The organism is Acinetobacter sp. AOR12_HL, assembly GCF_027855275.1.
In the GTDB taxonomy this organism is placed as follows: Bacteria; Pseudomonadota; Gammaproteobacteria; order Pseudomonadales; family Moraxellaceae; genus Acinetobacter; species Acinetobacter baumannii.
Map to the genome: position 1 here is coordinate 1 of NZ_JAKTIJ010000023.1, position 57,671 is coordinate 57,671.

The 57,671-nt window shown below is 39.0% G+C and carries 53 protein-coding genes and 1 pseudogene (1 of these 54 running past the window's edge); 20 read left to right on the forward strand and 34 right to left on the reverse strand.

Going from position 1 to position 57,671, the window contains the following annotated elements; all coding sequences use genetic code 11:
- Positions 1-61: 61 nt before the first annotated feature.
- Positions 62-1,206, reverse strand: a protein-coding gene (locus tag MKL36_RS12010) for an IS3 family transposase (RefSeq protein ID WP_085944219.1) whose coding sequence is annotated in 2 segments (ribosomal slippage) — positions 62-942 and positions 942-1,206 — 1,146 coding nt in all. Because the reading frame shifts where the segments join, the coding sequence is not laid out codon by codon here.
- Positions 1,207-1,401: 195 nt separating this feature from the next.
- Between MKL36_RS12010 and metG the strand changes: the two genes are divergently transcribed.
- Entirely contained in the window at positions 1,402-3,465 is a 2,064-nt protein-coding gene (gene metG / locus MKL36_RS12015) for a methionine--tRNA ligase (RefSeq protein WP_001226776.1), read from the forward strand.
- A gap of 127 nt (positions 3,466-3,592) precedes the next feature.
- Here the strand turns inward: metG and MKL36_RS12020 are convergent, their stop codons facing one another.
- Together MKL36_RS12020 and MKL36_RS12025 are read right to left on the reverse strand one after the other, a co-directional pair.
- Positions 3,593-3,781 (reverse strand): NF038215 family lipoprotein, encoded by a 189-nt coding sequence (locus tag MKL36_RS12020; RefSeq protein ID WP_000735804.1) that lies wholly within the window; start codon positions 3,779-3,781, stop codon positions 3,593-3,595.
- A 162-nt stretch (positions 3,782-3,943) separates the two neighbouring features.
- Positions 3,944-4,567: a LysE family translocator gene (locus MKL36_RS12025; protein WP_000463103.1), complete on the reverse strand. Its 624-nt coding sequence runs from the start codon at positions 4,565-4,567 to the stop codon at positions 3,944-3,946.
- 178 nt (positions 4,568-4,745) lie between these two features.
- Here MKL36_RS12025 and MKL36_RS12030 point away from each other — a divergent pair, with 178 nt between their 5' ends.
- From MKL36_RS12030 to MKL36_RS12050, 5 genes are all read left to right on the forward strand, one after another.
- A complete protein-coding gene (locus tag MKL36_RS12030; protein WP_000044599.1) occupies positions 4,746-5,315 on the forward strand; it encodes a TetR/AcrR family transcriptional regulator in 570 nt (189 codons plus the stop codon).
- A complete protein-coding gene (locus MKL36_RS12035; RefSeq protein ID WP_000047790.1) occupies positions 5,312-6,955 on the forward strand; it encodes an MFS transporter in 1,644 nt (547 codons plus the stop codon). The genes MKL36_RS12030 and MKL36_RS12035 overlap by 4 nt, the downstream gene beginning before the upstream one ends.
- 40 nt (positions 6,956-6,995) lie before the next feature.
- The gene (locus MKL36_RS12040; RefSeq protein WP_001278637.1) at positions 6,996-8,129 is read left to right on the forward strand and encodes an HlyD family secretion protein; all 1,134 of its coding nucleotides are present in this window, start codon (positions 6,996-6,998) and stop codon (positions 8,127-8,129) included.
- A gap of 64 nt (positions 8,130-8,193) precedes the next feature.
- A complete protein-coding gene (locus MKL36_RS12045) occupies positions 8,194-9,075 on the forward strand; it encodes a 1-aminocyclopropane-1-carboxylate deaminase/D-cysteine desulfhydrase (RefSeq protein WP_021511505.1) in 882 nt (293 codons plus the stop codon).
- 117 nt (positions 9,076-9,192) lie between these two features.
- Positions 9,193-10,392 (forward strand): NAD(P)/FAD-dependent oxidoreductase, encoded by a 1,200-nt coding sequence (locus MKL36_RS12050; protein ID WP_021511506.1) that lies wholly within the window; start codon positions 9,193-9,195, stop codon positions 10,390-10,392.
- Between the two features lie 12 nt (positions 10,393-10,404).
- On the opposite strand, the gene MKL36_RS12055 is transcribed toward MKL36_RS12050, so the two are convergent.
- The 3 genes from MKL36_RS12055 to MKL36_RS12065 form a co-directional block, all read right to left on the reverse strand.
- Positions 10,405-10,575 (reverse strand): hypothetical protein, encoded by a 171-nt coding sequence (locus MKL36_RS12055; RefSeq protein WP_000742883.1) that lies wholly within the window; start codon positions 10,573-10,575, stop codon positions 10,405-10,407.
- A gap of 128 nt (positions 10,576-10,703) precedes the next feature.
- Positions 10,704-12,374, reverse strand: coding sequence for a mechanosensitive ion channel (locus MKL36_RS12060; RefSeq protein WP_021511507.1), 1,671 nt, complete (start codon positions 12,372-12,374; stop codon positions 10,704-10,706).
- Between the two features lie 227 nt (positions 12,375-12,601).
- Complete coding sequence (locus MKL36_RS12065; protein ID WP_000543705.1) at positions 12,602-12,829, reverse strand: hypothetical protein; 228 nt, start codon at positions 12,827-12,829, stop codon at positions 12,602-12,604.
- A 292-nt stretch (positions 12,830-13,121) separates the two neighbouring features.
- Between MKL36_RS12065 and MKL36_RS12070 the strand changes: the two genes are divergently transcribed.
- On the forward strand, positions 13,122-13,541 hold the full coding sequence (locus tag MKL36_RS12070) for a hypothetical protein (RefSeq protein WP_002000170.1): 420 nt from the start codon (positions 13,122-13,124) through the stop codon (positions 13,539-13,541).
- Between the two features lie 45 nt (positions 13,542-13,586).
- On the opposite strand, the gene MKL36_RS12075 is transcribed toward MKL36_RS12070, so the two are convergent.
- Complete coding sequence (locus tag MKL36_RS12075) at positions 13,587-14,348, reverse strand: ferredoxin--NADP reductase (protein ID WP_000021171.1); 762 nt, start codon at positions 14,346-14,348, stop codon at positions 13,587-13,589.
- An 86-nt stretch (positions 14,349-14,434) separates the two neighbouring features.
- On the opposite strand from MKL36_RS12075, the gene gigC reads away from it, so the two are divergent.
- Positions 14,435-15,322, forward strand: a complete 888-nt coding sequence (gene gigC, locus MKL36_RS12080) for a LysR family transcriptional regulator GigC (RefSeq protein WP_001242992.1) — start codon at positions 14,435-14,437, stop codon at positions 15,320-15,322.
- A gap of 19 nt (positions 15,323-15,341) precedes the next feature.
- Here gigC and MKL36_RS12085 read toward each other — a convergent pair whose 3' ends face one another.
- The 15 genes from MKL36_RS12085 to ndhC form a co-directional block, all read right to left on the reverse strand.
- Positions 15,342-15,635, reverse strand: coding sequence for a cold shock domain-containing protein (locus MKL36_RS12085; RefSeq protein WP_000806837.1), 294 nt, complete (start codon positions 15,633-15,635; stop codon positions 15,342-15,344).
- Between the two features lie 116 nt (positions 15,636-15,751).
- Positions 15,752-16,387: a uracil phosphoribosyltransferase gene (gene upp / locus MKL36_RS12090; RefSeq protein ID WP_001007343.1), complete on the reverse strand. Its 636-nt coding sequence runs from the start codon at positions 16,385-16,387 to the stop codon at positions 15,752-15,754.
- Between the two features lie 100 nt (positions 16,388-16,487).
- Positions 16,488-17,984: an NADH-quinone oxidoreductase subunit NuoN gene (gene nuoN / locus MKL36_RS12095; RefSeq protein ID WP_001011955.1), complete on the reverse strand. Its 1,497-nt coding sequence runs from the start codon at positions 17,982-17,984 to the stop codon at positions 16,488-16,490.
- Between the two features lie 2 nt (positions 17,985-17,986).
- The gene (nuoM, locus tag MKL36_RS12100; protein WP_000429844.1) at positions 17,987-19,585 is read right to left on the reverse strand and encodes an NADH-quinone oxidoreductase subunit M; all 1,599 of its coding nucleotides are present in this window, start codon (positions 19,583-19,585) and stop codon (positions 17,987-17,989) included.
- Position 19,586: 1 nt separating this feature from the next.
- A complete protein-coding gene (gene nuoL / locus MKL36_RS12105) occupies positions 19,587-21,476 on the reverse strand; it encodes an NADH-quinone oxidoreductase subunit L (RefSeq protein ID WP_000121137.1) in 1,890 nt (629 codons plus the stop codon).
- Positions 21,473-21,781 (reverse strand): NADH-quinone oxidoreductase subunit NuoK, encoded by a 309-nt coding sequence (nuoK, locus tag MKL36_RS12110; protein ID WP_000529822.1) that lies wholly within the window; start codon positions 21,779-21,781, stop codon positions 21,473-21,475. Before nuoK ends, nuoL begins: the two co-directional genes overlap by 4 nt.
- Positions 21,781-22,299, reverse strand: a complete 519-nt coding sequence (nuoJ, locus tag MKL36_RS12115; RefSeq protein ID WP_014205902.1) for an NADH-quinone oxidoreductase subunit J — start codon at positions 22,297-22,299, stop codon at positions 21,781-21,783. Before nuoJ ends, nuoK begins: the two co-directional genes overlap by 1 nt.
- Complete coding sequence (nuoI, locus tag MKL36_RS12120; RefSeq protein ID WP_000276693.1) at positions 22,299-22,841, reverse strand: NADH-quinone oxidoreductase subunit NuoI; 543 nt, start codon at positions 22,839-22,841, stop codon at positions 22,299-22,301. Before nuoI ends, nuoJ begins: the two co-directional genes overlap by 1 nt.
- Before the next feature lie 18 nt (positions 22,842-22,859).
- Positions 22,860-23,876 (reverse strand): NADH-quinone oxidoreductase subunit NuoH, encoded by a 1,017-nt coding sequence (nuoH, locus tag MKL36_RS12125; protein WP_001070989.1) that lies wholly within the window; start codon positions 23,874-23,876, stop codon positions 22,860-22,862.
- Positions 23,877-23,879: 3 nt separating this feature from the next.
- The gene (gene nuoG / locus MKL36_RS12130) at positions 23,880-26,564 is read right to left on the reverse strand and encodes an NADH-quinone oxidoreductase subunit NuoG (RefSeq protein WP_000190953.1); all 2,685 of its coding nucleotides are present in this window, start codon (positions 26,562-26,564) and stop codon (positions 23,880-23,882) included.
- Positions 26,565-26,575: 11 nt separating this feature from the next.
- Entirely contained in the window at positions 26,576-27,907 is a 1,332-nt protein-coding gene (gene nuoF, locus MKL36_RS12135) for an NADH-quinone oxidoreductase subunit NuoF (RefSeq protein ID WP_001091098.1), read from the reverse strand.
- Positions 27,904-28,413 carry an NADH-quinone oxidoreductase subunit NuoE gene (nuoE, locus tag MKL36_RS12140; RefSeq protein WP_000973142.1) on the reverse strand — a complete coding sequence of 170 codons (510 nt, stop codon included), beginning with the start codon at positions 28,411-28,413 and terminating at the stop codon, positions 27,904-27,906. Before nuoE ends, nuoF begins: the two co-directional genes overlap by 4 nt.
- A gap of 13 nt (positions 28,414-28,426) precedes the next feature.
- On the reverse strand, positions 28,427-30,214 hold the full coding sequence (gene nuoC / locus MKL36_RS12145; RefSeq protein ID WP_000852150.1) for an NADH-quinone oxidoreductase subunit C/D: 1,788 nt from the start codon (positions 30,212-30,214) through the stop codon (positions 28,427-28,429).
- 84 nt (positions 30,215-30,298) lie between these two features.
- Positions 30,299-30,976: a NuoB/complex I 20 kDa subunit family protein gene (locus MKL36_RS12150; protein WP_000878003.1), complete on the reverse strand. Its 678-nt coding sequence runs from the start codon at positions 30,974-30,976 to the stop codon at positions 30,299-30,301.
- Positions 30,977-30,982: 6 nt separating this feature from the next.
- Positions 30,983-31,534, reverse strand: a complete 552-nt coding sequence (ndhC, locus tag MKL36_RS12155) for an NADH-quinone oxidoreductase subunit A (RefSeq protein WP_001274550.1) — start codon at positions 31,532-31,534, stop codon at positions 30,983-30,985.
- 427 nt (positions 31,535-31,961) lie between these two features.
- Here ndhC and MKL36_RS12160 point away from each other — a divergent pair, with 427 nt between their 5' ends.
- Positions 31,962-33,383, forward strand: coding sequence for a GGDEF domain-containing protein (locus MKL36_RS12160; RefSeq protein WP_021511509.1), 1,422 nt, complete (start codon positions 31,962-31,964; stop codon positions 33,381-33,383).
- Positions 33,384-33,475: 92 nt separating this feature from the next.
- Positions 33,476-33,829 carry a hypothetical protein gene (locus MKL36_RS12165; RefSeq protein ID WP_001047855.1) on the forward strand — a complete coding sequence of 118 codons (354 nt, stop codon included), beginning with the start codon at positions 33,476-33,478 and terminating at the stop codon, positions 33,827-33,829.
- Between the two features lie 22 nt (positions 33,830-33,851).
- Here the strand turns inward: MKL36_RS12165 and bfmS are convergent, their stop codons facing one another.
- Genes bfmS through MKL36_RS12180 form a run of 3 tightly spaced genes read right to left on the reverse strand, consistent with a single transcriptional unit; the run spans position 33,852 to position 36,453 of the window.
- Entirely contained in the window at positions 33,852-35,501 is a 1,650-nt protein-coding gene (bfmS, locus tag MKL36_RS12170; protein ID WP_001985884.1) for a sensor histidine kinase BfmS, read from the reverse strand.
- A 32-nt stretch (positions 35,502-35,533) separates the two neighbouring features.
- On the reverse strand, positions 35,534-36,250 hold the full coding sequence (gene bfmR / locus MKL36_RS12175) for a response regulator transcription factor BfmR (protein WP_000076440.1): 717 nt from the start codon (positions 36,248-36,250) through the stop codon (positions 35,534-35,536).
- Positions 36,247-36,453, reverse strand: coding sequence for a hypothetical protein (locus tag MKL36_RS12180; RefSeq protein WP_000143214.1), 207 nt, complete (start codon positions 36,451-36,453; stop codon positions 36,247-36,249). Before MKL36_RS12180 ends, bfmR begins: the two co-directional genes overlap by 4 nt.
- A gap of 329 nt (positions 36,454-36,782) precedes the next feature.
- Here MKL36_RS12180 and MKL36_RS12185 point away from each other — a divergent pair, with 329 nt between their 5' ends.
- From MKL36_RS12185 to MKL36_RS12200, 4 genes are all read left to right on the forward strand, one after another.
- The gene (locus MKL36_RS12185; RefSeq protein ID WP_000111540.1) at positions 36,783-39,617 is read left to right on the forward strand and encodes a ribonucleoside-diphosphate reductase subunit alpha; all 2,835 of its coding nucleotides are present in this window, start codon (positions 36,783-36,785) and stop codon (positions 39,615-39,617) included.
- 56 nt (positions 39,618-39,673) lie between these two features.
- Positions 39,674-39,808, forward strand: a complete 135-nt coding sequence (locus MKL36_RS12190; RefSeq protein WP_000465010.1) for a hypothetical protein — start codon at positions 39,674-39,676, stop codon at positions 39,806-39,808.
- Between the two features lie 137 nt (positions 39,809-39,945).
- The gene (locus tag MKL36_RS12195) at positions 39,946-41,229 is read left to right on the forward strand and encodes a ribonucleotide-diphosphate reductase subunit beta (RefSeq protein WP_000025828.1); all 1,284 of its coding nucleotides are present in this window, start codon (positions 39,946-39,948) and stop codon (positions 41,227-41,229) included.
- A gap of 114 nt (positions 41,230-41,343) precedes the next feature.
- Positions 41,344-42,123 (forward strand): tetratricopeptide repeat protein, encoded by a 780-nt coding sequence (locus MKL36_RS12200; protein WP_021511510.1) that lies wholly within the window; start codon positions 41,344-41,346, stop codon positions 42,121-42,123.
- 106 nt (positions 42,124-42,229) lie between these two features.
- Here the strand turns inward: MKL36_RS12200 and MKL36_RS12205 are convergent, their stop codons facing one another.
- From MKL36_RS12205 to MKL36_RS12215, 3 genes and pseudogenes are all read right to left on the reverse strand, one after another.
- Positions 42,230-42,799 (reverse strand): hypothetical protein, encoded by a 570-nt coding sequence (locus MKL36_RS12205; RefSeq protein WP_021511511.1) that lies wholly within the window; start codon positions 42,797-42,799, stop codon positions 42,230-42,232.
- A gap of 444 nt (positions 42,800-43,243) precedes the next feature.
- Positions 43,244-43,570: a hypothetical protein gene (locus MKL36_RS12210; protein ID WP_021511512.1), complete on the reverse strand. Its 327-nt coding sequence runs from the start codon at positions 43,568-43,570 to the stop codon at positions 43,244-43,246.
- A gap of 330 nt (positions 43,571-43,900) precedes the next feature.
- Positions 43,901-44,500: pseudogene (locus MKL36_RS12215) on the reverse strand (TetR/AcrR family transcriptional regulator).
- Between the two features lie 121 nt (positions 44,501-44,621).
- Here MKL36_RS12215 and MKL36_RS12220 point away from each other — a divergent pair.
- From MKL36_RS12220 to MKL36_RS12230, 3 genes are all read left to right on the forward strand, one after another.
- Complete coding sequence (locus tag MKL36_RS12220; RefSeq protein ID WP_021511515.1) at positions 44,622-44,951, forward strand: darcynin family protein; 330 nt, start codon at positions 44,622-44,624, stop codon at positions 44,949-44,951.
- Positions 44,952-45,089: 138 nt separating this feature from the next.
- Positions 45,090-45,335, forward strand: a complete 246-nt coding sequence (locus MKL36_RS12225) for a helix-turn-helix domain-containing protein (protein WP_021511516.1) — start codon at positions 45,090-45,092, stop codon at positions 45,333-45,335.
- Between the two features lie 81 nt (positions 45,336-45,416).
- Positions 45,417-46,730 (forward strand): phospholipase D family protein, encoded by a 1,314-nt coding sequence (locus MKL36_RS12230; protein ID WP_021511517.1) that lies wholly within the window; start codon positions 45,417-45,419, stop codon positions 46,728-46,730.
- Here the strand turns inward: MKL36_RS12230 and MKL36_RS12235 are convergent.
- From MKL36_RS12235 to MKL36_RS12260, 6 genes are all read right to left on the reverse strand, one after another.
- A complete protein-coding gene (locus MKL36_RS12235; protein WP_021511518.1) occupies positions 46,727-49,609 on the reverse strand; it encodes a DNA methyltransferase in 2,883 nt (960 codons plus the stop codon). The genes MKL36_RS12230 and MKL36_RS12235 overlap by 4 nt on opposite strands.
- 314 nt (positions 49,610-49,923) lie before the next feature.
- The gene (locus MKL36_RS12240) at positions 49,924-50,475 is read right to left on the reverse strand and encodes a TetR/AcrR family transcriptional regulator (RefSeq protein WP_021511519.1); all 552 of its coding nucleotides are present in this window, start codon (positions 50,473-50,475) and stop codon (positions 49,924-49,926) included.
- 681 nt (positions 50,476-51,156) lie between these two features.
- Positions 51,157-51,648, reverse strand: a complete 492-nt coding sequence (locus MKL36_RS12245; RefSeq protein WP_000249482.1) for a flavin reductase — start codon at positions 51,646-51,648, stop codon at positions 51,157-51,159.
- Positions 51,649-51,833: 185 nt separating this feature from the next.
- Positions 51,834-52,877 carry a methionine synthase gene (locus MKL36_RS12250; RefSeq protein WP_004888632.1) on the reverse strand — a complete coding sequence of 348 codons (1,044 nt, stop codon included), beginning with the start codon at positions 52,875-52,877 and terminating at the stop codon, positions 51,834-51,836.
- Between the two features lie 21 nt (positions 52,878-52,898).
- Positions 52,899-53,885 carry a DUF1852 domain-containing protein gene (locus MKL36_RS12255; RefSeq protein WP_000031355.1) on the reverse strand — a complete coding sequence of 329 codons (987 nt, stop codon included), beginning with the start codon at positions 53,883-53,885 and terminating at the stop codon, positions 52,899-52,901.
- A 366-nt stretch (positions 53,886-54,251) separates the two neighbouring features.
- Entirely contained in the window at positions 54,252-55,124 is an 873-nt protein-coding gene (locus MKL36_RS12260; protein ID WP_021511520.1) for a LysR family transcriptional regulator, read from the reverse strand.
- A 256-nt stretch (positions 55,125-55,380) separates the two neighbouring features.
- Here MKL36_RS12260 and MKL36_RS12265 point away from each other — a divergent pair, with 256 nt between their 5' ends.
- From MKL36_RS12265 to MKL36_RS12275, 3 genes are all read left to right on the forward strand, one after another.
- Positions 55,381-55,989: a LysE family translocator gene (locus MKL36_RS12265; RefSeq protein ID WP_021511521.1), complete on the forward strand. Its 609-nt coding sequence runs from the start codon at positions 55,381-55,383 to the stop codon at positions 55,987-55,989.
- Positions 55,990-56,105: 116 nt separating this feature from the next.
- Complete coding sequence (locus MKL36_RS12270; protein ID WP_000403829.1) at positions 56,106-57,035, forward strand: LysR family transcriptional regulator; 930 nt, start codon at positions 56,106-56,108, stop codon at positions 57,033-57,035.
- 278 nt (positions 57,036-57,313) lie between these two features.
- On the forward strand, positions 57,314-57,671 hold the 5' end (the start) of the coding sequence (locus MKL36_RS12275; RefSeq protein ID WP_000383636.1) for an MFS transporter. 953 nt of this gene lie beyond the right edge of the window; the window shows 358 of its 1,311 coding nt (coding positions 1-358); the start codon lies at positions 57,314-57,316; the stop codon falls past the right edge of the window.

Here is a 57,671-nt window from a genome sequence, read left to right on the forward strand (position 1 = left end):
AGAGGTGGTCCCACATGTTTGAACAACTAAAAGCTTATTTATAAGTGATACTCTGCTCTAGTTAAGCTACCTTATTTTGTTGTGGTAGCTGGTCATAGTAAAACTCATCTGGAGTCATTTTGTCCAGACTCGAATGAGGTCGTTTCAAATTATAAAATTCAAAATATGCGTTTAATTGCTTCTTCGCATCCAAAACATTGCTGTAGGCTTTGAGATACACCTCTTCATATTTAACGCTCCGCCATAATCGTTCAACCATCACATTATCAACCCATCGACCTTTACCATCCATGCTGATTTGGATGTCATTTGATTTCAATACATCAATAAATGCATCACTGGTAAACTGACTGCCTTGGTCTGTATTAAATATTTCAGGTCGACCATATTTTTCAATAGCTTCATTTAATGTTTCTATGCAAAATGTAACCTCCATACTAATCGATACTCTATGCGCAAGTACCTTGCGGCTATGCCAATCAATCACAGCACATAAATAAACAAAGCCTTTTGCCATAGGGATATACGTTATATCCGTAGACCACACTTGATTACTGCGCTGAATAGCCAATCCTTTGAGCAGATATGGATATTTGCGGTGAGCTTGATTAGCCTGGCTTAAATTTGGTTTGCAATATAACGCATTAATGCCCATTTTCTTCATTAAAGTACGTGTATGACGTCGTCCTATATGATGTCCTTGACGATTCAACAAATCACGCATCATACGGCTACCTGCAAAAGGGTATTGCATATGTAACTCATCCATACACCGCATCAGCTTCAGATCTGATGCACTCACAGGTTTTGGGCGATAGTAATAACAACCACGGGAGACTTTCAGCAGCTGAGCTTGCTTAGATACTGAAATCTGAAGTGAGTCATCGATTAACTTTTGTGGTTGAAGCGGCCCAGTTTCTTCAACACACCTTCTAAAAAATCAATTTCTAATGCCTGCTCACCGATTTTTGCATGTAGTTTTTTTAGATCGATGGGTGGTTCTGTTGGAGCTTTTGATTGATCGAAAGCTTGCGAGGAAGCTGAAATCAGTTGATTTTTCCAGTCGATAATTTGGTTTTGATGAACATCAAATTCAGCACTCAATTCAGCAAGTGTTTTTTCTGCTTTAATCGCAGCAAGTGCTACCTTAGCTTTAAAATCATTTGAATGATTTCTTCTTGGTCTACGTGCCATAAAATACTCCATATATTGATGTTTATAACATCATTTGGGGAGCAAAATATCACTTATAAGTGTTGTTCAAATTTCCTGATCCACCTCTCTTTAAGTCCATTTTTGTAGATACCTCTTATATTTAGTCAAAGATTATTAATCTTTGCTTATCTTCCTGCATCAGTTAAAATCTTCCACCTTATAAATACGAATGAGAGAATGAGATCCGTGCGTAAAATTTTAGTCACCAATGCCCTCCCTTATGCCAATGGTCCAATTCATATGGGTCATTTACTCGGTTATATCCAGGCAGACATCTGGGTTCGTGCCATGCGGGCAATGGGTCATGACGTGACTTATGTATGTGCGGATGATGCTCACGGTACAGCAATTATGCTACGTGCCGAAGCAAATGGTATTAGCCCAGAAGAGCAAATCGCGAATGTTCAAAAAGAACACATCCGTGATTTTGACGGGTTTGGCGTACATTTCGATCATTATGATTCAACTCATAGTGATGCAAACAAAGCTCGTTCAACAGATATCTATATTAAAAACCGTGAAGCCGGAAATATTGCAGTTCGACCTGTAACTCAATTATTTGATCCGGAAAAAGGTATGTTCTTATCTGACCGTTTCATTAAGGGTACCTGTCCAAAATGTAAGTCAGAAGATCAATACGGCGACTCATGTGAAGTGTGTGGTACAACTTATAATGCGACTGAGTTACTCAACCCGCGTTCGACTTTAAGTGGCGCAACACCAGTTGAAAAATCATCAGATCACTATTTCTTCAAGCTCCCAAACTTTGCTGAATATTTGCAAAAATGGACCCGCGATGAAGGTCGCTTACCTCTTTCAATTGCTAACAAATTGGATGAATGGTTTGAAGCAGGTTTAGCAGACTGGGATATTTCTCGTGATGCTCCTTATTTTGGTTTTGAAATTCCGGATGCACCGAATAAATATTTCTATGTGTGGGTAGATGCCCCAATCGGTTATATGTCTAGTTTTGAAAACTACATCAAAACTAAGCGCCCAGACTTAAACTTTGATGATTTCTGGAAGAAAGATAGTCAAAATGAGGTTTACCACTTTATTGGTAAAGACATTGTTTACTTCCATGCTTTATTCTGGCCTGCGATGCTTGAAGGGGCGAACTATCGCACTCCAACAGGCTTATTCGTAAATGGTTTCTTGACTGTAAATGGACAAAAAATGTCTAAGTCTCGCGGTACTTTCATTAAAGCCGAGACATACTTACAACATCTAAACCCAGAGTATTTACGCTATTACTTTGCTTCTAAACTTTCAGATAAAGTTGAAGACTCCGACTTGAACCTTGATGACTTTGTTCAGAAAGTAAATTCAGATTTAGTCGGTAAAGTAGTTAATATTGCTAGTCGCTGTGCTAAGTTCATTAACAGCAGCTTTAACAATACGCTATCAAGTACATGTGCTGAATCTGACTTAGTACAAAGCTTTATTGATGCTGGTGATTCAATTGCTGCTGCATATGAAGCGCGTGAATTCTCTACGGCGATCCGTGAAATTATGGCGCTTGCTGACCGCGCAAACCAATATATTGATGAGAAAAAACCTTGGGCTCTTGCTAAACAAGAAGGTCAAGAACAACAAGTTCTTGATGTATGCTCTGTCGGTATCAACTTATTCCGTCAATTAGCAGTGTACTTAGCTCCAGTACTGCCAACTTTAGCTCAGCAAGTTCAAGATTTCTTAAAACTTGAAAGCTTCGATTTCGAGTCACGTAAACAAATTCTTGTAAGCCATGAGATTGCACAGTTCCAACCTCTTATGCAGCGTGTTGATCCAAAAGCTGTTGCAGCCATGGTTGATGCTTCTAAAGAGTCTTTAGGTGCTCCTGCTCCACAAGCGACTAAAGCAGCGAAAAAAGAGAAATCTGCCGAGAAAAAAGCAGCCCCTACTCCAGCAGTTGGTGAAGCTGAAATTATCGGTATTGAAGATTTCTTAAAAGTTGACTTACGTGTTGCTCAGGTCGTTGAGGCAGGTACAGTTGAGGGTTCAGATAAATTACTTCAACTTACTTTAGACGTAGGTGAAGCTGAACCACGTAATGTATTTAGTGGTATTCGTAGTCAATATGCGCCAGAAGACCTAAAAGGTAAATTGGTCGTGATGGTGGCTAACCTTGCACCACGTAAAATGCGTTTTGGTGTTTCAAACGGTATGGTACTTGCTGCCGGAAATGGTGAAGGCATTTTCATTATTTCACCAGATAGCGGTGCAAAACCTGGCGATAAAGTTTCTTAATCTAGGTTCATAAAAAAAGCTCCCTACATTGGGAGCTTTTTTATTTCTAACCTACTTTTTAAAATAAGCAGGCTTATCTGCACTGAGTACATTTAAAGTGCTATATGTGAGACATTCTATCCATCAATTAATAATTAGATTGCTCATGATTATTGGCTTGTAAATCGGGAATTTTGTAGTCTTTTTCATAAACCGGAGAACCAGCAATACTCATCGCCCGTTCATTTGAAGGTTGCTGTTTACTTGTTGTTCTCATCTCACATCCTGTAGTTAAGATGAAAAAAACAACCGAAATGCTCACCATTAGTTTTTTCATAACGTGATCCTCATTTCTTTTTGTTTTATTAATTAAGTTACCACTTTTTAAATATTTAAGTGCTAAAAAAGATATTTCAATTTGTATATATTTTGCGCAAAAATAAAGCCAGACTACAAAGAGCTGGCTTTATATTTTTTAGATATTTTAATTAAAGATTTATCATTTGAAGAAGATTAACTTTAAGCCCAATACACTAACAATGCTTCCAGCCACTCGGTCAACACCCGTTTTTGCTTTTAAATACATTTTTCGAGGCTTCTCTGAAGATAAAAGCATTGCTACACACGAGTACCAACCTGCATCAATCATAAAACAAATGAGCGGTAATGCGACGTAGTAATAATTTGGAATTTCTTTTGGCAGTAAAGCAGTAAAAACACTCGCTAGTACAACAGCAATTTTTGGATTACTTAACTGAGTAATCAAACCATATCGGTAGGCTTGTTTATAAGTCATTTTCGATTTGGCATCATTTTCCATGGCAATTGGTTCTTTGGCATGTTTAATAATTTTAAAAGCAAGCCAAAGCAAATACAGCCCACCACCAATTTTTAAAATTAGATAAGCTGAAGGCACTGCCAATAAAACTGCCTGTAACCCCATAACCGCTAAAAAGCCAAAAAGAGCTGCACCCGTGCCCGTCCCTAATGCCGTAAACAAGCCATGTTTACGTGATTTAGATATTGAATTTTGCGCTACATAAATAAAGCTTGGCCCAGGACTTATTGCTCCAAGCATCAATGCCATCGCAATTGAAAAAAGAGGAATAAGGGACTCAAACATTGTATTGACCTAGCATCATGCAATTGCGCGATATTCTAGCAGCTTTTTATGACACATATAAAAATGGAAAAGAGATAAATTATAAAAATTGAATTTTCATGTTTTTACAATTTAGCTATTCACAACGGACAAAAATGTCCGTTAAATATATCATCTTTAAACCTCCCAAATCAGTGACATGAGTAAACGTCAAAAAATTGCAGCCCATAATCGGGATGAATTACTCAATGCAGCCGAGGAATGCTTTCGTATTCATGGTATTAATGTCCCTCTACAAGTCGTGATTGACCATGCAGGTGTAGGTAGAGCGACGTTCTATCGCAACTTTTGTGACCGAAAGGCTTTAATTAGCGCCCTTTTAGAGCGTGCGATTACACAGCTAGAGCAAAAAGCAGCTCATTTTCAACAATTCGAAGATGGTTTATTTCGTTTAATTGAAGGGCATATTGCACAACTTCCCAAACTCGCAATTTTGCAAGATTTTTGGAGAGTGATTGATCGACAAGATCCAATTATGCTAAAAATTTATGAACGGCGGAATAATGCACTTAAGCCACTGATTGAAAATGCAATAGAACAAAAACTGTGCCGAGCTGATCTAACTGCTGATGACTATGCAATGTTCACAGCAATGTTGGGTTCTTCATTTCAAGGACATGAACCTGAAGAACAAACCCGCTTAGCGAAACGAGCAATTGAATTACTATTTCATGGTATTCAAGTACAAAAAATTCGAGGGATAGAATGAGTAAAACGCCTCGTTATTTAGAAACGCCACCTGACTGGACACCAGAAGAACAACCGACTTTACCTGGTTCACCGGCAGCGATTGCGCATTCTGTACCTAAGCGATTTCTTTATTTTTTTATTGGTCTGTTTGTCGCTATTTCAGCAAGCTTAAGTAATGGTTTCATTACGGCAAATTTACCCTTAATTCAAGGTGAGTATGGCCTGACTCCTTCTGAAGCCGCGTGGCTTCCTGCTGCTTATGTAATGGCGAATGTCAGTTCGAATCTGATTTTGTTTAAAGCTAGGCAACAATATGGTCTGAGAGTCTTTTCAGAAATAGGACTTGTTATTTTTATTGCCGTGCTGGTTTTGCACATTTTTGTGCATACCTATGAAATGGCCTTGTTCGCTCGGGTTGTAGCAGGTTTAGCTGGCGCACCACTCAGCTCTTTAGGTATGTATTACACCATGCAAGCTTTTAAAAAAGCCGACATGGCAAAAGGTATATATATTGCCTTTGGTTTTCAGCAGTTAGGTGTACCGCTCGCCTGGATTATTTCCCCTTTTCTAGTGAGCACAGATAGTTGGTCTGTTCTTTACACCTTTGAACTCGGCTTAGCGCTTTGTTGTTTAGCAATGGTGGTTTCTTTGAAATTACCACGTAGCTTACGAATCTATGTTTTCGAAAAACAGGATTTCTTCACCTTTGCTTTACTGGCGCCAGGTTTTGCATGTCTATGTATTGTGCTGACACAAGGCCCAATCTTGTGGTGGTTTAACAGTGAATGGCTTGCTTATGTATTAATTGCAGGTTTTAGCTTAGTTGTTTTAGGTTTGCTCTATGAACATTATCGTGCCAATCCATTAATTATGACACGTTGGTTAGGCGCCTCCTCAACCCTACGCTTTATCTTTGGTGCTTTTGCCATTCGTCTTTTAATGTCAGAACAAAGCTATGCAGCCGTTAACTTCCTAAAAACTATGGGAATGGGTCCAGACCAATTTGTTCCACTCTATGTGGTCATATTGGTGGGGATTTTAAGCGGAACTCTATTTAGTGCGCTTACTTTCTCGCGTGAACGAATTATTTTTCACTTACTTTTTGCAGAGTTTTTGATTCTCATTGCCTGTGGATTAGATTATCACCTTACGAGCGATGTACGGCCTTCAAACTTCTTTGCAAGCCAGTTTTTAGTAGGCTTTGCCGGCGGCCTGTTTATCGGTCCATTACTTCTAATTGGATTTGCACAAACTTTGGCTAAAGGTCCTTCGTATGTAGTGACTTTTATTGTCTTATTCTCTGCAACCCAAACATTTGGTGGCCTTGTTGGCTCATCTTTCTTCTCGACCTATCAACAACATCGTACACAAAACTATCAAGTCGAGATTATTAAAGATTTGGAACAAGCCGACCCATTAGTTGCTCAAAGGCTTTCTACCTATCAACGTAGTGCAGCCATCACAACAAATGACCCCGCATTACAAACAGCTCAGTCTATGCGCTCACTTAATCAAGTGGTTACTCGTGAAGCTCAGGTCCGTGCCTACAATGATGTGATTGCATTAAACGGTATTTTTGCCGTCGCCTTACTCTTATGGGGCGGGTTTAATATTGCACGTAGTAAATACCTACAACGCAGAGGAATTAGCCGCCCTTAACGGCTTTTGTTATTGATGAAATAGAAATTGAGATTGATATATGTCAGATGATCAAAATAAACCGGAACAAACACCTGCTCAAACATCTAATAATGAGCCAACGCCTGCACCTGCACCTGCACCTGCACCTGCAAGTAAACTGATTCCGACAAAACGCTCAACCCTATTATGGATGTTGGGTGTGCTTATTATCGGTATTTTAGTAATTTTGTGGGCATGGAGAATTGGGCCTTTTGCCACGAGTGTGCAGCAAACTGACAATAGTTATGTCAAAGGTAAAACTACCATTTTATCCTCGCAAATTAATGGCTACGTTAAAGATGTATTAGTGAAAGACTTTGACCATGTTAAAAAGGGTCAAGTATTAATGCATATTGATGCCACCACTTATGACCAAAAAGTAGCACAAGCGGCTTCGGGAGTAGAACAGGCCAAAAATACTTTAGCCAATCAAACTCAGTCAATTGCTCAAAAACAAGCGGATATTGTGGCTGCGCAGGCTAAAGTAGAACAAGTTAGGGCTCAATATGAACTTTCTTTAGCACAGCTTAGACGCTATCAACAGCTAGGGAATAGTGGAGCAGCTTCTAAATCTGAGCAAGATAAAGCCGCTGCTGATGCCGAAAATAATCTTGCAGCCCTTAAACAGGCAGAGGCCAATGTTCTAGTTGCCAAAGAAGCACTTAAAACAGCTCAAGTCGCAGAAGCAGGCTTAGAAGCACAAGTTTCCAGTGCTAAAGCACAGTTAGACCAAGCTCAAACCACCAAAGACTATAGTGTTATTGTTGCTCCAATGGATGGACAACTTGGTGAAGTAAACCCTCGTGTTGGGCAATATGTGGCCGCAGGATCACAGTTACTCTATCTGATTCCACAGCAAACTTGGGTGATTGCCAACTTTAAAGAAACCCAAATTGCCAATATGCGAATTGGACAAAAAGCTTGGTTTACAGTCGATGCAATGAAACATAAAAAATTTACAGGTCATGTTGAACAAATCTCTCCAGCCGCGGGTTCCGAGTTCAGTGTACTAAAACCGGATAATGCAACAGGAAACTTTACCAAAGTCGTTCAACGGATTGCCGTGCGTATTACCATTGATCCAAATCAGGAAGGAATGGAACACTTACGCCCTGGTATGTCAGTGATTACTTCTGTCGACACAAGCTCTTAATAGCTTTTTAAAAACCTCTTTAAAAGGCTACAATGTGATCAATCATTATTTTTCTCAATTTCTAATGTTTGATCACATTGCCCAACCTATCTCCTATCAGCATATTGAACTATCCTTTCCTGTTCATCTCGACATTAAACGTTTAGATTTAGTTCATCCTCAAATTTCGGGTAATAAGTTTTTCAAATTAAAATACAATTTGCTTGCTGCAAAAGAACAAGGTTTATCAAGCATTTTGACTTTTGGTGGGGCTTACTCAAATCATATTGCTGCAACAGCTTATGCAGCTCATCTTTTTGGTTTAAAAAGTATAGGAATTATTCGTGGTGAAGAGTTAGCTGGTAAACCACTTAATCCCACCTTGGCAAAAGCTCAAAGTTTAGGAATGCAGCTACATTTTGTCTCTCGCCATGAATATCGCTTACGAGATGATGCAAATTACCTTCAACAATTACAGCAACAATTTCCGCAGACCTATATCATTCCCGAAGGTGGTACCAATGAACTGGCAGTTCAAGGTTGTCAGGAAATCCTGAGCCAATATGACTTAGTGCAATATGATGTGATTTGCTGTGCAGTCGGAACTGGCGGAACGATTTCAGGTCTGATTGAAAGAAGTGCAGCACATCAGAAAGTCTTAGGATTTTCGGCTTTAAAAGGTGATTTCTTACAACAAGAGATTAGGCAATGGACTAAAAAACAAAATTGGTCTTTGACAGATGTATACTGCTGGGGCGGTTATGCGAAAACCTCACCTGAACTATTCGCATTTATTGAAAATTTTGAAGAGCAATATACGGTCCCCCTTGAACCGATCTATACCGGAAAAATGATATTTGGTCTGTTTGAACTTATAAAAAACAATTATTTTCCAGAGAATACTCGTATTTTGGCAATTCATTCCGGTGGTTTACAAGCTGATATTAGAAATAAACCTCACGCATAACTCACCCGCTTTTAGAAGGCCTTATCCCTTACCTGTATAAATGTCCTTAGCATGAGTAAGTGCTGGCATGATAGTATATGCCCCTTTTTAATTTTCACGACTAATCGAGAACTTCTTATGTCTAACAGTCATGTCGATGTCATTGTCTTAGGTGCAGGTGCTTCTGGACTCATGTTGGCTGCACATGCTGCTAAACGGGGACTTTCGGTCTTAATTTTAGAAAAAGCCAATAAAATTGGTAAAAAGATTTTAATGTCAGGCGGTGGGAAATGTAACTTTACCAACCTCTATGTAGAACCTGAAAACTATATTTCTCATAATCCGCACTTTGTTATTTCTGCCCTATCACGCTATAGCAACTGGGACTTTATTGGTCTGGTCTGTGATTATGGAATTGCCTATGAAGAACGTAAACACGGGCAATTATTTACGCTAAACGGCGCTAAAGAAATTTTAGAGATGTTGGTAAGTGAGTGTAATAAAACAAACAATGTCGAAATCCAGACCCATTGTGAGGTTGGACAAGTCGATCCATTAGAACAAGGTGGTTTTTCAGTACACACAAATCAGGGCCGTTTTAGCTGTGAATCATTAGTGGTTGCTACAGGTGGATTATCCATCCCAACTTTAGGTGGCTCTGGTTTTGGCTATGAATTGGCACAAAAATTTGGACATACAGTTTTCCCAACCCGTGCTGGTTTAGTACCATTTACTTTTTCGGATCATATTAAAGAAGTCACTACACGCCTAAGTGGTAATGCTTTAGATGTGACTCTAACTAACTCGAAGAATAGCTTTACTGAAGCATTATTATTTACGCATCGTGGTTTGAGTGGCCCAAGTTCTTTACAGCTTTCAAACTATTGGAATACAGGTGAAAGTTTTAAAATCGACTTTTTCCCGAGCCAAGATTTAGCAACTTATTTAAAAGATAAAAAGAAAGCCCAACCTAAAGTTTTACTGCGTACTCTTCTAAACGAATTTACGGCAAAAAGTATTGTACAAGAATTACAACAACTTATATGGCCAGAGCAGAGCGAGACAGCCATTGGTAATATCAGTGATGCACAGCTAGAGCATATTGCCGAGCAGCTACATGGTTTTACTGTTAAACCATCAGGCACAGAAGGATATCGTACTGCCGAAGTTACCTTAGGTGGAATTGATACAACTGAAGTTTCATCTAAAACACTCGAAAGCAAAAAGCAGAAAGGACTATTCTTTATTGGAGAAGTACTTGACGTGACTGGCCACTTAGGAGGCTATAACTTCCAATGGGCTTGGTCTTCGGCTTATGCAGCTGCACAATATGTTTAAATGATGAATAAGCTAATTTGATGCTTTCGAATCATTGGATGATTTTTCAGAATCATGCTTATGGCTTGTTGTCTGTTTTGATGATTCGGATTTACTAAATACAAATTTATAAGCACTTGCTAAAAAACCAACGGTAATCCCAGCAATTACAACAGGTGCTAAAAAACGACCAGGTTTTTTCATCGTATTTTCCTCACTTATTTGTTTTTATAGCTGTCAAAGACAGAACGACCACTCAATATAGAGTGGTCGAACTTATCACAAAAATCAAAGATTTTTTGTACTGTTTATCTGAAAATTAGTTACACCTACTAAATTTCATCATTTTCGCCAGTAGAACCAAACGGTTTATTTACTGGTGGTTGTGATGGATTTACTTGTGCAGAATCAGCTGGTTTTGCATCAGATGAAACTGTTGTTGATGGTGCAGTCGTTGACGGAGTTGAAGCCGTAGACGAACTACCTGTTGTATTATTAGTAGTAGGCGGTTGATATAAAGGATTTGGTTGATTTGCCTCTTTCTTAGCTTTATCCAGTAAATCAGATAAAAGTCTTTCTGCTGGTTGACGACCACCCAAGCCAAATGCAAGAGCGAAAGCAACTGCAACTGCGCCTAGCGTTAAGCCGAATGCAAGGTTTACGATCGAATCGGCAATACCCATCGCTCTTAAACCGAGTGCAAGAACTAAACCAATAATCAAGACACGAACCAAACTACCTAACCAACGCGAACTATTATATTCACCGCGTTGAACTACGTTTGCCACAACATTTGCAAGCCAGAAACCAATCACCAAGATTACAGCGCCCAATAGAATGTTTGCACCGAAATGGATAAACATTGCGATTAGACCACTAATTTGATCGAAACCAAGACGGTCTGCAGCTTCAGAAACTGCAAACAACATGGTAAAGAACACGATTAGCCAACCAACGGCATTAGAAACTTTAGTTTGACCTAAAAAGCGTTGTAAATCTAATTTTGCAGGAATTTCATCAACACCAGTTCCTGCAATTAACTCGGCAACCAAGCGACCAACAAAACGTGAAACAATATAAGCAACCAGTAAAATTAAACCAGCAGCAATAATGTTTGGAATAGCTTGTAAAATTTCATTGAGCATTGCTGTTGCTGGCTGAGAAATAGTCTCAATACCTAAAGCTTCAAATGCTACAATCAATGTCGTAATAATAATGATGGCAAAAACAAATGAACCTAAGAATTTGCCTACATTTGAATTTTTGAAAAGACCAATTTTTTCCGCTTGAGATTGCACACCTAAGCTATTAATTAATCCTTCAACAATACCGCGTACAATTTTTGCCAAGATATAACCAACAAAAACGATAACGCCAGCAATAAAGATATTTGGTAAGAATGCTACAGCATCATTTACCATATTTTGAACTGGAATCAGTAAGCCTGTTAATCCTAAGATTGAAAGAACAATCGGAAGGAAAAGTAACAATACAAGCCAGTAAAGAATTTCACCAATATTCTGGCTAATTCCCCCTACACCCACTTCGCTGCTTAACTTATCATCAAGTTGAGTTCGGGATAAAACATTGGTCACCCCCGCCCGCACCAGTCGAGCAACGATCCAGCCAATAAAGCCCACCACTACAGCAGCAATGATATTTGGTATATAGACGAGTACCTGATTAACCATGTTGCTAAATGGACCGCTCACTCCACTAATGTTGAGCACATTTAAAGCAGCAACAACGGCGAGAATCAGAATAAACCAGAATACGACTTTGGAGATCAGACCTTCTATATTGGGTGTACGTCCAGTCGCTGAAGATAATTTCGCATTGGTATTTACTTTTTGCAGAAGTTTTTTTACACCTGCCGCCACCAATAAAGCGATGATCCAGCCTACCAGTAAGATGACAATTGCAGCTAAAATAGGATGAAACTGATCCCAGTAATACATCGCATCAAACTGAGCGCCGCGAGGCCCATTAAAAAATTCATTCATATTGTTATGTCCTCAATTGTTATGTTCTTTTCAGTGTTATCACTAAATGAAAAACACCAGTTCGTTGTAAAAAATGACGATAAATGCGGTCTATGTCACCTTATGTTTTGAATATTTTTCAATCAACAACCTTCTGCATAAATACAACAAATTGATGCAAAAGATTGCAAAAAAAGCCTTCAGGTCACATCCTAAAGGCTTTTTATCACGATATACTGGTTAGCTTATTACCCTTCATAGGTCTTCAAATCAGAAGTACCACTGATGACTTGTGGTATGGTCTCATGTTGAAATGCGGCTTCCTCTTTTGGCGTTTTGCTGTGATCAGCAACCATATAAACCACAAGTGCGAGAAGAAAAAGCCCAACAATAATTAAAATATAAACTGGCAATCTTCTTTTTTTTGCAGTCTCTTCCGGACTCGTCACATGAGGCGGTTTTGAAAAATCATGCATCTTCTTTCCCCTCTTCTATTATCATTAACTTTATATTCATCATAACAATTTGATTTGTTGCATTGTGTGAAAAAGCATTATGAGAAGGTGTCTACGGTTGCAAAACTCTACTTTTAAAAATATTAATTTAGTATAAAATTTAGCCACTTTAATTAGAACGTTTTAGAATCTAACTTCTCGATATTCAGAATCTTCGCTAAAGTCCGATTTGTAATACAATATGTTTTAGCTCTTACTTTTTATAAAATAGGCTATAATAAGCCCCCTTGTTTTAAAGCTACTCAATTTTATGATGTATCGTCAGCAAAGCGTAACTCTTGATCTCGACACTGACGTCACACATCAATGTTATTTGCATCAGACAAGAGATGACCATCTCATTGGTATTATTGAATTTAATAAACCAAGTTATGAACTTAAATGGGGTGATCTTGAATACTTCCGTCGCCGTACCGAAGAGTTCTCGGTCATGCCATTTCCTGAATGCATTAATGCGATGATTGTTGATATTCGTAATATTAATGTATTTCTGGACAATGAAGTTCCAATTTTACCGTGGCGTTTACTCGAAGAAGATTGTCCTGTTCGCCTAGTTGTTCCTCAAGACCGCCTTGAACACTATGCGGGATTATTTGAACCAACATGGCTTTCAACAGATGTCGACAGTGCGATTGCAGAGATCCGTGAGTTTATGGATATGTTTGTCCATTAATAAACATATCCATAAAATTTTTCTTAAAATATTTTACTTCCTGTTTTACCAGTAATTTTCTACCGCAATATTTCCTTCACCGCGACGATTCATTGTAAGACCACGGCGTTTTAGAGCCTCTTTCGTATCATCAACCATTTGTGGGTTTCCACAAAGCATGACATGACTTGATGCTGGGCTGAGTTCCAAACCTGCTGCTTTTTCTAACTCACCATTTTCGATTAATACAGGTAAGCGCTCATGCAACGGCGCAGATGGATCTCGGGTAATGATAGGAATAAATTTAAAACCGCTATGCCCTTCCCCAAACGTTTCAGCAATCTCTTGAATACGGTCAACATAAGCCAGCTCAGCCGCAGTACGAACACTGTAGACCAAGTTTATTTTCTGGTAATTAGACCAAGTTTCAAAGTCTTGTAGCATCGACAAAAATGGAGCCAAGCCTGTACCTGTTGCCAGTAACCACAGATCATGCGGTAAAGGCTGTTGATAGCGTGCCAACGTCAGGTAACCATATGGAATTTTTTCCAAATAAAGCTCATCACCCACTTTCAAATGCTGTAGATTCGAAGTGAAGGCACCGTCTGGTACTACAATTGAGAAAAACTCTAGCGTTTCATCAAACGGAGAAGACACCACCGAATACGCACGGACAACCAGCTCATCTCCTACCTTTAAACCAATACGCGCAAATTGCCCTGCCGTAAATTTAAAATGCGAAGGACGCGTCATGGTAAAACTGAAAAGTGTTGGGGTCCAACGGTGAACAGATAAAACTTTTTCTACGCTAAATTTTTCAATTGACATGATTTCAACGTGGCATGAAATAGTGCGCTCATGTTAGCATGACAGCCGAAATAATGAATACTTTTAAACGTTAAGGCTTTTTAAACATGCGGATGACATTACGCCAGTTGGCTGTTTTTGTAGCAGTCGCCCAAGAAGGAACCGTTACTAAAGCCAGTGATGCGGTCAGACTGACGCAAAGTGCAGCAAGTATGGCTTTAGCCGATTTAGAAGACGGCTTAGGTGCTCCTTTATTTGATCGTTTAGGTAAGCGCTTGCAGCTAAATGATCTTGGACGTTTTCTGCTTCCCCAAGCATTAGAAATTTTAGGCCGCTGTGAAGCCTTTGAACAAGCAGCCAAGGGTGAGTTACAGAGTATTGACCTTCGTATCGGGGCTACTTTAACCATCAGTGATTATCTCATGCCAGATTTAATGGCTAACTTCTTACAACGTCATCCACAAGCACATTTACAACTTCAAGTTGGTAACACACGCCAAATGATTGAAGCTGTAAATCAGTTTCAGCTTGATTTAGCTTTAATTGAAGGGTCTTGTCACTTACCTCAACTCCAATGTATTCACTGGCGTGACGATGAGCTAGCAGTGTGCTGCTCACCTGACCATCCGTTAACACGTTTAAATCGCCCACTTACCCCTCAAGATTTTCATGACGTAGAATGGATTTTACGTGAAGAAGGTTCAGGTACTCGTGAAGTCTTTGATAATGCAATTTTGCAAGATTTACCAGATGCAAACATTCGTTTGACGCTTGGACATAACGAAGCGATCTTAAAAATAGTGGCTGGCGGTTTAGGAATGTCTTGTATTTCAAAGTTAGCGATTGAACCTTTAAGTGAAAAAGGTCAACTTGTTATTTTAGATACTCCATTTTGGCAACTTACCCGCCCTCTTTATATGCTAGTGCACCGACAAAAATATCAAGGTCCGGGCCTTAAAGCATTTTTAAAATTTTGCGATGAAGATCAGGCTTAAAGCTTGATCTTCATATTTATTAGCGTCGGAAATTAGACAATAACTCACTTGTGATCGCTTTATTGTGATCAGCAATTTTAGTTTTCTTAGTCTTTGCAGGATTAGGATCGATACGCTCAATTTTAATTGCTTTAAATTTTCCTCGATTATCTGCAGCAAGAAATCTCACTTTTTCATTTCTTTTCGGTTCACCTTCGGATGCAGGAAAATCAGAAATATGAAAGAAAATATCTCCTTCAGTCGTCGAAATAAAACCAAACCCTTTATCGGCGTTATATTGTTTTACCCTTCCAGTATAAAACTCTTGCTTCATGATTTTTCACCCTACTTTCCCAATGCAATTACTGTAGTAAATAAAAAGAGACTTTCATTTCCGCTCTTAAAAGTTATACGGCTTAATGAAGTCTCTTTTTATCGTTATTTCAAAAATTAGTCTTTTTGAACACTACCAAAAATCTTGTCACCAGCATCGCCTAAACCTGGAACAATATAACCATGTTCATTTAAGCCATTGTCAATAGATGCAGTATAAAGCTGAATATCAGGATGTGCTGCCTCTACTTTCGCGATTCCTTCAGGTGCTGCAACTAACACCATAACACGGATATCTTTACATCCACTTGCCTTTAATACATCAATAGCAGCAACTAAAGAATTACCTGTTGCCAACATTGGATCAATGATCATGGCAATACGGTTAGCGACATCAGGAACTAACTTTTTATAGTAAGTACGTACTTCTAGAGTTGCTTCATCACGCTCAAGCCCTAACACACTTACTTTTGCACTTGGAATTAGGTTAAGCACACCATCAAGCATACCGATACCTGCACGCAAAATCGGTACAATCGTTATTTTTTTACCCGCGATACGCTGAGTAGTAACATTGCCAGCCCAACCTTCAATCTCACAATCCACAACTGGTAAGTCTTTCGTCGCTTCATATGTCAATAACATAGTCACTTCCTGAGCAAGCTCACGGAAATTCTTGGTACTGATGTCAGCACGACGTAATAAACCTAATTTATGACGAATAAGTGGGTGACGAATTTCTTGAATGGCCACAGATGTTACCTAAAAATATAAAAACGTATTTATTATAATCTTTTTTTAACTATCAATAAAAAAAAGCCTCCATATTTGGAGGCTTTTTTGTACACAAGAATTATTGTTGCTGAGAAAGCATGAAATGTAATGGAGATAAAATTTCTGCTTTTAATGCCAAATTAATCATTGGATCTGGATAAACACCCAAAATAATAACTAATGCAGCAGCAGCCAATACCATTAAACCACCCACTTTTTGTCCCCAATGTGCATCAGCATCAATACGAGGAGTTTCAGGTGGAGTCATATACATAACAACCATCACACGTAAGTAGTAATACAAACCAATACCACTACCCACAATAATCATTGCAGCTAAGAACCAGTGTTGAGTTGTTACAGCAGCCATAACAACCAAGAACTTACCAATGAAGCCTGCTGTTAATGGAATACCAGCCAAAGATAACATCATGACTGTTAATGTTGCTGTAAGTACTGGACGGCGCCAGAACAAACCACGGTAGTCTGCAAGGCTTTGCGCTTCATCTACGTTGTTATATGGGCTAGACATTAACGCTACTGCACCAAAAGCACCAATAGTCGTTAATACATAAGTCACCACATACACAGTTACGCTGCCCAAGCTTGCATATGTCATGCTGATTAAAGCAATTAACAAATAACCAAAGTGAGCAATAGATGAATAACCCAAAATACGCTTTAAGTTGACCTGACGAACAGCAAGCAAGTTACCGACTAAAATTGACAATACGGCAATGATTGTCAAAACAGTCACGAGCGAGTTCACCATGATTGCGCCAGAAGCAAGCAAATAACGTACGAACAAACCAATTGTTGCAACTTTAGCAGCAGTCGCCAAGAACGTTGCCATTGGAGCTGGTGCACCTGCATATACATCTGGTGTCCATTTATGGAACGGTGCAAGCGACAATTTGAATGCAACAGCAAAAATAATGAGTGCTAAACCTAATAACACCATTGGCTGTTTGATTGCGCCAAATAAAGCTTGTACAGAATCATAGAATGAAAGCGAACCAGTGTAAGCGTAGATATACGCCATACCCATCAACAACATTGCAGAGGCTGTCGCAGAAAGTACAAGGTACTTAATCCCTGCTTCAAGCGACTGACTACGTTGATATGTATAAGCAAGTAAGCCGTATACAGGAATCGACATTAACTCAAGGCTAATGAAGAATGATGCATAGTGTGAACTTGCAACCATCAACATTGCACCTGCTACAGAAGCAAGTAACAGAAGATAGAGTTCTTCGCGGTTGTCTTTATAAGTCTCAATATACGCATGAGACAAAGTACAGCAAGCCAATGATGCAACTAAAATCATGAATTGATAGAACATGGTAAATGGATCAACCATAAACATGCCCATCACATTTGCCGGCACAAATTTACCGCCAAATAATTCTAACAAGATATAAAGTGCAGCAAGGTTTAAACCGACAACAGAGGTTGTTGCGATTAAATTATGGTTACGCTTAATTGAAATTAACAGCATGACGACGACTGCTGTCAAAGCAACAATCATCACCGGTGCTAAAGGCATAAGCGTAGAAAATGATACTGTGAAGTTCATGATTATTGGATCTCCACATGGTCAAGTTGAGTAGCTGTTTGCTGAACAGTTTCAACGACTTCTTGTACTGGTACATAACTATTGACCAACCACTGCATGCTTGAATGAGATACATCCAAGAATGTTTGTGGATAGATACCAAGCCAAACGAGACCAATCGCACAAATCATCAAAATACTAACTTCACGAGCAGATAAGTCTTTTAATGGACTAGTGTAGTGTTGCTTTTGTTCAGAGTTTGGTTCACCAAACAAAGCACGGTGAATCAAGATCAAACCATACAAACCTGCAAATACAAGGCTGATAGAAGCAATGATCGTGAATACAGGATATTTATTAAATGAACCCATCAAAATCAGGAATTCACCAATAAAGTTACCTAAACCTGGCACACCAACAAGAGCTGCGACGAAGAACATTAAGAAGAACGGTAAATACTGGAGCTGACCACGAAGACCACCCATCAAACGTAAATCACGTGTATGTAAGCGCTCGTAGATTTGACCAGACATAATGAACAATGCAGCTGATGACAAACCATGTGCCAACATCATGATCATTAAACCTTGGAAGGTCAAAATATTACCTGCATAAATAGCAAGTAAAACGAAGCCCATATGTGAAATCGACGTATACGCAAGTAAACGTTTCATGTCAGTTTGCTGGTAAGCACACCACGCGCCGTAGAAAATACCAATCAAACCGAAAATAATTGCAATATCTGCAAACTGTGCAGAAGCTGCCGGGAAGAATGGAATTACAAAACGAAGCAAACCGTACGCTGCTGTTTTAATCAAGATACCAGCCAAGTCTACAGAACCCGCTGTAGGTGCTTGAGCATGGGCATCCGGTAACCAGCCATGCAATGGGAAAACTGGTAACTTCACTGCAAAACCAATAAAGAAGCAGATCATGAAACCATACGCGAAGCCAGCAGGTAAACGATTCGCTACAGCTAATAAATAGTTGTAATCAAAACCGATCATGCCAGTCATCATGTAACCATAAACCACAAGGCCAAGGATACCGATTAACATTACTAAACCAGCGATTTGCGTATATAAGAAGAACTTGGTTGCAGCGTAAACACGTGAACGACCGTTTGAACCCTTATGACCCCATAACGCAATCAAGAAGTAGATTGGTACAAGCATCATCTCCCAGAAGAAGAAGAATAGGAACAAATCAATTGCCAAGAACACGCCGATAACGCCCCCTAAACTCCATAACAAGTTTAAGTGGAAGAAACCAACATTCTTTTGGATCTCACCCCATGAACAACCAACAGCAAGTACACCAAGTAAAGCTGTTAATAACACCATGAGTAAAGACAAGCCATCCACTGCTAGGTGAATGCCAATACCGAGAGATTGAATCCACGGTAAATAAAACTCAGCTGTCCAAGTTGGGACTTTTGAGCCTAACTCGTAGCTATAAGTACCACTTTGCCAAAGTGCAAGACCTAAGCCCAACGTGATGAGCATACCAATTAAGGCGATCCAACGTGGCAAAGTTTTGTCGAGTTTATCGACTAACCAACAAGTAAAACCTGCAATGAACGGAACAAGGATCAGCGCGGGTAAAATTAAATTGTTTTCCATTTTATTTCCCCACTACCTGAATAACGATCAAGATCATCAATAACACCACTACACCGAGTGACATGCTTGATGCGTATTCACGCAATGAACCTGTTTGACGTGAGCTTGTGAAACTGTTTCCGCCTTTAACAAGCGCAGGAAGAACAAGCCATAAGCTGTCAATCGGATCACGACCAAATAGTTTGGCGAAGAATAAATAAGGTTTAACAAAAACGATGTCATACAACGCATCGAAACCAAATGCAGTACGACAAATATGAGCTAAGCCAGCACCAAGACTTGTTTTTGCAAACGATTTTACTGCACCGTAAGCAAATGCAAATAGACCAATACCAACAGCTAAACCAACAAGCGCGATACCTACTGCTAAATGCTCTGCCCCATGCATGCCTTCAACAAATTGTTCAGCAACATGGAATTCAGGAATTTTTGCTGTATTCAAAATATTTGCTACTGGAGCTTTTAATGCAGCACCAACAAAAGTAGACAATACAGCCAAGATACCTAATGGAGCCCAGTAAGTAGCACCTTTAATCTCATGGTAATGTGTATTTTCTTTACCGAAGAATACAACCCAGATTAAACGGAAGGTATAGATTGAAGTCAGGAATGCACCTGCTACACCAGCCCAATATAAGCTGTTATATAAAGCAATCGATTGACCTTGTACCCAAACCTCACCGAGAATCGCGTCTTTAGAGAAGAAGCCGATTGTTAAGAATGGGATAGCTGCTAATGCACCGCCACCAATCGCAAAACATGCAAATAGGAATTTGTTTTTGTAGAACAAACCGCCCATTTTGAAAATATTTTGTTCGTGATGGTAAGCAAGAATAACTGCACCAGAAGACAAGAATAATAATGCTTTGAAGAATGCGTGAGCCAACATGTGGAACAAGCCAGCTTGATACGCTTCAGCACCTACAGCCATAAACATATAACCAAGCTGACTCATAGTTGAGTAAGCTAAAATACGTTTGATGTCTGTTTGTACGAGAGCAGCAAAGCCTGCAACTAATAAAGTTACAGCCCCTGTTACCGAAATGAATTGCATCACTTCAGGCGCAAGTTCAAATACGCTGAATAGACGGCAGCACAAGTACACACCAGCTGTTACCATTGTTGCTGCGTGGATTAATGCAGAAACAGGTGTAGGACCTGCCATCGCATCTGCTAACCATGTTTGCAATGGAATTTGTGCAGATTTACCAGCAGCACCCAAGAACAACATTAATGCAGTCCAGATAGTAAGTGACGAACTCTTCGTCATTACTTCTGCTGCGTGTTCAACGATGTACTGAGTATTAAGCGTACCAAATTGTTGGTAAAGCAAGAATAAAGCGATAAGTAAGAATACGTCACCTACACGGGTAACTGTAAATGCTTTGATCGCTGCCCAACCATTTGCAGGGTTTGCATAATAGAAACCAATCAGCAAGTAAGAGCATAGACCTACGCCTTCCCAACCTAAGAATAACAACGCTAAGTTGTCACCCAACACAAGCAAAAGCATGCTTGCAACGAACAGGTTGAAGTAAGAGAAGAAGCGCGCATACCCTTCTTCACCACGCATGTACCATGATGCAAAGATGTGAATTAGGAAACCAACACCCGTGATCATGCCCATCATGAGTAAAGATAAGCCATCTAAATGTAAGCTAATGCCAGGCGCGAAACCACCCACATTAAACCACGTCCAAAGATTTTGAACAAAAACTTGCTGGCCGCTACTGGTAAATGCCATACCAGCAATCAATGCAAATAATGCAGATAAACCTACAGAACCTACACCAATAATTGCTGCAACATTTTCAGAGAGCTTATCACGCCCAGCCGCCAATAAAATAAAACCGATTAGCGGAAATAATACTGTTAGATATAAATAACTCATCCGCGCATCTCACTAGCAGCATCCACATCCAAATGATGGAAGCGATGATAGAACTGAAGGACAATCGCAAGACCGATACACGCCTCTGCAGCAGCAAGGGTTAAAATCAGAATAAACATGACTTGTCCATCTGGTTGTGCCCATACGCTACCCGCAAGAACGAATGCTAACGCTGCAGCATTCATCATGATCTCAAGGCTCATTAACATAAATAAAAGGTTGCGTCGCACCATTACACCGTAAAAACCGAGTGCAAAAAGAATGGTTGCAACAATCAAACCATGTTCTAAAGGGATCTGGCCCATTATTCTTTTTCCTCTTCTGCACCTGGTTCACGTTTACCTAAGTGGTATGCTGCAACAAGGGCTGCTAGCAATAACATCGCGGCAACTTCAACCAACAATAAATAGTGTGTAAAGAGCGCTTGACCAACAACTTTTGGTCCAATTACTTGTGCTCCAAGTGGTGCAGAGATGGTTGTATATTCACCACCGAGCATCCAAACTAAAAGTAAGCCAAGTAAAAAGCTCATGAGTGCTGGATATGCCCAAGCATCCGAAGAAAGCCATTTACGCTCTTGTTCAACTGTGTGTTGCCCTAAGTTAAGCATCATCACAACGAATACGAACAAGACCATAATCGCACCAGCATAAACAATGATTTCGAGGGCGCCGGCAAACGGCGCACCTACGATCATGAAAATACCAGCAACAGCAAGCAATGAAACAATCAGACTAAGCAATGCATGTACAGGGTTCGTGTTAGTCACTACACGAACCGTAGAAACGATGGCCACGAGCGCCATCAAATAAAACGGCCACATCATGGTAATAGACTCCGTACATCGATTGGTGCACTTTCTTTTTGTGCTTGACCTTTCTCTTTACCGTTAATTGCCATACCAGTTACACGGTAGAAGTTATAGTCTGGGTATTTACCTGGACCTGAAATGAGCAAGTTTTCTTTCTCATATACGAGGTCTTGACGTACGTATTCGCCCAACTCGAAATCTGGAGTTAGCTGAATCGCTGTAGTTGGACATGCTTCTTCACACATACCGCAGAAGATACAACGAGAGAAGTTGATACGGAAAAATTCCGGATACCAACGTCCATCTTCTTTTTCAGCTTTTTGCAGTGAAATACAGCCAACCGGACATGCAACCGCACAAAGGTTACATGCCACACAACGCTCTTCCCCATCCGGGTCACGTGTCAAGATAATACGACCACGATAGCGAGGTGGTACAATTTCCTCTGCTGGTACTTCTGGATAAAGAATTGTGTCACGTTTACGGAAACCATGGGTAAATACCATGAATAACGTCCGAACGATTGACCCAACTCCAGCTAGAATTTTATACATTTTGTACTCCCTGCTGTCTTAGGCCTGATTCATCAGAATCACAGCACCAGTTACCAATAGGTTAACCAACGCCAGCGGCAAACAAATTTTCCAACCGAAGTTCATGACTTGGTCGTAACGTGGACGCATTAAAGAACCACGTGCCAATACAAACATCATTACGAAGAATGCTGTTTTAATCACAAACCAGAACACTGGTGGAACAAATGGAATTTCTAAATTAAATGGAGCTAACCAGCCACCAAAGAATAAAGTCACGATCAATGCAGAGATAAGTACAACGTTTACATATTCAGCAACGAAGAACATACCCCATTTCATACCGCCATATTCAACATGGTAACCTTCGGCCAATTCTTGTTCTGCTTCAGGTTGGTCAAATGGGTGACGGTGAGTTACCGCAACACCTGCAACAACGAAAATCAAGAAACCTAAGAACTGGGGAATGATGAACCAAACATCACGTTGAGCTTCAACAATTTCACGAAGGTTAAATGAACCAGCGATTGCAACCACACCCATTAGCGAGATACCCAAGAACACTTCATAAGAAATTGTTTGAGCAGCTGAACGCAAACCACCGAGTAATGAATATTTGTTATTTGATGACCAACCACCAAATAACACTGCATAAACCGCAATACCAGCCATTGCCATAAAGAACAACAAACCGATGCTCATGTCCGCAACACCCAATGCAGGGCTTACAGGAATAACCATGAACGAAAGCACCGCAGTTGCCATCGCAACTGCCGGAGCTAAACGGAAAGTTAATTTATCAGCAAATTTTGGTGTCCAATCTTCTTTGAACATGATCTTAAGCATGTCGGCAACGATCTGGAACATACCACCAGGACCAACACGGTTTGGACCATAACGGTCTTGCCACCAAGCAAGTAAACGACGCTCAATGAAAGACATCAACGCAGCAACAAGAACAACAACAAGCAAAATCACAACCGCTTGAACAACAGCGTAAGCAATTGGCCAGTTCTCAGCCCAAAGTGGCGTTTGACGTATAATTTCTTGATTCATGAATTACACTCCTAATGCCACTGAAACAGGTTCAGCTAAAGATACTGTCGGAGCTAAACCAACTGGGTAACCAATATAACCTGTAGGTAAATATTCGATTACTTGTACAGGTAAGCTCACAGTTGTTTCGCCTGCTTTTACTGTAATACGTTGGCCTTCTTGTAGATTCAAACGTGTTGCGTCTTGTTCGCCCACAGCAAATACAGCTTCAGGAATACGAGTTTCCATTGCAGGTGTTTTAATTGTGAATTCACCAGAACCAAAGATATGGTGCATTGGTACAAGACGGAAGCTTTCAGGATTTGCAACTACAGCTGTTGGAGCGACATAGCTACGTGCTGGACGTTTTGCTAAACGGTCGAATAAACGAACGCCTGAATCACCACCTTTTAAGTGACCACCCACTTCATCTTGATATTTGTTCCAAGATTGTGGAGAGTTCCAACCTGGCGCCCACGCAAATGGTACAAGCGAAGAAGCTTTTTGCGGACCTACATAACCTTCCATAGAGAATGTTAATGCTGAGTCTGGATCTGTCGGTTGCTTAGGTTCATGAACCGATAAAGGCGCACGCATCGCTGTACGACCAGAATAACGACGTGGTTCACGAGCAATTTTCAAACCATGTACACGGTAGCCAGCGTCTGGCGCAACGTCTTGAATTGCTTCAAGTACCGGAACGTTCTTCACGATTGTTTCGATTACGTCGTCAAGCACTGTCCAATCAATTGGCTTGCCTTTAAGGCCAGTTTCAATGGCATGCAACCAACGCCAAGATTCTTTAATCGCGTATTCAGGTTTGTAGTAGCTTGGATCGTAAACTTGGTAGAAGCGTTGTGCACGACCTTCTTGGCTTACGACAGTACCATCACCTTCAGCAAAGCTTGCTGCTGAAAGTACAATATCAGCCTGTTTCACAGTTTCAGTTTCACTGTGGTCAAGCACGATTACTGTTTCAGCTTTATCAAGTGCTGCTTTAACTTGAGCGGCCGGTAAACGACGGAATAAGTCATTTTCAACAATAACAAGTGTGTCGTAGTCTTGAGCAAATGCTTGTTCAAGGCTTAAGCCACCAAATAATGCCAAGCCCATAGAGTTCACTTCAGGAACAACAAGGCTTAAACCAGCTTTTGAGCCAAGGTTTTGCGTTAACTCTGCTGCTGCTTCCATAATTGAAGCATCTTGCAAGCTCGTACCCGCAATAATTAACGGTTTGTTTGCTGCTTTTAAAGTGTCGGCAATAGTTTGAGCAAATGCTTTTGCATCATCATCTAAACCATTAACTGTTTCGCCTTTAACTGCCGCAGCAACTGCAAAACCTAAACGCGCAATATCATTTGGAGATGCAACAACTTCACCAGTCGCAACATCCGCAAGGCGAGTTTGAGTTGCAGCCAAGATATAGATCGGAGATTTCGCTTCCTGACCAATACGTTGTACAGGCTCAGCCAACCAGTCCGGTGTACGTGTTTTTGCAGCCATTTCGCGAGCTTTGTTTTTTGCAGCTTGACGAACTGACAATGCCATACGTGGAGCAGTTTGAGTTAAATCTTCACCCAAAATTAATACTGCATCGTAGCTTTCAATTTCACGCATATTCGGGTTGTAAATACCCTCTGTTTGCATGATTGAAGCAGCAAGTTCAACGAGGCTTTGCTCTTTTTGTGCAACACCTGTTGAGTAGTTTGCTTGACCTACTAGTTCACGCAATGCGTAATTTGATTCTAAGCTTGCACGTGGCGAACCAATACCTAGAACTTTTTTGCCTTCAAGTTTCGCAATTGTTTGGTCCAACGCTTGGTCAACAGAAACAGTTGCTACTGTTTCGCCATTACGGAACTGAGGTTGACGTGGACGATCTGCACGGTTTACATAACCTGTGCCAAAACGGCCTTTGTCACAAAGGAAGTATTGGTTAACCGAACCATTGAAACGGTTTTCTACACGACGGATTTCGCCATAACGCTCACCCGGAGAGATGTTACAACCTGAAGAACAGCCATGACACACGCTTGGTGCATATTGCATATCCCATTTACGGTTATAGCGCTCTGAATGAGTCTTATCGGTAAATACACCAGTTGGACATACTTCAGTCAAGTTACCAGAGAATTCAGACTCTAAAGTACCTGATTCTGGACGACCAAAGTAAACACGTGATGCATTAGCATATACACCAAAGTCTGTACCGCCTGCATAATCCTTGTAGTAACGAACACAACGGTAACAAGCAATACAACGGTTCATTTCATGTGCAATGAATGAGCCTAGTTCTTGGTTGTAATGTGTACGCTTAGTAAAACGATAGCGACGACGGTCGTGGCCTGTCATTACAGTCATATCTTGTAAGTGACAGTGACCACCCTCTTCACACACTGGACAGTCGTGTGGGTGGTTGGTCATTAAGAACTCAACAATAGATTCACGGAAATCTACTGCTTCTTTGTCTTCAATCGAAATATAGGTATTGTCAGATGCTGGTGTCATACATGACATCACAAGACGTCCGCGCGTATCTTCAGGATTTGCATACTGAGTTACGGCACATTGACGACATGAACCAACAGAACCTAAGGATGGGTGCCAACAAAAATACGGAATATCAATGCCAAGGGATAAACATGCTTGTAGCAAGTTTTCTGATCCATTGACTTCGTACGATTTTCCATCGACATGAATTGTAGCCATAGTCGAATCCCTTAAGCTTGTTCTACGTTGCTAGTTTGCACGACAGGACGATCAGTCACTTTCGCTTCAAACTCGCTACGGAAATGTTTGAGTGCGCCCATAAGCGGCTCCATCGCACCTGGTGCGTGAGCACAGAAAGTTTTACCAATCCACAATTTACGAGTAAGTTCTTGTAAGTGGTCGATATCCTCTTTCTTACCTTCACCTGTCTCAAGTGCTTTAAGCGCTTTAACAGCCCATGGCAAACCATCACGGCAAGGTGTACACCAGCCACATGATTCACGCGCAAAGAATTCTTCCAGATTACGGGTCAACGACACCATACATTGGGTCTCGTCTACCACCATTAATAAACATGTTCCTAAACGAGAACCTGCTTTCATAATGGTTTCAGCATCCATTGGTAAATCAATGGTATCTGCCGGTAAAAAGTCAGTAGACGCACCGCCTGGTAACCATGCTTTAAGCTTCAAGCCATCACGCATACCACCAGCATGTTCTTCGATTACTTCACGTGCAGTCGTACCAAATGGTAGTTCCCAAAGACCAGGGAATTTTACTTTACCTGACGCACCATAAATCTTTGTGCCCGGATCTTTTGATTTACCTGCTGATAAACCGATATACCATTCTGGGCCACGAAGCATGATTGCTGGCAAGTTGTTATAAGTCTCAACGTTGTTCACAATCGTTGGACGACCCCATGCACCAGCAACTTGCGGGAATGGTGGTTTAGTACGTGGGTTAGCACGGCGACCTTCAAGTGAGTTAATCAATGCAGTTTCTTCACCACAAATATAACGACCTGCACCGGTGTGCACGTGTAACTCGAAGTTCCAGCCAGAACCTAAAATGTTGTTACCTAAGTAACCTTTAGCGCGGATTTGCTCAAGCGCTTCATTTAGGTATTGTGCAGCCTCGATATATTCACCACGAATAAAGATATAACCTTGAGTTGCTTCTAGGGTATAACCTGCAATCAACATACCTTCGATCAATTGGTGAGGAAGTTTTTCCATCAACAAACGGTCTTTAAAGGTACCTGGTTCCATCTCATCGGCGTTACAGATCAAGTAACGTGGACCGCCATCATTTGGCGCCATAAGAGACCATTTGATCCCTGCAGGGAAGCCTGCACCACCACGACCTTTTACAGTTGCAGCTTTAATGACTTCAAGCACTTCAGCAGGTTTCATACCTAATGCTTTTTTAAAGCCGGCATAACCTTCAAGTGCTTCGTAATCGTCAGCACTACGTACCGATTCTTGTTTGCTTAAACGCCAAGTCAGTGGATGAGTTTCCGGATTACCGTCGCCATAAATTGGTTTTGGTTCAGTATTCATACATACTTCTCCAATAACTGTTTGATTGATGTCACTTCTACTAAACCGTGAGTATCTTCATCAATCATTAACGTTGGGCCTTTGTCACAGTTGCCTAGACAGCAAATTGGAAGCAGCGTAAAACGACCATCTTGTGTCGTTTGACCAAACTGAATACCTAATTCGCGTTGGAATGCTTCAGCAAGTGTTTCAGCACCCATCAAAAAGCAAGCAATTGAGTCACAAAGCAAAATTACGTGGCGACCTACAGGTTGGCGATAGATACGGTTGTAGAACGTTGCTACACCTTCCAAATCTGCAACACTGATCGTTAATAATTGTGCGATGGCGTTCATTTGAGCATCATCTACCCAGCCATTACGGCGCTGTACGCACTTTAATGCATCTAAAGAAGCTGCACGTGGGTATGGATAGTGACCAATGTGATGTTCAATTTCGTGGATTTCTTCAGCAGTCAAAATCCCTTCAACATTCACACGTGGTTTTTTATCAGTCAGAATCATCATTTTGCGTTACCTCTTAGCGATCCACGTCAGCCATAACCACGTCAATGGTCGCCAGATAAATGATTAAGTCAGATACTAAACTGCCGTTAATCACTGAAGGAATTTGCTGTAAGTGAGTAAACGTCGGTGTACGGATACGAGTACGATAACTCATCGTTGCCTTATCCGAAGTCAAGTAATAAGTACTTGCACCTTTCACAACTTCAGTCATGAATGACGCTTCACCAGCAGGCATGACAGGACCCCATGACACGCTCAAGAAGTGCGTAATCAAAGTTTCAATATCTTGTAACGTCTTATCTTTTGGTGGTGGAACAGCCAATGGGTGATCCGCTTTATATGGACCAGAAGGCATGTTATCCAAACACTGTTTGATAATTTTGAGTGATTGTTCAATTTCACGGAAGTGAACAAGTACACGAGCGTACGCATCGCCTTCATACTCAACCGGAACTTCGAAGTCGAAGTTTTCATAGCCACTGTATGGACGATATTTACGAACGTCGAAATCAATACCTGTTGCACGTAAACCAGTACCGGTTACACCCCATGCAAGCGCAGATTTGGCATCGTATTGAGCAACATTACGTGTACGACCAATAAACACAGAGTTTTTGAATGCAGCTGTGTAGTATTCGTTCAAACGTTTTGGCATCCAATCTAGCAACTCTTTAACAAGTTTTTGCCAGTTGTTTGGAAGGTCATGTGCTGTACCACCAATACGGAACCATGCTGGGTGCATACGGTAACCCGTAATTGCTTCAACGATGTCGTATACTTTTTGACGGTCTGCGAACATATAGAATACTGGTGTCATACCACCGGCATCCTGAATTGCCGTACCACAGTAAAGTAAGTGGTTATTAATACGGAACAATTCGTTTAACATGACACGGATCACTTGTGCACGCTCAGGAACTTTAATTCCAGCAAGCTGCTCAACAGCCATGACATATGGCATGTTTTGCGCACAACCACCCAAGTAGTCAACACGGTCAGTATAAGGAATGAAAGAGTGCCATGTTTGACGCTCAGCCATCTTTTCCACACCGCGGTGGTGATAACCGATATCAGGAACACAGTCCTTCACTTCTTCACCGTCTAACTGCAATACAATACGGAATGCACCGTGCGCAGATGGATGGTTAGGACCCAAGTTCAAGAACATGAAGTCTTCGTCAGCGTTACCACGCTTAAGACCCCAGTCTTCTGGTACAAAGCGTAAGTGTTCCTGTTCGAAATCTTGCTTCGCTTTGTCTTGCATGTACGGCGTATATTCTGTCGCACGTGCTGAATATTCTTTACGAAGCGGGTGACCTTCCCAATAAGTTGGTAACAAGATACGACGAAGCATTGGATGCCCTTCGAAATTGATACCGAACATATCGTAAGCTTCACGTTCATACCAGTTGGCATTTGGCCAGATATTTGTCGCTGTCGGGAGGTTAAGATCGTTTTCGTTCAAGGCAACCTTGATACGAATGTCACTATTACGCTCAAGCGATAATAAATGATAGAACACAGTGAAGTCAGATGCTGGCAAACCATCACGATGTTGGCGTAAACGCTCATCCATCGCTGATAAGTCAAACAGCATTACATAAGGACGTTCCACTTTACGCAGGAACATGAGGACTTCTTGCACGCGTGCGCGCTCAACCCAGACTGTTGGAAACTCTTCAAAAGTCGCCTGCACATAGAAATTCTCACCAAATTTGGTTTTGAGCTCTTCTACGATTGCAAATGCTGGGCGTGAATCAACTGGTGTTGATTCTGGCATAGCAATGTCAGTTTCAGCCATTGGCTTGGCTTCCTATTTAATACAAATTCTGTCAATTTTCTCGATGAACATATCGGTTAGATATGTCAAAACACCGTCAAAAAATTATTTAATCTCATCCATAGAGCGTAAGTTTTTAACGGCAATACGCTGCGCATTCTTACGATCACGTTCTGGCATCATCTTTGGCTTATACACTGGCTGAAGATCATCACCAATCACGGCAGAAAGCGGGCGTCGCTCTAATTGAATCTGGTCTTGTAAAAGCATTAATGCTTGGATTAATGCTTCAGGACGAGGCGGACAACCTGGGACGTACACGTCAACAGGAATAATTTTGTCTACACCTTGTACTACTGAATAGATGTCGTACATACCTCCAGAGTTTGCACAAGCACCCATTGAAATAACCCATTTAGGTTCTAACATTTGTTCATACAAACGTTGGATAACCGGAGCCATTTTTACAAAGCAGGTACCTGCAACAATCATCAAGTCAGCCTGACGAGGTGAAGCACGAATAACCTCTGCACCGAAACGGGACAAGTCATGCACGCCTGTTAAGGTCGTTGCATATTCAACGTAACAACATGATGTACCAAAGTTAAATGGCCACAAAGAGTTTTTACGTCCCCAGTTTACTGCTGTATGCAAGACATCCTCTAAACGAGTCATGAATACGTTTTTATTCACTTCCTCTTCAAGTGGATCTGTCACAATTTGACGATCTTGCAATGGATATTGATCAGCATCCGGATTCGCGCGGGTCAGAGTATATTTCATCCCGACTTACTCCTTTTCAGATGACAATGCAGGTGTAGTTTTTGACTTAACACGACCTGATGATTGGGCTGGAATCTGGCCTGTAGGGTCAGTTACGAGCTCTTCAATAGAGTTAAAGCGTGTAATTTCAGCAATGTTCATTGTTGGTGAACCGACTTTAATCTTCTCACCTGCTAATTTACGGCGATCTGCCGGTGCCCAACTTAAAGCACCTACAGAGAAGGCATAAACAAGCGCAATTAATAGGTCAACGACAAAGATTACGACAGTGGTATAACCCAACCATCCTACTTCACGCACCGAAGTAGACCATGCATAGAGGTAAAGTGCCTCTAAGTCGAAAACAACGAAGAAAATTGCAACTAGATAGAACTTTGCAGACAGGCGAATGCGAGCGCCACCAGCACTCACGACACCTGATTCAAACTGCTCTTGCTTAGCACGTCCCCACGATTTCCCCCCGAGGAGTAAGGGAACTGTGAGCATAAAGACGCAAAGAAATGTAACGCCGATCACGAAGGCGATAATCGCCCAGTCGTATGGAGTAATGGCACTCATGCGGGGATAACTCCTGGCAGGCCTATTATTTAACAAAGAATGTATGTATTGGCCTTCAAATACACCAAACACAAAATTAATCCCGCCAATTGTACCTGATTTCTAATTTCCCTTGCTAGTTGAAGCGTCTTAGTCTTTTGGATGATTTTCCAATCAAAAGTAATCATCTATGTCTTGTAGAGGGGGTTTCACCGCTTATAATCGGTTTATTTGATAGTTTTCGCACTTGTAATGATTTTTTTCATTTTCTGATTTTTAATATTATTTGCACAATTGCTCAATCGGTCAAATTAAACACCTTACTTTTTTATAATATTAATCGGTTTTTTATTGTATTCATCTTCCCCTCTGAATTATGATGAATGTTTAATCATGCATTAATATTTTATTACTCTTGGATAAGAGTGTTTATCATTAAGGGCAGCTGATGCCATACTCACTTCGTGAATTTTCATTTTCTACCTCCCTGAAATTTTTTCTCTTATTTACCATCATTATTACGCTATGTTGCTTTATTGGAATTGCATCTCGTCCTCTTAGTTTTCTTGCTTTTTTCTGGCCTGCTAACTCGGTATTTCTAGGCCTATTGCTTCGATTTCCACAAACACGCCAAATAGGTAGTTTTGCCGGTGCTTTTACCGGTTATATGATTGCCGATTTAGTTAATGGCACACCTCTTTTTCTCACCCTTATTTTAACGATATCCAACTACCTGTATGTAGTAACGACTTTAGCACTCGCAATATTGTTTAATCGCCATATAAAAGCAGCTTATCAAGGCTATTCTTATTTACTCTTATTCGCACTATGCGGGATTGGCAGCATAACCGGTGCTTTGTTTGCAGCAACTTTTGTGCCTATGTTTAACACCAAATTTATGATTGGTAGTTTTTGGGCCGAATTTGGTTATTGGGTTACATCAGAGCTTCAAAATGCTTTATTGTTGCTGCCCATTATTTTAAATATCCCCCCTTACCTTAAAATAAAAAACTACCTTAAGGGTAATCGTATATATATCAAAGCGATTGATTTTTTGCCTTTATTCGCTGTTTTAATTTCGATAGGAGTGAGTTATTACGACTCGGGTCCAGGTTCCCTACTCTACCCCATCGCCGCATTAATCTGGTGCGCTATCCGCTATAAACCGATTATTGTTGCTCTCATTACATCCTTTACCAGTGCATATATTATTTATCATGTCTCAGGGCATTATTTATTACTGTATCCGCAAGACTATTTAGGCAATACCATTTCTATACGTATAGGGCTGATCATGATGACGGTTGCGCCACTTACCGTTTCCAGTATTAGCGCACTCCATTCTGAATTAATTCAGAAGTTACAACATGCAATTGCCCATGATGAACTCACCTCAAGTTTAACTCGACGCCAATTTTTACAGTCAGTCCGCCTACTCCAAGAAAAAGTACAAAAGGAAAATAAGACCTCTGCATTTTTTATGTTGGACGTCGATCATTTTAAAAAAGTGAATGATAGTTATGGCCACTTAATTGGAGATAGAGCCTTACAGACCTGTGTAACGACCATACAAAATATTTTACATCCTCATGACTTACTAGGACGTTTTGGTGGAGAAGAATTCGCAATTTTTATTCCGGATACCACCAGAGAGGCTGCCTTTGAACTCGCGGAAAGAATACGCATTCAAATTAGTCAGCAACCGATTTATGTATATGGCAAATTACCCATCTTTGTGCAGGTAAGTATTGGTATTAGCTTATATTCTCCAAGCTATCACCGCTCTATTGAAAGTTTGTTTAAAGAAGCAGACGATGCACTCTATCAAGCAAAGCGCCGAGGGCGTAATAGAGTTTTTATTTCTTTGTAATATTTTCAAGTCATCATCTAGTGTAATGAATTTTATACAATATCTTCTGTTTTGCCATGTATGCTAATAACAGATAATAAGGAGAAAAATGCATGAATCTAGAATATACGCATAAACCAGACTATTACTTGTTTGCACAATTACTGGTGCGACATATAGAAAGCTATATTCATAAACACCCAGATGCAGATAATGCCATTTTTGACTTGCGAGATGTCTATGAAATTTTTAGGCAAGATTTCGCATCAACCACAACAAATCTAGAAGGCATTTTACATATTGCAGACTCATATAGAGTTGAGACTTTGAATGGGGATCAGCCTCTTATTCAAAAATATCAAATTGATGCTAAAAATAATTCGCTCTTGATTGACTTTAATACAGATGCACTCAATAGCCTGAGAAGCGGCAAACCTATTTTGGAACCTGATGCAACTCAGTTATAAATGAACCAATAAAAAAAGCACCTTATGCAGGTGCTTTTTTATTGCTCTTTAATGGCGGTTGTTTAAAGCGATGTGCTGGCCAAGTCATAATAAAGCGTGCGCCTCCCAAACTTGGACTTTCATCTACCTTAATTTCCCCACCAAACCAGTAAGCAATACGACTTACGATAGAGAGACCCAAACCATAACCGCCAGATGCGCGTGTACGACTGTCATCTAAACGGGCAAAGGCTTCGAATACACGTTTGCGGTCTTGCTCAGGAATACCCGGTCCGTCGTCTTCAACACAGACAAAAGCCATGCCATCACTATGAATACCGCCCGTAATCCGAACTTTGTTATCACAATAACGAACAGCATTACCTACCAGATTTTGTACAACACGGTGAAGGTAACGACGCTCTGCATCTACTTTCACATATAAAGGCGGTGGAATAAGTTCAATTTCTTTCTGTGTTTTTAAAGCCTCAGTTTCAACTGCAACCTGATCCAACACTTCAAAAAGTACAATTTCTGCAAAGTCTAATGAAGGTGTACCCTGCTCTAGTTTTGCATAAGTCATAATTTCATCAATTAAGGTATTGAGTGCTTCAATATCTTTATCAATCATGTCGACCTGATGCATACGATGATTGTAATCATCTTCTTCGGCTAACATTTCTGTACCAAAGCGAATACGTGCCACAGGTGTTCTGAGTTCATGAGATACTGCTCTCATTAACTCACGTTGAGCCTCAATCAAACGCTGAATATGGTCAGACATATTGTTATAACTTGAAGCCAAGTTTGCCATTTCGTCGCTTCCTTCAATAGGAACACGCAGTGACAAATCACCCGATTTCATACGGTTTAATGCATAACGCACCTGTCGGATTTTGCGCTCTAACGGCAAAATCAAACCGTAAACACCCAGACTTAATAAGAATAAGCTAAATAAGGTAATACCCGCCGAAAGCTGTAAAGGCATCCAGTTAAACATTGGAACCGGACCCAGCACTAACACCTGCGCAGGATGATTCGGTATTGGAGACACAATCGAAATGGTTGTACCGCGCACTGTTGCGCTATCTTTGTACAACATGACACTTTGGTCTTGGCGCAAACGTCCAATCTGTTCAGAATCCAGATTTACATCTTGAATGTTTTGAATATTGATCGGATATGAGAAATGCTTTTGAATCTTGGCAAGATATTCTTGTTCCTGCCCCGGATAAAACATTAAATAGTCGAGCACAAAAATAGGAAGAGCCTTCATTTGGCGTTCAGTGATTTTGTCGACTTTTATAGATAGGTAATGTTGTGGGTCGTCACGTAAGCCAATAATGACATATGCGATGCTATTGCTTGCATCGTAACGAACTACAGATTTTTGTGCTTCGATCCGCTTTTTCTCGGTACGAGACAGCTCAACCTTACTTGCATCGGTATAATAAATTGGAAGTTCGAGCAAATCAGATGCGTCAGAAATCCAATCTATTTTTTGCTGCTTCCCAGGTTGTCGAGCGACTCCTTCACTAATGACATAAGAAATACCATCAGTTAAAGATTCTCGGTATTCTTGTGCGCGTTGGTAGTTGATAATTTGTACCAGTAAATACCCAAAAACAGCCACCAAAACAACAAGAATTACCAGCCCCGCATATATTCGCAGGAATATACTGTGTTTAAACACTCGACCAACCTTATAGGAAGTTTAATCAGATTTTACAATCCATTGGTTTCTTTAACAAACAAGTAACCTTTACTACGTACAGTTTTAATACGTTTTGGATTTTCAGGATCATCGCCAATTTTTGGACGAATACGTGAAATACGTACGTCAATTGAACGGTCTTGACCATCGTATTCGATACCACGTAAACGTTCGAAGATATCTTCACGCGATAAAATACGGCCAGCGTTTGATGCAAGCAACCATAACAAGTCATATTCAGCACTTGTAAAATCAACAAGCTCACCATTCAACGTTACCGAACGGCCACCATTGTCGATGACAAGGTCGTCAAACTCAATACGTTGAGCAACTTCATCTTCAACAGTTTTATCCGTACGGCGTAACAAAGCACGAATACGCGCTAATAATACACGTGGTTGAACTGGTTTCGCGACATAATCGTCTGCACCCATTTCAAGACCAAGTACCTGATCCATATCTTCAGTACGTGCAGTCAACATTAAGATTGGTTGATGATAGTGTGGGCGAACTTCACGACAAACGGTTAAACCATCTGCACCCGGCAACATGACATCCAAGACCACAAGATCCGGTTGCTCACTAATAATACGACGAATTGCACGGTTACCATCGGTTTCTACACCAACTTCCAAACCATTACGGATTAAATATTCTTGAGTTAATCGCGCTAAACGCTCGTCGTCTTCAACGATCAGAATCTTTGGTAACTTTTCTTCTTGGCTCATATCATTGCCCCTATAAATCTCATTACATGTATCTTAAAAATCTTGCAGATACATTCGTTTATCATTTGCAATATACACACGTTTACATTGTAAACAAGTAGGCGTTCACCAAACTGATACATGACAACCATGTTTTGTTGCATTTTATTAATCTTTGAATTTTCAGGTATTTTTATTATCTGTTTATTGTTCTTAAATGTCATAATCTATTCATATTTCCTATGTATGAATATTAAACAAATTATTTCTTCACTAAATTTAAATTCACTCAAGTGTTTGTTTTTTGAGTTATCCACAAAGTTATCTATAAGTGTTTTTTCACAGCTTTGGTATGCTATCTCCCGACAAATCATACAGATAAAAAATTACTAAAAAGTCAAGATTGATCTACCGTAAAAAATCCCGTATCTTGTGTTGAAAATAAACTTTAACTACTAAGTCTTGTGTTTATCCCTCAAATATCGTGGCATGTTTTTTGCTCGGTTCAAACGGTCTATGAACATAACAAAAGTGACAATGGAGCTATGCTGGCATGAGCGTAATTACTTCGACTCCCGGTCAAATTCAGGTGATTAAACGCACCGGAGATGTTGCTGCATTTGATGCAGAGAAAATTTCTGTTGCGATTGGTAAAGCTTTTCTTGCTGTGGAAGGTCAACAAAGTGCGGATTCGAGCCGTATTCACGACCGTATTACCCAACTGACGGAAATGGTACTGAACACTTTCACTCGCCGTTTACCTTCTGGCGGTACCATTCATATTGAAGAGATTCAAGATCAAGTTGAACTTGCACTGATGCGTACTGGGGAGCACAAAGTCGCTCGTGCTTACGTTATCTATCGCGATCAACGCGCAAGTGCCCGTAAAGACACAAATTCTAATCATCACCCTACCTTGCAAGTTACCGATGCAAACGGTCAGCTTCAACCACTTGATTTAAGTGCACTGCAAGCAACTGTAAATCGAGCTGCTGAAGGCTTAGAAGGTATTGATGTTCAAGCAATTATCGATGAAACCGTTAAAAACTTATATAACGGCGTAAAAGAAAGCGATATTGCTACCACCATGATGATGGCAACACGTACACGTATTGAACAAGAACCTAACTATACATACGTAACTGCACGTTTGCTTCGTGATGAGTTGGTCAGCACTGGCTTAGCATTCTTAGGTTTACCAGCCGATACAGCTGAAAACAATGCACTTGAAGCATTCTTGAAAAAAGGTGTAGAGCTTGATTTGCTTTCACCGGACTTGCTTAAGTTCGATCTAGAAAAACTAGCAGCGGCAATTCAACCGGAACGTTCTAACCAGTTTACCTACTTAGGTTTACAAACTCTATTTGACCGTTACTTCATCCATTCAAATGGCGTTCGCTTCGAATTACCACAATTATTCTTCATGCGTGTGTCAATGGGTCTTGCACTTAATGAGCAAGACAAAGAAGAGCGTGCAATCGAGTTCTATAACTTGTTGTCTAGCTTTGACTACATGGCCTCTACGCCTACCCTGTTTAACTCAGGTACATTACGTCCACAGCTTTCAAGCTGTTACTTAACAACGATTGGCGATGACCTTTATGATATTTATGGTGCAATGCGTGACAACGCGATGCTCTCTAAATGGGCAGGTGGTTTAGGTAATGACTGGACACCTGTACGTGCCTTGAACTCTTATATTAAAGGTACAAACGGTAAATCTCAGGGTGTTGTTCCGTTCCTTAAAGTTGCGAACGATACAGCCGTTGCGGTAAACCAAGGTGGTAAGCGTAAAGGTGCGGTATGTGCGTACTTAGAAACTTGGCACTTAGACATCGAAGAATTCTTAGAACTTCGTAAAAACACAGGTGATGACCGTCGTCGTACTCACGATATGAACACTGCAAACTGGGTTCCTGACCTATTTATGCAACGTGTGTTTGAAGATGGCGAATGGACACTATTCACTCCGTCTGAAACTCCAGACCTACACGATTTAACTGGTGCTGAGTTTGCTGAACGCTATGCATACTATGAGTCTGTTGCGAAAGAACAGAACATGTTGCACAAGAAAGTACGTGCGAAAGACTTATGGCGCAAAATGCTTTCTATGTTGTTCGAAACTGGTCACCCTTGGATCACATTTAAAGATGTTTGTAACTTACGTTCACCACAACAACACGTTGGCGTAGTTCACTCATCTAACCTATGTACTGAAATTACGTTAAACACCAACCAAGACGAAATTGCAGTATGTAACTTAGGTTCGATCAACCTTGTTCAACACGTTAAAGGCGGCGTATTAGACCGTGAGAAGTTAGCGCGCACTGTTAAAACAGCAGTTCGTATGCTCGATAACGTTATCGACATTAACTACTACGCTGTACCACAAGCGAAGAACTCTAACTTGAAACACCGCCCTGTTGGTATGGGTATCATGGGCTTCCAAGATGCGCTTTACGAAATGGGTATGGCTTACGGTTCTGATGAAGCTGTGAACTTTGCTGACGAGTCAATGGAAGTGATTAGCTACTATGCAATCCAAACTTCAAGTGACTTGGCTGTTGAACGTGGTGCTTACTCAACATTTAAAGGTTCATTGTGGGATCAAGGCATCCTTCCAATCGACTCTTTAGAAATTGTTGCGAAATCTCGTCCAGAACGTATGTTTGAAGTTGACCGTACTCAACGTTTAGATTGGGACAGTTTACGTGCCAAAGTTCAAAAAGACGGTATGCGTAACTCAAACGTAATGGCGATTGCTCCAACTGCAACCATTTCGAACATTTGTGGTGTTTCTCAGTCTATTGAGCCAACATTCCAAAACTTATATGTGAAATCTAACTTGTCTGGTGAGTTCACTGTGATTAACCCTTACCTTGTTCGCGCATTAAAAGAACGTGGTCTTTGGGACACAGTGATGGTTAATGACCTCAAACACTTTGAAGGTTCAGTACAAAAAATTGCTCGTATTCCTGAAGAATTAAAAGCAATCTTTGCAACTGCGTTTGAAGTTGAGCCACGCTGGATTGTTGATGCTGCATCACGCCGTCAAAAATGGATTGATCAAGCACAGTCTCTTAACCTTTACATCTCTGGTGCAAACGGTAAGAAACTTGACATCACTTATAAGATGGCATGGTTACGTGGTCTTAAGACGACTTATTACCTCCGTGCATTAGGCGCAACATCTGCTGAAAAATCTACAATTAACACAGGTGCGTTAAACGCGGTTAAACCTGCAACTGTAGAAGCAGCAGCACCTGCGGCAGCTCCGGTCGTAGAAGCGAAGAAGCCTGAAGCAGTTGAAGAAGACGGCTTCACTCAAGCAGCTCCGGTTCCTATGGCTTGTTCAATCGACAACCCAGATTGCGAAGCTTGCCAATAACATTCAATAAAGTTGCTCTTTAACACAAAAGAGCAACTTTAAACGAGGTAAAGATTATGTTTTTTCATCTCAGCCATAACTATATGCTTGGTGTTGGAATCTTAATCTTTGCCTTTATTTTCTTTTATACGCCTATGGTTTACGCCTTTTTTAAAATCCGTAAACAACAGCGTAAGCAAAATAAGTTGTAGGGATAATGGACCAAAGGCCCAAAATTTGGTCATACATCAATAAAACTTAATTTTGTTTACACATTATGAGCGTATAGTAGTGACATCTTCGTTTAGAGATGTCGAACATAGATATATACAACGAAGAGAGAACAACAATGTCTATCCTTAGTTGGGACGATTTTGAAGATGATTCGCAAAAACCGGCTGCACCTGAACACAAGTCTGCGCCCGTCAACCCGGAAAAAACGCCTGATTCGCAGAATGTATCTGCTGCGCAGCCATCATCGCAGAGCGTGGCAGCTCCACAATCCACTGGAACCCATTCCGTGCGATCAACAAATCCAACCGATTCAATGGCTCGAGCATCTGAAGCCTTAGAACATTTGGATGTTGCTCCTGGCCTTGAAGAGTTAGAAATGGGCGCGCAACGCGTTCAGGTTGACGACAAAGCCATGATTAACTGTCGCGCTGACTTGAACCAGCTTGTTCCATTTAAATATGAGTGGGCTTGGCAAAAATATCTAGATGGTTGTGCAAACCACTGGATGCCTCAAGAAGTGAACATGAACCACGATATCGCACTTTGGAAGTCTGAAAATGGCTTAACTGAAGATGAGCGTACGATCGTTATGCGTTCTTTAGGTTTCTTCTCGACTGCGGACTCTTTGGTTGCGAACAACCTCGTATTGGCAATTTACCGTCACATCACGAACCCTGAATGCCGTCAGTACATTTTGCGTCAAGCGTTTGAAGAAGCAATTCACACTCACGCTTACCAATACTGTATCGAATCTTTAGGTATGGACGAAGGCGAAGTCTTCAACATGTACCGCGAGATTCCATCGGTTGCACGTAAAGCAGCTTGGGGCTTGAAATACACTCAATCGTTAAGTGACCCTACTTTCCACACAGGTACGCCTGAAAACGACCAACGTTTACTTCGTAACTTGATCGCGTTCTACTGTGTTCTTGAAGGAATCTTCTTCTACTGTGGCTTTACTCAAATTTTGAGTATGGGTCGCCGTAACAAGATGAATGGTGTTGCTGAGCAGTTCCAATACATCTTGCGTGATGAGTCTATGCACTTGAACTTTGGTATCGACATGATTAACCAAATCAAGATTGAGAACCCTCACCTTTGGACTGCCGAGTTCCAACAAGAAGTGATTCAAATGATTCTTGAAGGTACGATGCTTGAAATCGAATACGCACGTGACACAATGCCACGCGGTGTATTGGGTATGAACGCAAGCATGATGGAAGAATATTTGAAATTCATCTGTAACCGTCGTTTATCTCAGTTAGGTTTACCAGAGCAATTTGTTGGTGTAACTAACCCATTCGCGTGGATGTCGGAGATGATGGACTTACGTAAAGAGAAGAATTTCTTTGAAACTCGCGTAACTGACTACCAAACTGGTGGTGCGTTAAGCTGGTAAGTTGAAGCGTTCTTACTCAAAGTAATTTGAGACTATAAAAAATCCGACTCTATGTCGGATTTTTTATAATTATTAGTATTAAATTGAACCAGATTAGCTTATAAGAGATACATTATGCATATAAAGTATTTAATAATTTTTAGCGTCATAAGTTTGTGTACCTTAAATATTATAGGCTGCTCAAAATCACTTTCACCACAAAATAATAACCAAAGTGAGTCAAGTAAACTATACGAACAAGGTAGCAAATACTTCTTAGGAAAAAATGTTCCACAAGATTATCAAAAAGCTTTTTCTTATTTCCAAATGGCGGCTGAACAAGGCTTACCTATTGCACAAAATGATTTAGCAGGAATGTACTCCAAAGGAATTGGTACGTCGAAAAATGAAGAAAAAGCTTACTATTGGTATGAGAAAGCTGCTAAAAATAATTTTCCAGAAGCTCAATACAATATGGGGCTTATGTATGATAATGGCTATTATGTAAACAAAAATAGATCTAAAGCCTTAGAGTTTTATAAACTATCTGCTAATCAAGGTTATGCTAAAGCTCAATATAATCTAGCAAATGCTTATCTTTCAGGAGATGGTGTACAAAAAGATATTAATTTAGCTTTAGAATTATATGAAAAAGCTGCAATACAAAATCTTTCTGAAGCTCAATATAACTTAGCAAATATTTATTCAGATGGTAACTTAGTTAAACAAGATAATGAAAAAGCTTTAGAGCTATATATACAACTAGCTGAGAAAGGTGTACCTGAAGCTCAAAACAATCTAGCCTATATGTATGCTAATGTTTACTCAGATTATGAAAAAGCAAAATTTTGGTTCAAAAAAGCTGCTGATAATGGATATGAACCCGCAAAAGAGGCTTTAGAGCAGTTTCAGTAATCCACAATATATTACTTAGATCAAAAGGGTTGCTAATAGCAGCCCTTTTTCATATCTATCTCTCAACTCGATATAAAGGTAAAACTATTTTTAAATAAAATTAGGTTTATTTCTTATGCTTAACTAATTTTAAACATAATATTGAAACAACCACCACTAACCAAATTAAAATTAAATATCTCATCAATAAGGTGGGGAACATAACCCAAATCCACCAAGAAGCAACTTCCTCGTCACTTGTTGAAAAATTAATTACTCTCCCCTTTTCATCTTCAAAACGAACATTACTAGCTACAATTTTATTACCATCAAGGAATATTGAAGGATAAGGAAAAAAACTTCCTTCTAATTTAAGCAATCTTCTAGGTTTATATAAGTCACAAAATGAACCATTTTCATTTCTAAAATATGCACAATTAATAAGAAAATTTTCATTATCTCTTTCTACGACTAACGACCTTATACGTCTATTTTTAAAATGAAATTCAGGCTCATAAACAACAAAACTCTCTTTTCTAGGAGTAAAAACTATACTTGGGTTAAGAGCACAAAGCAGTACAATCACACACAAACTTAAGGAAAGGACAAGAACAAAATTTTTATAAATATACGAATATAATGAAAAAAATGGATCAAACACTTCCCTAGAGATCCACATTTTAAGTTTATAAATCACAACTATCCCCACTATAAAACAATAGTAAAAAAACCAGAAGCTAATAAAACACCTGTACTAAAAGTACCGACACATACAAGAAAATTTATAATCCATATTCTTTCTTGTTTTACATAATTTTTTAATAGTTTTGCTAAGATAAATAGCAAAAAAATAAAGAATATGTGTTGTGATAAAAATTAGCTTTTATTCTAATTTCGAATTCAAAAAGAAATTTTAAGTTAAACCGAGTTATATCTCACTCAAGTTATACAGAGTAATTTTAGTCAAAATGATTAGCGGGAGCTATCAAATTTGCTCACAAAAAAGCCGATTTGTGTCAAAATCGGAATTTTGCTTTTTTGTAGTGGACAAAAATTTTAACACACTGATTTTAAAAATCTTTTTAAACATGGTTTCAGATAACACCCATTATGTTAAATAATCAATACTTAAAGTTGAAAATTAGTCTTCGACCAATCCTTTTAAAAAAAATTGAAGCCCTAAATAAATTGAAGTATATAACATGACTCCAAAAGCATTTTCCAAACTCAAAAAAATAAGACTTACTAAAAAGCTTAAAGAAATTGCAAATGTTAAAGATAAAATAGTATTAAAAAAATCATTAACTTTATATTTTTTTATAAACATAAAAATTATATAAATAAGTCCAGTTAAAGCTAGATTTATGCCCAATATAATTGGATAAAATACCAATAAAAAGAAAAAAAATATTGAAGCTATGCCCAAAAATATATGTAATATACAAAAAATTCGCCAAAAACCATTCATAGGTACTACCTATTAATTATTAATATTTTCTAAAATTAACATAATACAGCTTATGTGAAAGGTATTTTTTATCTAATATAAATCATAGTTTTATTTTTTAACCAAAGCCCAACTCATAGTACTTGGGCTGTTTTAATGATTTGTCACCTTTCAGGATTACTTTTTGATCAACCCTCCACAATTTCATGTAATCTCTATTAATTTTAAAGCAGATAAATATCTAATCTAAATCCATCATATGTCGTAAGAGTTACTAAACTTTTGAATTGCTGAAATAGAAAATGACAATTTATATGTCACATGACAAACAGAAACCATGGATTATGTTCGCTAGCTCAAATCCAAATAACCAAATACAGCTTTTTCAACTCGCTGCTGTAAATGATTTAAATCACTTTCCCCTGCTATACCTGCCGCGTTAATCATTCCCTTGCTTAAAGCAATCACATCTTGTGCAGCTATTTGCGCATGTGAAATGCCAGAACGCATGAACAGATCAGAAATTATGGTTTCAAGCTTGTATTGAAGCTGACTTTCCTCAAAGTCTTTTCCAATGAGTTCAGAAGCAAACTCTAGTGTTCGTGCCAACTGCGGGCGGCTCAATTGATGTTGTACAGCGGCTTGTATAATGAGTTTTAGTTTATCTTTTAAGTCTGCGCCATCACTTTGCTATATGACTTCAACAATATGATTTGAAAGTTTGGCGCGTTCACGTCGAATTAGCTCGACGATTAAAGCATCTTTAGAAGGAAAGTATTGATATAGGCTACCAATGCTTACGCCAGCAAGTTCGGCCACGGCATTTGTGTTAAATCCAGCAAAGCCTAAAGACTCTAAAATGCGAGCAGCCGCTTCTAATATTGCTTCAAAAGTAGCCACTGAACGTGCTTGACGCGGGCGTTTGCGTGGATCTGCGAGTGTTTCTGACATGGCCCGAAATGCGAGTATTTAATGTGAGTAATCACTCATATACTGACTGAGTCATATTGATATGACAAGAAAATCCTGTCTTTTCAATTGAACTACAACTCGGCCCAGTCATGGAGTAGTTATGTCTAGAACCTATACTTTTTTTATTCATTTAAGAGCATTGCCTGCTTGGTTGGCTTTAGCTCGTGAAAAGCGGGCTGAGTTTAGTGCACAAAAACTTGGACCTATTTTTGCAAAGTACCCGACTGTAAAAGTTCGTTGGTATGATATTGAAGCGTTTAGCACTAAAGCCAGTGATATTGCTGTGTTTGAAACCACATCTCTGCAAGATTATTATTTTGTGATTGATGCGATCCGAGACTCTGAGTTGTGTACGGTGCCCTACTTTGAGTTTGTAGATATTATTCCAGCAATTGAAGATGGGTATGTGGAGTATGAAAATTCTTTATAGACATTGCTAATAATCTTTTTTACTTTGCACAGGTACTAAGCTTCTTATGAATTTTAAAAGAAATATTTCACCCCCAATTCATTACATACAAATATCCTATTTTGGGATATTTTTAGTTATAGTTCAGTATTTCAAGTTATGAGCTCAATACATGACAAAAGATATATAAAGTTAATTAATACTTTAACCCAACTACGTGAGTTAAAAGATATTACTCAGGTAGAATTAGCCTCATCATTAAAAAAACCACAATCTTATATTTCTAAAATCGAAAATTTAGAACGTCGTATTGATATAGTTGAACTTTATGATTGGCTAAAAGCTTTAGGTGAAAGTGAAAATACTTTAATAAATTTTATTTTGGGCTTAGAAGAAATATCTTAATTTTTTAATATTTAGAGAGGTACCGTTCTTTTGTTATCTTTTAAATTTCTCTCACCTCTTGATCAACCATTAGATAATTTTATGCTAATTGATGTTTTAAATGCCACTTTAGCAGATGAGTCATTTAATGAATTAAAGTTTGCAGTAGCTTATGCTAAATCAGGCGTATTAAAGTTTTTAAAAGAAAATATAGATTTATGGCGTATTAGAAAAAATAAAAGTGAAATTTTTATAGGAATCGACCAAAAAGTTACATCAAAAGAAGCTTTGGAAGTAGCTCTTGATTTATTTGATAATGTTTATTTAATAAACCATAAAAGCGTTACTTTTCATCCTAAGTTATATCTATTTAAAGGCAAAAATATAGGTAAAGTTATATTAGGGTCGAATAACTTAACATCGGGAGGACTAGAATCAAATTTTGAATCCGCAATTATTATGGATTTAGATCTTAATACTCCAAGTGATAGTGCTGCATTTTACCATTTATGGAATTCAGTTAATGACTTGAAATCTACCGCCTATGGAATTGCCGTACCTTTAGATAAAGATTTGGTTAACGTCTTACACGGTAATAATTTATTAGCAATTGAAGAAATTATACCTGGTAAAGCTACAATTCAACAAGATTATCAAAAAAGGGCTACTATACTTAATGACATTTTTAGAAGCTCTTTATCTGTCAATTTAAAACGTAAATCTAAAAATAATAGCAACTATATAAAACTGGGGGATAGTAGTTCTCAGCAGGAAACTAATAATACGGATTTCGTCACAACTATAAAACCAGCTGATGCTCTAGATCTAACGGATATGGATAATATTGATCAAGATCAATCTAATATTAAATGTAACAGTTTCTTAAAAAATAATACTGAAAAAACTCTATTAGTCCCAACTGAACCTACTAGAGATTTTTCCAACGATTCATATGAGACTTTTCTTCTTCAAATTAAGCCTCACCACAATGGTGAAATCTTTTTAAGTAAACGAGCTGTGAATGAACGGAAAGAATTCTTCGGCTTTCCATTTACAGGTAACACAAAGCCTAAAAAGACTAAAAACTCTACATACCCTCAACGGGTACCAGATCCATTAGTGAATATTTATGTATATGGTCAAAATGGAAATCAATTACTTACCCTCAATAACTATGCACTTAATATGGTTTACTATGAAAGTAAAAGTGAAATCAGGATCACTTGTAGCAATTTAGTATCTTTAGTGCCTGAATATTCTATTATGATCATGAATAAACCAAAACAAGAGTATGGGATTGATTATGAAATTGTAATTCATACCCCCGATAGCTCACATTATGAATACTGGCTAACTTTTTGTAATAAGTCTATGCCTAGTGGTGGAAGAAAACCTCGCTCATACGGATGGCTTTAAGTCATCCGCAGAGGTTTTTTAAATTTAAGTATCGAATTACTCTCAATAAAATTCTTTGAATTAATCTTATTATCATTAGTTACGGAGATATCGAGGTAGCTTTCTACCTCAAAGCCTAAACTCTCACCAATTAATAAAAGATATTCACAGGTCTTAATATGACACCACTCTTCTTCTATTTGTGTTTTAGAATCTCCTACAACGTAATAAGCTGAGGCGCCCTCTTTTAATACTTCATAATTTCTATTTAAAACAGCCTTCATATCTTCAAAATATCTGAGTAATAATGCTGCTGTATTTTTTTTACGAAAGCCTGCTTTTTTATCATTAAGATTCTTTGTACAAACCATTTTTAAAAATACTATAATTTGTTCTGGAAGTTCCACATGCTCCTCTAGTATACGTCTATTCATTTCATTTAATTCAGTATTTGTAATATCTCTAGAGCCTGTTAAAGATTTTTCAATAGTTGCTCTTTGTTTTGAAGTAAAGCCTTTTAATATAAGAATAGATAATCTATCAGTATCAATATAAGGTAAAGCAGTACAATAAGGAGGGCTTGTTATAATTGCATCAATTGAAGAGGGTTCAATACCTAATTGTAAATATGAATCCTCAGACTTATTATCTCCATACATTAGAGAAAATGTCCCCCTATTAATGCATCCTTGATCTTCACATTTCCAAAAGTGTTCCAGCTTTTCTTGCTCCTGAATTAAAGATTTTAGTAAAAGTTCTATAGCAGGCGCATCTTCTATTTCTTCTTTTCTCCTCCTAATTCTTAGATCTTGCGGATCTTGTTGAGAAATGGAACGCACAATTGAACTTAAAATCATTTCAAAATAGTTAACAAGACGTGTATCACCAAAGACTCTGATTTTTGACAATATATAATCTAGTTTCACCACTACTTTCGAAGGAAACCAAGAATATAGTTCATCACTAATTTCAATAGGAAACTGAGTTAAAGTATAAATTTTATTTTCATCAAACTTTGTTAGTTCATAACTGAGAGTTTTAATAGCCCCGCGCACAAGGTTTCTATCTAATAATAAAATTTCATTTTTAGATTTAGATAAATGATATGCTAATGGATTCATATCAATACCAAAAGCTTTATGCCCTCCTAGCACAGCTTCTAAAACTGTGGTTCCACTACCACAAAATGGATCTAAAATCTGACTATCATTATTGTGTTTCGTAGCTATATTAATTAGAGAAGCTGCCAATTGAGGATAGAATTTTCCTTTATAAGCATGTAATCCATGTGTGAAATAAGTAGAATTTTTTCTGGTTCGTTCTAATGTATTTTCTTTAAAAAATTGATTAGTGTGAATCTGGTTTTCAAAATTATATGTAAACTCATGTGCAAAAATTATATGTTTAAGTCTTGAAAACTCAAAAGAGCTAACCTCAAAATTACTAAACTTTAAGCTCGAACCTTTCTTCTCCATAATATCAACCTTTCGGTTTAATAATGCTTCTATTTCTTTTACAAGTAACTCTTTTTCATACTCAAATAACTTATATTTAGTATTACAGCCTATAATTTTCATCTTTGTTTCGGGCTTTTTCACTATTACAATTTGCTCTTGTCTTAACCTTCTACCAGGTTTAACAAAAGACCTTTTGGTTTCATGTAGAGGTCTTACAATAGTAGAAATGTGTTCAAACCCTATTCCTTTAGCATCTTCTACTAAAATTTTATGTGTTTCAAAAATCTCATTTTTAAAAATAGAATCTCCTACAACTAAAGCTGCATATTTACCAGGCTTAAGTACTCTATACATTCCTTTCAAAATTTGGGTCATGTCTAGTTTATATTCTTCATAGCCAGAATCATTTCGTTGATGTTTCAAATGAGACCCTATTTCTATTTTTCCTAATTCTCGAGGATCGAATCCCATCCAAAACATTCGAAATCTATGATATAAATGATAATCTGTTGCGTTGGCATAAGGAGGAGACGTAACAATAAGATCTACTGAATTTTCATCCAAATTCATCATTTCATATCTTGAATCCCCCACAAGAAATTTTGCAGGATGAAATTCAAACTCACCTAATGATAGTTTAACTTTTTTTAGAACAAAATTTAGACTATCCAAAAAAGATGATAATGTTTGACTAGGTAAAATGTCTTTTTGAATAGCTGTATATCTTGTTTCCGAATCTTGATTTGAGTTTTTAATAATAATCCTTGATAAAGCAACAGAAGCTAGGATCTTTGCTGTCTCACGGTCTAATTTATCAATAAAGAATTTGATCAGTGCTAATTCAGTAATTACAAATGGCATGAACCATTTATCAATATTAGGGATATCAGGGATAAATTTTTTTAATTGTTCAAGAAGTATAGGGCTTAAATTTTCTTTATCAGTTTTGATTAAATCTTTATAACTTAATAGATGGACTTTTAATGATTCTAATGCATCATTATCATCTTTACTGAATTTAATAGTTTTTGCTTTGCCAATTAATGCACTCAGTGGATTTGCATCAATGGAGATTGAATATCTACCTAATCTGCTTGCCTCTGTTGCAGTAGTACAACTACCTGCAAAAGGGTCTAAGACTACATCACCTTCTTCACTTAAAGCGCAAATTAAACGATTAGGTATTTGAGGAATAAATTTTGCAGGATATGGATGAATATCATGAGTATAGATTGACGTTGCTTCATCTGTGAATGCCCAATCCATAGATGCTAAAACCTCTACCCCCTTAGCATTGGCACCAGAATTCAAAAAAATTTGCTCTTCTAACAATAAATCGAATTGTTCTGTTATCCAGCTATTCAACGTATGGCTTTTTTCTTTCAAAGAGGCTTTTAGCTGCTCTTCTTTGGAAGAGGGTATTTCAATTGTTAATTTTTTCATTTCTGGGATACTCCTACTTTCCCAGAATCTCATTTTTCAAGTTGTTTTACAACCTTCATCCTTATTACAATACTCAACTGGTTGTTTTATACTCATAACTTTTCACCATAAGCTCATTTTTAATCCAAGCTCAGTGATACTATAAGTATAAAACTTTACTTCACTCTATCTACTATTTCTAATAAATTAATATTAGCTTCCAAAAGAGATATTTTTAAAAACCCTGATCACTTCATCGATTTTTATTTTCTTTTAATCTTTCTAACTCTATAAGGCTTTCCGCAAAATATAGAGTTAAAGTTAACTAAATAACTTTAGCCCCTCCCCCAAAACCGCTCCAACACCACATCCCTTTCATCCAAACTGTTAGAGCCTAAAACCTGTAGCATCAGGCCATCGATCAGGTTTAAAACCATATCTGCATCAAATTTAAAAGCACGGGTTTCACAGCTAAAAATCAGGTCAAAAAGTTCCCGATGTAGCCATTTTCGGTATTCAACTGCCATACGGTAGGCTTGCGGGTACAGCCGTTTTATCTCAAAAACTGCTTTAAGCAGCAAATGGTACAGACTGTTTAAATTGGTATGTAAGACAATAATTTCTTTGAGTTTATCTTTTTGGGTGTAGTAACGGCTTGAGTAAATAATGGAGAGCACGTCTTCTTTGAGTAGGCTTTTTTGAAAGGCGATGCACATTTCAATCAAGCGTTCTTTGGAGTGGAAGTAGTTGTAAAACGTGGCTTTCGGTATTTTGGCTTCTTTGATAATGAGGTCTACCCCTGCATTATGGAACCCATGCGTGGTAAAGAGTTGGATGGCGGTTTGAACCACCTGTAATTTTTTGGAAGATATTTCTAAAGTTGGCATAGTTTTACCGTTATAAATTCTTGTTGTTTCTAAATGAGATAAAAAGCCTGTGCCCTTTTGGGAGAAAAAAAGGCACAGCAAAGCCGCAAGACGGTGCTTGGCACATCTCAAGTTTTATTGTTGATATAAGTTTTTAGCCGTAATGACTTAAAGTCTGAAAAGCGGTTAAGCCTTCAAACTGTTTAAAGATGAATTAAGTGGTGTCGTTATAGCTTTTGGCGCTTAAGGCCAAGAAATGATGGATGTGCATAGCCAACTCCTGATTTTGGGAGTTCTGCCAAAGCATTCATTTGGAATTATGGTGGCAGAACGAAAGGGGGTTAGCAGACTGGCTCAAGACCCAGCACACCCGAAGGTGTCCCCCTTCCGTCCTACCGCTACAAAAAGGGAGACGAACGGGTCTACATCAAAAAAAACGAGTTTTTTCAATGTTCTTGAGCGCGGTCTGCTAAAACCGGCTGGCAATGTGGCCAGCACGCAAAGCATAATCTGAGAGTTGAGATGTGTCAATGTAGCTTTAATGACAAGTGATTAAATTTCTTATTGTTTTTCATTAGATTAACTTAATTATTATTTAAGATATTATATTTAATTATATTTTTAAAATTAAACAGAAGCGATCCGTGCTTATTGATTTCTTAATGAGACTTTTAATATGAAATAACGAAATGATAAGTAGGATTAGACAGTCTCTGTCTGCCCCACTTGGTGATAAGCACGGTTAAAATAAACCAAACTTTGGTCATGTTGGCTTTGTTTAATCGCCACAATCGGACATATAAAAATCGTGTGTGTGCCGACTTGTTGAATTTGCTCAATCTCACAATCGAAGCTCACCAAAGCATCTTCCAACACAGGTGCGCCTGTTTCTAACTCAATCCATTCGCCATGTTTAAAGCGTTCTTCTGGTGTGAGCTTAGATGAAAATGCTTTTGAAATATGTTCGTGGTGCGCGCCTAACACGTTCACAGTTAAGATTTTGTTATCTAGGAAATGTGCATGTGAGCTCGCAGCTTGGTTCATACAGACCAATAATGTCGGCGGTGTGTCAGTCACACTACAAACAGCAGAGGCAGTAAATCCAAAACGGCCAGACATGCCTGCCGTGGTCACAACGCTAACTGCACTTGTGAGTAAAGACATTGCATTTCTAAAGTCTGTTGCTTGAACCATGACATTATTCCTAAATTGAACCGTACCTTGTCCTATGTGTTTGCTATACCGCCCAACTCCATCAGGAAGGTACTATCGACATGCGATCTGATTAGAGCGACATGTAGTAAGTAAAATGAGGGTTACTTGTTTGATTATCAACTACCATCAAAAAAGTAACCCTTTATACCACTTATTGGTAAGTATTAAGCAGTAAGTTCAAAACCCGTAAGTTCTCTGCGAACGATTTCTGCACCTGCCGTTAACGCATTTAACTTGCCACGTGCCACTTCACGAGAAAGAGGCGCCATACCACAGTTTGTGCAAGGGTAAAGCTTGTCTGAGTCTACAAACTGAAGTGCTTTACGTAGTGTGTTAGCCACTTCTTCCGGTGTCTCAATCTGGTTTGTTGCAACATCAATCGCACCTACCATGACTTTTTTACCACGAATAAGTTCGAGTAAATCGATTGGCACACGCGAGTTGTGACATTCTAACGAGATGATATCAATGTTAGAAGTTTGAAGTTTCGGGAAAGCTTCTTCGTACTGGCGCCATTCTGAACCGAGTGTCTTTTTCCAGTCAGTATTGGCTTTAATACCGTAACCATAGCAAATGTGTACCGCAGTTTCACATTTTAGACCTTCAATTGCACGCTCTAAAGTTGCAATACCCCAGTCATTTACTTCGTCAAAGAAGACGTTAAATGCAGGTTCGTCAAACTGGATAATATCTACACCAGCAGCTTCTAACTCTTTCGCTTCTTGGTTCAAGATTTTGGCAAATTCCCAAGCAAGCTTTTCACGGCTCTTGTAGTGACCATCATAAAGTGTATCAATCATGGTCATTGGGCCAGGTAATGCCCATTTAATTGGCTGATCAGTTTGCTGACGTAAAAACTTTGCATCTTCAACAAATACAGGCTTTTGACGAGACACCGCACCTACCACAGACGGTACGCTTGCGTCGTAACGGTCACGAATACGAACTGTTTCGCGCTTCTCAAAATCTACGCCATTTAAGTGCTCAATAAATGTCGTCACAAAGTGTTGGCGGGTTTGTTCGCCATCGCTGACAATATCAATGCCAGCAAGTTTTTGTTCGTGAAGTGCTAAACGTAACGCGTCTTTTTTACCTTCAATTAAGCCTTCGTTTTCGAGTTTCCACGGCGACCAAAGTTTTTCAGGTTCTGCAAGCCAAGACGGTTTAGGTAAGCTGCCAGCAGTTGAAGTCGGTAATAACTTTTTCATAATAAATGACCTATATGTTGATTAATTAGGAGCGTAATTCGCAGACCACTGCTCAAGAATCGCTTGGTATGGTTTGATAAATTGCTCTTCAACAAACTTCCCCTGCTCTATAGCCAAACGGCTACGTTCTTCACGGTCATACACAATTCGAGTAAGTGAATAATCTTGGTGCTTCAAGCTTGGTTGATAAGACTTTCCAGCCACTGAATTTGCATTGTAAATTTCAGGACGGTAAATCTTTTGGAAGGTTTCCATCGTACTAATGGTACTAATCAACTCAAGGTTGGTGTAATCACTCAACAAATCGCCAGTAAAGTAGAACGCTAACGGCGCAACGCTATGCGGCGGCATGAAATAGCGAACTTTTAAGCCCATTTTTTGGAAATATTCATCGGTTAATGAATAGTCTTCTTGCTTGTATTCAACACCTAAAACAGGATGTTCGTTTTCAGTACGGTGATACACCTTACTTGTTGAAACGCTTAAGCAAATTACAGGCGCCTTTTTAAAGTTGGCTTTATAAGTCTCAGAGTTAATAAAGCTCTTAAACAAGTTGCCGTGCAATTCACCAAACTTTTCTGGCGTGCTAAACGTAGACTTGTTTTTGTTGTGATCTAACAACAGCACACTAAAGTCATAGTCACGTACATAAGACGAGAAGTTGTTACCTACAATGCCTTCGATGCGTTCATTGGTCTTTTTATCAACAATATTGGTTTTCAATATTTCGATGAGAGGAAGCCCGCTAGTACGGTTTTCGGCATCAATATTCATTTCAACTGAAATGATTTCAAGTTCAACGCCATAGCGGTCGCCCTTAGGGTTGTCCCAATGAGCTAAGGCATTGAAACGATTGTCGATCATCCGTAAGGTGTTGCGCAAATTTTCTTCGCGGCTCATCCCTCTCGCCAAGTTAGCAAAGTTGGTTGTAATACGCGTATTGTCTGCTGGACGATAGTTCTCATCGAAACAAATACTCTTAATCGTAAATGTAAATTCTTTACTCATTGTGATCAGTACCCTAATTTCTGAGATAAACCTAAAAAATCTTTTTGCTCTTTTTGAACTTTCCAGCCTTGTCAGTTTTGTGCCTTGTGGTCTTATCAAAAGTGAATTACTGGAGCGCTTCAGAGCATGGATAGATTTATACCGCAATCACAACATGAATAAAAATGATTTAGTCTCATTCAAAACTGAGTGAAATTCATGTTTAGGGTTTTATAAATAAGTATGAAGTTAAATATTTTTCATCTTAGGGAATTTTAGACAGCAGAATTTCAATATATAGCACTCGCGTTTTAGCACCTGAAAATTTATAATTTATGATTATTTTCAATTAATTAAATCTTTTTTCTTTAAATAAAACAGCTAAACCTAAAGCAATTTATGTTGACTCTCATTCATCTCTGCTTTTAGCCATTCTAAAAATAGGGTTTTGCGTGGATCTTCCTCAAAAGCACGATGAGAAAGTAGAAAATAGGCTGAACCATCTTGAACGACTGGTGAATTTTTTTGCAGTACCTTCCACTCAAGCTCTTTTTCAATCATATAAATTGAGATGACTGTCGCGCCGAGTCCCGCTAAACAACCTTCTAAACATAGGTAAAAATGTTCAAGTTCAACTTTGGAGTAGCCTTTTAAACTCTGCTTTAACTCAGCAATGCGGCTCATGTTTTTGAAAAAATTTGGTCTAGAAGTCGAAATGAGTAAGTCGTTTGTTTCCGATGGCTTGGTTGCTTGAACTAGAGCGATATATTCATCGGCAATCTTTTCACTATAAATATGCTCTCCCCAATCAAAGTCATTTCGGCGTATCGCGATATCAATATTATCTTTTTCAAAATCGACCACGCCGCCTGCTGTGAGTAGCACAACCTCAAAATCATGACCGAGCTTTTTAAATTTTGATAATCGTGGTATGAGCCATTTCATAGAAAGAGTCGGTTCACACGACAAAACCAGTTGCTTGTTTTCGGTTTTGGGTTCGCTGAGTTGTATTAAACATTCATCGAGTTGACCAAACACCTGATGGCAACAACTCAATAAAGTTTCACCCTGCTTAGTCATCACAAGCGTTTTATTTTTTCGGTCGAACAAAGCCGTATTTAAGGCTTCTTCTAAATTATAAATCTGTTTACTAACCGCACTTTGCGTCACAAATAATTTCTTTGCAGCTAAAGTCACGCTGCCATACTTCGCCACGAAATAGAAAAATTTTAGTGAATTCAGAGATATTCTTTCGATCATTCCAAAAACTCATAAATGTGTAGTCGTTTTTATCGATTTTTATTTTTAGATTTCTGTTCAAAATAAAAAATCATCTTTATTAAAACCTATTTTAGATGATGAAAAATATTTTAAATATCTATATCTATCTTCACAAATGTAAAGTCCCAATCTTTCTCACCAAAAGAATAGTAGCTTTAATTAAAACAGCTCTCCTCTCGAATACATTCCAAAAAGTACAGATAAAACCGTTCGTTTTCAGTGAGGGTGCAAGATAATGGCAGAGTTTATTGCGGTTATTCTCATTACGATTTTGGCAGTGATTAGTCCCGGAGCAGACTTCGCGATTGTTACTAAAAATAGTTACTTGTACGGTCGAAAAATAGGTGTGTACACTTCACTTGGAATATCGCTTGGCGTGTTGGTACATGTAACCTATACGTTAGTTGCCGTTGCCTTTGTAATGATTTATACGCCGCAAATTTTGAATATTGTTAAGTATATTGGCGCACTTTACCTGATCTATATTGGCTATAAAACTTTTACTCAAAAACCAGTTTTAGATACTGCGGCATTAACTTCTATAGGTACTTTGCAAGCGATAAAATACGGTTTTTTTACCAATGCCCTCAACCCTAAAACCACGCTATTTGTGATTAGTACCTATACGCAAATTGTGAGCTTCACCACGCCTAAAACCATTCTTTTAGCTTATGGCTTTTTTATGTCATTTGCCCATTTTGTATGGTTTTCACTTGTGGCTGTACTGTTCTCATCCATGCTACTAAGACAAAAAATGTTAGCCAAGCAAGTACAGATTAATCAGGTGATTGGTTCAATTTTATGTGTGTTAGGTGTGATTTTGCTTTTTACTAAGTTTCAGTAGAGGTACTTAATTTTCAGAACCTTTTTAATGTATTACTGTTAATATAAAAATACATGATAGATTTCCCAATCCTTCATATCTCTATAAATCAAGGATGATGAGCGAATACATTTATTATGGAAATCAAGCAAATAAAGTATTTTTTGACGGTCGTTGAATCAGGCAGTATTGGAAAAGCTGCCCAAAAACTCGATGTGGGTGCTTCAGCGATTAGTCAGCAAATTAGTAAGCTCGAGCAAGAGTTAAGCATTCGCTTATTACAGCGTAATGCTTTTGGTGTGACTCCAACTCCTGCTGGCCTTGCCTTTTTAAAGCACTCTCAACTTATTTTGCGTCAAGTGAACTTCGCGGTAGATGCTGCACATTCAGCACGGCTTTCCGGTCATGTCAGCCTTGGTTTTCCACCGACCATTACCGCTTTAATTGGCATCCCTTTAATGAAACTAATGTCTGAACGTTATCCAGATATTCGTTTAGAGATTGTGGAAACCCTGTCGGGGAACCTGATTCAGTCGATTAATTCGCGTCAGCTTGATATCGCTATTATTTTTACCAATGAAATTGATAAACAGTGGTCTATACAGCCTTTGGTGCGCGAGCAAATGTATTTAATGGCACGCAAAGAAGTGCTCGAAAAATACGGACTTAGCGAATGTATTAAAAGCGGAATTATTCAGTCGCAGCAAATTGGCGATATTCCTTTAGTGTTGCCACGTCAGCGTCATAGCTTAAGAAAATTGCTTGAGCACAAGATTGGACAGCTCAATGTCGTCTATGAAATTGATGGCTTGCATTTGCTTATGGACAGTCTGATTCATCTTGATCTTGCGAGTGTGAGGCCCGGAAGTGCTTGCTTACAAGAGTATAAACACAAGCTGCAATTGCTTAAGGTTGTCGACCCGGAAGTTGAACGAATTAACTATTTGGTGAGCCTTGCCGAAGAAGAATTATCACCTGCCGCACTTGCTGCCAAGTCAGCCATTAAGGCATGTGTGAAAGAATTGATTCAAAACCAGATTTGGCCATGTTCTGAAATTATTTTATAAAGGGTCATTAATTTTTCTAAATACCTAATTAATTTTCTCCTCTCACTCCCTCCTGCTTTTTAAGATTACATTTTCCTTCGAATGATAAGTGGTTTTCTGTTTATCGAAACATAGATGTGTAGTTTGAACTGGAAACAAGGCATCACATTTTCTACGAAGGACACCTTTAAATCTCATCTCTAACCCATTTCCTATTTAGGTTTATTGATTGAATCAGTTTACGTCCAAACCTTGAAGATCGTGAATGTTTCCATTTTGTTAGGCCAAGGAGGTCTCCAATGGATGTCGTTAATAACCGTAGGGCTACTTTTAAAAAAATATTAAATGTAACGAGTGGCAACTTTTTAGAACAGTACGATTTTTTTCTTTTTGGTTTCTATGCCACCTATATCGCAGCAAAGTTTTTCCATTCTGATAATGAATATGTCTCTTTAATGATGACATTTACCGTGTTTGCTGCGGGTTTTCTTATGCGTCCTCTCGGCGCTATTTTCTTGGGTGCCTATGTCGACAAAGTCGGTCGTCGTAAAGGTTTGATTGTCACTTTAAGTCTTATGGCTATTGGCACCATATTAATTACCTTTGTGCCCGGTTATGAAACCATTGGTATTATCGCACCAATTTTGGTGGTCATTG

Coding starts and splice junctions, on each gene's coding strand:
- nuoC (WP_000852150.1), bottom strand. CDS start 30,214: ATGGCTGAAACTGACATTGCTATGCCAGAATCAACACCAGTTGATTCA.
- nuoH (WP_001070989.1), bottom strand. CDS start 23,876: ATGAATCAAGAAATTATACGTCAAACGCCACTTTGGGCTGAGAACTGG.
- MKL36_RS12035 (WP_000047790.1), top strand. CDS start 5,312: ATGAGTAAAACGCCTCGTTATTTAGAAACGCCACCTGACTGGACACCA.
- nuoM (WP_000429844.1), bottom strand. CDS start 19,585: ATGGAAAACAATTTAATTTTACCCGCGCTGATCCTTGTTCCGTTCATT.
- MKL36_RS12020 (WP_000735804.1), bottom strand. CDS start 3,781: ATGAAAAAACTAATGGTGAGCATTTCGGTTGTTTTTTTCATCTTAACT.
- MKL36_RS12195 (WP_000025828.1), top strand. CDS start 39,946: ATGTCTATCCTTAGTTGGGACGATTTTGAAGATGATTCGCAAAAACCG.
- MKL36_RS12265 (WP_021511521.1), top strand. CDS start 55,381: ATGGCAGAGTTTATTGCGGTTATTCTCATTACGATTTTGGCAGTGATT.
- nuoE (WP_000973142.1), bottom strand. CDS start 28,413: ATGATGATTCTGACTGATAAAAAACCACGTGTGAATGTTGAAGGGATT.
- MKL36_RS12260 (WP_021511520.1), bottom strand. CDS start 55,124: ATGATCGAAAGAATATCTCTGAATTCACTAAAATTTTTCTATTTCGTG.
- MKL36_RS12200 (WP_021511510.1), top strand. CDS start 41,344: ATGCATATAAAGTATTTAATAATTTTTAGCGTCATAAGTTTGTGTACC.
- nuoL (WP_000121137.1), bottom strand. CDS start 21,476: ATGAGTTATTTATATCTAACAGTATTATTTCCGCTAATCGGTTTTATT.
- MKL36_RS12065 (WP_000543705.1), bottom strand. CDS start 12,829: ATGCATGATTTTTCAAAACCGCCTCATGTGACGAGTCCGGAAGAGACT.
- bfmR (WP_000076440.1), bottom strand. CDS start 36,250: ATGAGCCAAGAAGAAAAGTTACCAAAGATTCTGATCGTTGAAGACGAC.
- nuoN (WP_001011955.1), bottom strand. CDS start 17,984: ATGAACTTCACAGTATCATTTTCTACGCTTATGCCTTTAGCACCGGTG.
- nuoK (WP_000529822.1), bottom strand. CDS start 21,781: ATGGGCCAGATCCCTTTAGAACATGGTTTGATTGTTGCAACCATTCTT.
- MKL36_RS12225 (WP_021511516.1), top strand. CDS start 45,090: ATGAGCTCAATACATGACAAAAGATATATAAAGTTAATTAATACTTTA.
- MKL36_RS12185 (WP_000111540.1), top strand. CDS start 36,783: ATGAGCGTAATTACTTCGACTCCCGGTCAAATTCAGGTGATTAAACGC.
- MKL36_RS12150 (WP_000878003.1), bottom strand. CDS start 30,976: ATGAAATATACTCTGACCCGCGCGAATCCGGATGCTGATCAATATCCA.
- MKL36_RS12220 (WP_021511515.1), top strand. CDS start 44,622: ATGTCTAGAACCTATACTTTTTTTATTCATTTAAGAGCATTGCCTGCT.
- MKL36_RS12270 (WP_000403829.1), top strand. CDS start 56,106: ATGGAAATCAAGCAAATAAAGTATTTTTTGACGGTCGTTGAATCAGGC.
- MKL36_RS12190 (WP_000465010.1), top strand. CDS start 39,674: ATGTTTTTTCATCTCAGCCATAACTATATGCTTGGTGTTGGAATCTTA.
- MKL36_RS12085 (WP_000806837.1), bottom strand. CDS start 15,635: ATGAAGCAAGAGTTTTATACTGGAAGGGTAAAACAATATAACGCCGAT.
- MKL36_RS12240 (WP_021511519.1), bottom strand. CDS start 50,475: ATGCCAACTTTAGAAATATCTTCCAAAAAATTACAGGTGGTTCAAACC.
- nuoG (WP_000190953.1), bottom strand. CDS start 26,564: ATGGCTACAATTCATGTCGATGGAAAATCGTACGAAGTCAATGGATCA.
- MKL36_RS12245 (WP_000249482.1), bottom strand. CDS start 51,648: ATGGTTCAAGCAACAGACTTTAGAAATGCAATGTCTTTACTCACAAGT.
- MKL36_RS12025 (WP_000463103.1), bottom strand. CDS start 4,567: ATGTTTGAGTCCCTTATTCCTCTTTTTTCAATTGCGATGGCATTGATG.
- MKL36_RS12070 (WP_002000170.1), top strand. CDS start 13,122: ATGTATCGTCAGCAAAGCGTAACTCTTGATCTCGACACTGACGTCACA.
- MKL36_RS12075 (WP_000021171.1), bottom strand. CDS start 14,348: ATGTCAATTGAAAAATTTAGCGTAGAAAAAGTTTTATCTGTTCACCGT.
- gigC (WP_001242992.1), top strand. CDS start 14,435: ATGCGGATGACATTACGCCAGTTGGCTGTTTTTGTAGCAGTCGCCCAA.
- MKL36_RS12180 (WP_000143214.1), bottom strand. CDS start 36,453: ATGACATTTAAGAACAATAAACAGATAATAAAAATACCTGAAAATTCA.
- MKL36_RS12060 (WP_021511507.1), bottom strand. CDS start 12,374: ATGAATGAATTTTTTAATGGGCCTCGCGGCGCTCAGTTTGATGCGATG.
- MKL36_RS12055 (WP_000742883.1), bottom strand. CDS start 10,575: ATGAAAAAACCTGGTCGTTTTTTAGCACCTGTTGTAATTGCTGGGATT.
- MKL36_RS12160 (WP_021511509.1), top strand. CDS start 31,962: ATGCCATACTCACTTCGTGAATTTTCATTTTCTACCTCCCTGAAATTT.
- MKL36_RS12165 (WP_001047855.1), top strand. CDS start 33,476: ATGAATCTAGAATATACGCATAAACCAGACTATTACTTGTTTGCACAA.
- nuoF (WP_001091098.1), bottom strand. CDS start 27,907: ATGAATACTGAACCAAAACCAATTTATGGCGACGGTAATCCGGAAACT.
- MKL36_RS12045 (WP_021511505.1), top strand. CDS start 8,194: ATGTTTGATCACATTGCCCAACCTATCTCCTATCAGCATATTGAACTA.
- MKL36_RS12235 (WP_021511518.1), bottom strand. CDS start 49,609: ATGAAAAAATTAACAATTGAAATACCCTCTTCCAAAGAAGAGCAGCTA.
- nuoJ (WP_014205902.1), bottom strand. CDS start 22,299: ATGTGGCCGTTTTATTTGATGGCGCTCGTGGCCATCGTTTCTACGGTT.
- nuoI (WP_000276693.1), bottom strand. CDS start 22,841: ATGTATAAAATTCTAGCTGGAGTTGGGTCAATCGTTCGGACGTTATTC.
- MKL36_RS12040 (WP_001278637.1), top strand. CDS start 6,996: ATGTCAGATGATCAAAATAAACCGGAACAAACACCTGCTCAAACATCT.
- MKL36_RS12255 (WP_000031355.1), bottom strand. CDS start 53,885: ATGAGTAAAGAATTTACATTTACGATTAAGAGTATTTGTTTCGATGAG.
- ndhC (WP_001274550.1), bottom strand. CDS start 31,534: ATGAGTGCCATTACTCCATACGACTGGGCGATTATCGCCTTCGTGATC.
- MKL36_RS12030 (WP_000044599.1), top strand. CDS start 4,746: ATGAGTAAACGTCAAAAAATTGCAGCCCATAATCGGGATGAATTACTC.
- MKL36_RS12250 (WP_004888632.1), bottom strand. CDS start 52,877: ATGAAAAAGTTATTACCGACTTCAACTGCTGGCAGCTTACCTAAACCG.
- MKL36_RS12230 (WP_021511517.1), top strand. CDS start 45,417: ATGCTAATTGATGTTTTAAATGCCACTTTAGCAGATGAGTCATTTAAT.
- MKL36_RS12210 (WP_021511512.1), bottom strand. CDS start 43,570: ATGAATGGTTTTTGGCGAATTTTTTGTATATTACATATATTTTTGGGC.
- MKL36_RS12050 (WP_021511506.1), top strand. CDS start 9,193: ATGTCTAACAGTCATGTCGATGTCATTGTCTTAGGTGCAGGTGCTTCT.